At 71.1% G+C, this 57157-nt stretch carries 49 protein-coding genes (1 of these 49 only partly in view); 23 read left to right on the plus strand and 26 right to left on the minus strand.

The annotated features are described in order from the left end of the window. Positions 1-887 carry the 3' portion of a beta-N-acetylhexosaminidase gene (locus tag HHX35_RS20945; RefSeq protein ID WP_182900451.1) on the plus strand. Its footprint begins 754 nt before the window's first position, so 887 of the gene's 1641 nt are visible here — the last part of the coding sequence; its start codon lies off the left edge, out of view; its stop codon occupies positions 885-887. On the opposite strand, the gene HHX35_RS20950 is transcribed toward HHX35_RS20945, so the two are convergent. Further along, positions 884-1972: a DUF4037 domain-containing protein gene (locus tag HHX35_RS20950; protein WP_182900452.1), complete on the minus strand. Its 1089-nt coding sequence runs from the start codon at positions 1970-1972 to the stop codon at positions 884-886. The two genes, HHX35_RS20945 and HHX35_RS20950, sit on opposite strands and share 4 nt — an antisense overlap. Before the next feature lie 139 nt (positions 1973-2111). Continuing rightward, complete coding sequence (locus HHX35_RS20955) at positions 2112-2582, minus strand: hypothetical protein (RefSeq protein ID WP_139579730.1); 471 nt, start codon at positions 2580-2582, stop codon at positions 2112-2114. Positions 2583-2708: 126 nt separating this feature from the next. On the opposite strand from HHX35_RS20955, the gene HHX35_RS20960 reads away from it, so the two are divergent. Further along, the gene (locus tag HHX35_RS20960) at positions 2709-3038 is read left to right on the plus strand and encodes a hypothetical protein (RefSeq protein WP_182900453.1); all 330 of its coding nucleotides are present in this window, start codon (positions 2709-2711) and stop codon (positions 3036-3038) included. 61 nt (positions 3039-3099) lie between these two features. On the opposite strand, the gene HHX35_RS20965 is transcribed toward HHX35_RS20960, so the two are convergent. The 7 genes from HHX35_RS20965 to HHX35_RS20995 all read right to left on the minus strand — a co-directional run bounded on the left by HHX35_RS20965 (position 3100) and on the right by HHX35_RS20995 (position 7317). Beyond that, positions 3100-3336 (minus strand): hypothetical protein, encoded by a 237-nt coding sequence (locus HHX35_RS20965; protein WP_182900454.1) that lies wholly within the window; start codon positions 3334-3336, stop codon positions 3100-3102. A 65-nt stretch (positions 3337-3401) separates the two neighbouring features. Continuing rightward, on the minus strand, positions 3402-3599 hold the full coding sequence (locus tag HHX35_RS20970) for a heavy-metal-associated domain-containing protein (protein WP_142561071.1): 198 nt from the start codon (positions 3597-3599) through the stop codon (positions 3402-3404). Positions 3600-3628: 29 nt separating this feature from the next. Next, positions 3629-4681: a quinone-dependent dihydroorotate dehydrogenase gene (locus tag HHX35_RS20975; RefSeq protein ID WP_182900455.1), complete on the minus strand. Its 1053-nt coding sequence runs from the start codon at positions 4679-4681 to the stop codon at positions 3629-3631. A gap of 66 nt (positions 4682-4747) precedes the next feature. Further along, positions 4748-5113, minus strand: a complete 366-nt coding sequence (locus HHX35_RS20980; protein ID WP_139579725.1) for an STAS domain-containing protein — start codon at positions 5111-5113, stop codon at positions 4748-4750. Further along, positions 5085-5813: a GAF and ANTAR domain-containing protein gene (locus HHX35_RS20985; RefSeq protein WP_182900456.1), complete on the minus strand. Its 729-nt coding sequence runs from the start codon at positions 5811-5813 to the stop codon at positions 5085-5087. Before HHX35_RS20985 ends, HHX35_RS20980 begins: the two co-directional genes overlap by 29 nt. 66 nt (positions 5814-5879) lie before the next feature. Beyond that, positions 5880-6353 carry a GAF domain-containing protein gene (locus HHX35_RS20990; RefSeq protein WP_259405250.1) on the minus strand — a complete coding sequence of 158 codons (474 nt, stop codon included), beginning with the start codon at positions 6351-6353 and terminating at the stop codon, positions 5880-5882. Positions 6354-6744: 391 nt separating this feature from the next. Further along, a complete protein-coding gene (locus HHX35_RS20995; RefSeq protein ID WP_139579722.1) occupies positions 6745-7317 on the minus strand; it encodes a hypothetical protein in 573 nt (190 codons plus the stop codon). 382 nt (positions 7318-7699) lie between these two features. Between HHX35_RS20995 and HHX35_RS21000 the strand changes: the two genes are divergently transcribed. Together HHX35_RS21000 and HHX35_RS21005 are read left to right on the plus strand one after the other, a co-directional pair. Beyond that, positions 7700-8623 carry a TIGR03620 family F420-dependent LLM class oxidoreductase gene (locus HHX35_RS21000; RefSeq protein WP_182900458.1) on the plus strand — a complete coding sequence of 308 codons (924 nt, stop codon included), beginning with the start codon at positions 7700-7702 and terminating at the stop codon, positions 8621-8623. Positions 8624-8627: 4 nt separating this feature from the next. After that, positions 8628-8891 carry a hypothetical protein gene (locus HHX35_RS21005; protein WP_182900459.1) on the plus strand — a complete coding sequence of 88 codons (264 nt, stop codon included), beginning with the start codon at positions 8628-8630 and terminating at the stop codon, positions 8889-8891. 13 nt (positions 8892-8904) lie between these two features. Here HHX35_RS21005 and HHX35_RS21010 read toward each other — a convergent pair whose 3' ends face one another. Beyond that, on the minus strand, positions 8905-9303 hold the full coding sequence (locus tag HHX35_RS21010; RefSeq protein ID WP_030508779.1) for an SRPBCC family protein: 399 nt from the start codon (positions 9301-9303) through the stop codon (positions 8905-8907). Positions 9304-9488: 185 nt separating this feature from the next. Here HHX35_RS21010 and lpdA point away from each other — a divergent pair, with 185 nt between their 5' ends. The 3 genes from lpdA (at position 9489) to HHX35_RS21025 (ending at position 13191) form a co-directional block, all read left to right on the plus strand. Further along, positions 9489-10889, plus strand: coding sequence for a dihydrolipoyl dehydrogenase (gene lpdA / locus HHX35_RS21015; protein ID WP_182900460.1), 1401 nt, complete (start codon positions 9489-9491; stop codon positions 10887-10889). A gap of 115 nt (positions 10890-11004) precedes the next feature. Then, the gene (locus HHX35_RS21020; RefSeq protein ID WP_182900461.1) at positions 11005-12186 is read left to right on the plus strand and encodes an FAD-dependent monooxygenase; all 1182 of its coding nucleotides are present in this window, start codon (positions 11005-11007) and stop codon (positions 12184-12186) included. Positions 12187-12345: 159 nt separating this feature from the next. Beyond that, positions 12346-13191 carry an HD family hydrolase gene (locus tag HHX35_RS21025; RefSeq protein WP_182900462.1) on the plus strand — a complete coding sequence of 282 codons (846 nt, stop codon included), beginning with the start codon at positions 12346-12348 and terminating at the stop codon, positions 13189-13191. Positions 13192-14066: 875 nt separating this feature from the next. Here HHX35_RS21025 and HHX35_RS21030 read toward each other — a convergent pair. Next, positions 14067-15515: a hypothetical protein gene (locus tag HHX35_RS21030; protein WP_182900463.1), complete on the minus strand. Its 1449-nt coding sequence runs from the start codon at positions 15513-15515 to the stop codon at positions 14067-14069. A 669-nt stretch (positions 15516-16184) separates the two neighbouring features. Then, positions 16185-17150: an SDR family NAD(P)-dependent oxidoreductase gene (locus HHX35_RS21035; RefSeq protein ID WP_259405273.1), complete on the minus strand. Its 966-nt coding sequence runs from the start codon at positions 17148-17150 to the stop codon at positions 16185-16187. 69 nt (positions 17151-17219) lie between these two features. On the opposite strand from HHX35_RS21035, the gene HHX35_RS21040 reads away from it, so the two are divergent. Next, positions 17220-17792 (plus strand): TetR/AcrR family transcriptional regulator, encoded by a 573-nt coding sequence (locus HHX35_RS21040; RefSeq protein ID WP_220505700.1) that lies wholly within the window; start codon positions 17220-17222, stop codon positions 17790-17792. Between the two features lie 63 nt (positions 17793-17855). On the opposite strand, the gene HHX35_RS21045 is transcribed toward HHX35_RS21040, so the two are convergent. Beyond that, positions 17856-18845, minus strand: coding sequence for a YafY family protein (locus HHX35_RS21045; protein WP_182900465.1), 990 nt, complete (start codon positions 18843-18845; stop codon positions 17856-17858). A 70-nt stretch (positions 18846-18915) separates the two neighbouring features. On the opposite strand from HHX35_RS21045, the gene HHX35_RS21050 reads away from it, so the two are divergent. After that, positions 18916-19395, plus strand: coding sequence for a hypothetical protein (locus tag HHX35_RS21050; protein WP_182900466.1), 480 nt, complete (start codon positions 18916-18918; stop codon positions 19393-19395). 128 nt (positions 19396-19523) lie between these two features. Beyond that, complete coding sequence (locus tag HHX35_RS44700) at positions 19524-21605, plus strand: cellulose binding domain-containing protein (RefSeq protein ID WP_182900467.1); 2082 nt, start codon at positions 19524-19526, stop codon at positions 21603-21605. A gap of 213 nt (positions 21606-21818) precedes the next feature. Here the strand turns inward: HHX35_RS44700 and HHX35_RS21060 are convergent, their stop codons facing one another. Then, complete coding sequence (locus tag HHX35_RS21060) at positions 21819-25430, minus strand: hydantoinase B/oxoprolinase family protein (protein WP_182900468.1); 3612 nt, start codon at positions 25428-25430, stop codon at positions 21819-21821. A 148-nt stretch (positions 25431-25578) separates the two neighbouring features. On the opposite strand from HHX35_RS21060, the gene HHX35_RS21065 reads away from it, so the two are divergent. After that, entirely contained in the window at positions 25579-26889 is a 1311-nt protein-coding gene (locus HHX35_RS21065; protein ID WP_182900469.1) for an MFS transporter, read from the plus strand. Between the two features lie 265 nt (positions 26890-27154). Next, positions 27155-28582, plus strand: a complete 1428-nt coding sequence (locus HHX35_RS21070) for a hypothetical protein (RefSeq protein ID WP_182900470.1) — start codon at positions 27155-27157, stop codon at positions 28580-28582. A gap of 59 nt (positions 28583-28641) precedes the next feature. Here HHX35_RS21070 and HHX35_RS21075 read toward each other — a convergent pair whose 3' ends face one another. Continuing rightward, positions 28642-29307 (minus strand): hypothetical protein, encoded by a 666-nt coding sequence (locus HHX35_RS21075; RefSeq protein ID WP_182900471.1) that lies wholly within the window; start codon positions 29305-29307, stop codon positions 28642-28644. 152 nt (positions 29308-29459) lie between these two features. Here HHX35_RS21075 and HHX35_RS21080 point away from each other — a divergent pair, with 152 nt between their 5' ends. Beyond that, a complete protein-coding gene (locus HHX35_RS21080; RefSeq protein WP_182900472.1) occupies positions 29460-31448 on the plus strand; it encodes a sensor histidine kinase in 1989 nt (662 codons plus the stop codon). A 1-nt stretch (position 31449) separates the two neighbouring features. Beyond that, positions 31450-32109 carry a response regulator transcription factor gene (locus tag HHX35_RS21085; protein WP_182900473.1) on the plus strand — a complete coding sequence of 220 codons (660 nt, stop codon included), beginning with the start codon at positions 31450-31452 and terminating at the stop codon, positions 32107-32109. Positions 32110-32155: 46 nt separating this feature from the next. On the opposite strand, the gene HHX35_RS21090 is transcribed toward HHX35_RS21085, so the two are convergent. After that, positions 32156-32320 carry a hypothetical protein gene (locus HHX35_RS21090; RefSeq protein WP_169981784.1) on the minus strand — a complete coding sequence of 55 codons (165 nt, stop codon included), beginning with the start codon at positions 32318-32320 and terminating at the stop codon, positions 32156-32158. A gap of 2 nt (positions 32321-32322) precedes the next feature. Then, the gene (locus HHX35_RS21095; protein ID WP_220505701.1) at positions 32323-33417 is read right to left on the minus strand and encodes a glycosyltransferase family 2 protein; all 1095 of its coding nucleotides are present in this window, start codon (positions 33415-33417) and stop codon (positions 32323-32325) included. A gap of 277 nt (positions 33418-33694) precedes the next feature. Between HHX35_RS21095 and HHX35_RS21100 the strand changes: the two genes are divergently transcribed. Then, the gene (locus HHX35_RS21100) at positions 33695-34366 is read left to right on the plus strand and encodes a class F sortase (protein ID WP_182900474.1); all 672 of its coding nucleotides are present in this window, start codon (positions 33695-33697) and stop codon (positions 34364-34366) included. Between the two features lie 70 nt (positions 34367-34436). Then, positions 34437-34865, plus strand: coding sequence for an SRPBCC family protein (locus HHX35_RS21105; protein ID WP_182900475.1), 429 nt, complete (start codon positions 34437-34439; stop codon positions 34863-34865). A 53-nt stretch (positions 34866-34918) separates the two neighbouring features. On the opposite strand, the gene HHX35_RS21110 is transcribed toward HHX35_RS21105, so the two are convergent. The 5 genes from HHX35_RS21110 to HHX35_RS21130 all read right to left on the minus strand — a co-directional run bounded on the left by HHX35_RS21110 (position 34919) and on the right by HHX35_RS21130 (position 43713). Continuing rightward, positions 34919-36826, minus strand: a complete 1908-nt coding sequence (locus HHX35_RS21110; RefSeq protein ID WP_259405251.1) for an adenylyl cyclase — start codon at positions 36824-36826, stop codon at positions 34919-34921. A gap of 204 nt (positions 36827-37030) precedes the next feature. Continuing rightward, the gene (locus tag HHX35_RS21115; RefSeq protein ID WP_182900476.1) at positions 37031-37972 is read right to left on the minus strand and encodes a pseudouridine-5'-phosphate glycosidase; all 942 of its coding nucleotides are present in this window, start codon (positions 37970-37972) and stop codon (positions 37031-37033) included. A 9-nt stretch (positions 37973-37981) separates the two neighbouring features. Beyond that, a complete protein-coding gene (locus HHX35_RS21120; protein ID WP_182900477.1) occupies positions 37982-42079 on the minus strand; it encodes an amino acid adenylation domain-containing protein in 4098 nt (1365 codons plus the stop codon). A 261-nt stretch (positions 42080-42340) separates the two neighbouring features. Continuing rightward, positions 42341-43024, minus strand: a complete 684-nt coding sequence (gene upp, locus HHX35_RS21125) for a uracil phosphoribosyltransferase (RefSeq protein WP_139579701.1) — start codon at positions 43022-43024, stop codon at positions 42341-42343. Then, the gene (locus HHX35_RS21130) at positions 43021-43713 is read right to left on the minus strand and encodes a phosphoribosylanthranilate isomerase (protein ID WP_139579700.1); all 693 of its coding nucleotides are present in this window, start codon (positions 43711-43713) and stop codon (positions 43021-43023) included. The genes upp and HHX35_RS21130 overlap by 4 nt, the downstream gene beginning before the upstream one ends. Before the next feature lie 717 nt (positions 43714-44430). Between HHX35_RS21130 and HHX35_RS21135 the strand changes: the two genes are divergently transcribed. Then, complete coding sequence (locus tag HHX35_RS21135; protein WP_182900478.1) at positions 44431-45621, plus strand: MFS transporter; 1191 nt, start codon at positions 44431-44433, stop codon at positions 45619-45621. Here HHX35_RS21135 and HHX35_RS21140 read toward each other — a convergent pair. Continuing rightward, complete coding sequence (locus HHX35_RS21140) at positions 45618-46097, minus strand: MarR family winged helix-turn-helix transcriptional regulator (protein ID WP_182900479.1); 480 nt, start codon at positions 46095-46097, stop codon at positions 45618-45620. The two genes, HHX35_RS21135 and HHX35_RS21140, sit on opposite strands and share 4 nt — an antisense overlap. A 52-nt stretch (positions 46098-46149) precedes the next feature. Between HHX35_RS21140 and HHX35_RS21145 the strand changes: the two genes are divergently transcribed. The 3 genes from HHX35_RS21145 to HHX35_RS21155 all read left to right on the plus strand — a co-directional run bounded on the left by HHX35_RS21145 (position 46150) and on the right by HHX35_RS21155 (position 48481). Continuing rightward, positions 46150-46782: an NAD(P)-dependent oxidoreductase gene (locus HHX35_RS21145; RefSeq protein WP_182900480.1), complete on the plus strand. Its 633-nt coding sequence runs from the start codon at positions 46150-46152 to the stop codon at positions 46780-46782. 145 nt (positions 46783-46927) lie between these two features. After that, positions 46928-47788, plus strand: a complete 861-nt coding sequence (locus tag HHX35_RS21150; RefSeq protein ID WP_182900481.1) for a hypothetical protein — start codon at positions 46928-46930, stop codon at positions 47786-47788. Positions 47789-47854: 66 nt separating this feature from the next. Further along, entirely contained in the window at positions 47855-48481 is a 627-nt protein-coding gene (locus tag HHX35_RS21155; protein WP_182900482.1) for a class I SAM-dependent methyltransferase, read from the plus strand. Here HHX35_RS21155 and HHX35_RS21160 read toward each other — a convergent pair. Continuing rightward, the gene (locus HHX35_RS21160; RefSeq protein ID WP_220505703.1) at positions 48450-49961 is read right to left on the minus strand and encodes a hypothetical protein; all 1512 of its coding nucleotides are present in this window, start codon (positions 49959-49961) and stop codon (positions 48450-48452) included. The two genes, HHX35_RS21155 and HHX35_RS21160, sit on opposite strands and share 32 nt — an antisense overlap. Before the next feature lie 152 nt (positions 49962-50113). Continuing rightward, a complete protein-coding gene (locus tag HHX35_RS21165) occupies positions 50114-50785 on the minus strand; it encodes a hypothetical protein (RefSeq protein ID WP_182900483.1) in 672 nt (223 codons plus the stop codon). A 175-nt stretch (positions 50786-50960) separates the two neighbouring features. On the opposite strand from HHX35_RS21165, the gene HHX35_RS21170 reads away from it, so the two are divergent. The 3 genes from HHX35_RS21170 (at position 50961) to HHX35_RS21180 (ending at position 54950) form a co-directional block, all read left to right on the plus strand. Further along, the gene (locus tag HHX35_RS21170; RefSeq protein ID WP_182900484.1) at positions 50961-52193 is read left to right on the plus strand and encodes a HupE/UreJ family protein; all 1233 of its coding nucleotides are present in this window, start codon (positions 50961-50963) and stop codon (positions 52191-52193) included. Between the two features lie 116 nt (positions 52194-52309). Beyond that, entirely contained in the window at positions 52310-53839 is a 1530-nt protein-coding gene (locus HHX35_RS21175) for a metallophosphoesterase family protein (protein WP_182900485.1), read from the plus strand. Between the two features lie 76 nt (positions 53840-53915). Further along, a complete protein-coding gene (locus HHX35_RS21180) occupies positions 53916-54950 on the plus strand; it encodes a DUF916 domain-containing protein (RefSeq protein WP_182900486.1) in 1035 nt (344 codons plus the stop codon). Here the strand turns inward: HHX35_RS21180 and HHX35_RS21185 are convergent. Next, the gene (locus HHX35_RS21185) at positions 54937-57060 is read right to left on the minus strand and encodes a prolyl oligopeptidase family serine peptidase (RefSeq protein WP_182900487.1); all 2124 of its coding nucleotides are present in this window, start codon (positions 57058-57060) and stop codon (positions 54937-54939) included. The two genes, HHX35_RS21180 and HHX35_RS21185, sit on opposite strands and share 14 nt — an antisense overlap. Positions 57061-57157: the final 97 nt, after the last annotated feature.

The following is a 57157-nucleotide window of genomic DNA, read 5'->3' on the forward strand; positions in this document are numbered from 1 at the left end:
GGCCGGAGGAGCGCTACGAGGTGCTGGACCGGTGGGGCATCTCGCCGGCGATCCTGTCCCCGCTTCCGGCGACCGTCGACTTCCTGACCACCGTGTTCGCCGAGATCGCCGACGCTCTGGGCGACGTGCCCTACTTCCACATCGGCGGCGACGAGTGCGTCCTCGACGACTGGGCGGCATCGGCCGAGATCTCGGCCCACCAGGCCTCGCTGGGCCTGGAGAGCACCGGTGACCTGCACGCCTGGTTCCTGCGGCGGCTCGCCGACGCGCTGGCAGAACGCGGCAGCCGCACGGTGGTGTGGGACGAGGCGTTCGTCAGCGGCAGGCTGCGGCCGGACACGATCGTGATGCCCTGGCGCGGCGAGCACGTCGCCCGCCGGGCCGCGGCGGCGGGACACGACGTGGTGGCGACCCCGGTCTTTCCGATGTACTTCGACTACGCCGAGGCGGCCTCGCCCGAGGAGCCGGCCGGCCTCGGAGACGCGATCACCGTGGCCGATGTGGCGGCCTTCGCGCCCGCGCCGTCCGAGTGGCCGGAGGAGGAGCGTGCCCGGGTGATCGGCGTCCAGTTCCAGCTGTGGAGCGAGCGCATCCCGGACGGCCGGACGCTCGACTACCGCGCCTGGCCCCGGGGCTGCGCGGCGGCCGAGGTCGCGTGGACCGGCGGCCCGGCCGGGCCCGAGGACTTCTTCCGCCGCGTCGACGCCCACCTGGCACGGCTGGACGCGATCGGCGTGGAGTACCGCCCGCTGTCCGGACCCCGGCCCTGGCAGCGGGGCGGCAGCGGATGGCGTCGCCACCGCCCGGGCGCCGTCGCCGTGCACGACGTGATGCGCCACCTGCACGAGCTCAGCATGTCGGCCGACTCCACCCGGCCCAGCCTCTAACCCCGCGCCGCGTCGGCGACGCGCCGCACGCGGAGGCGGTCGCCCAGCACGTCGGTGCTGTCGACGTACTGGTCCACCGCGCCGGTCAGAGGCAACCGCCGCACCTCCGGATCGGCGATGGTCTCCAGCAGCGCATCGGTGAAGCGCTCGGCGCGCAGCACCCGGTAGGGCCGGTTGTGGTAGGGCCGGGTGCGCGGATCGACGGGCGCGGTGAGGCCGAGGGCGTTGTGCAGGGCCGCGATGGCCTCGTAGGCACCGGCGAGGTGGCGCTCGCGGTCCCGCCGCCCGGTGGCGGACACGGCCGCCCTGAGCACGGGCGCCAGAGCCGGGGCGCACGGCAGGGCGGCGAAGGCGCTGCCCAGCCACTTGCCGTACGGCGGGTAGCGGCGGTGCATGAGCAGGGCGAGCCGGATGAGGTCGCGCACCAGGCGAGCGCAGGTGACGGCCGAGCCCAGTTCGTCACCGGCCTCGGCGGCGCGGCCCACGAACGCCTCCTCCTGGCATATCCGCCGCCATTGGCAGGCCAGGATGTAGCGCCAGACGTCGCCGGGATACCAGGCGAGGCGGCGGCGCACCGGCAGGAGCAGGCCCAGGCCGTCGTGGAAGACCTCTCCCGCCGTGATCTCCGCGAGCGTCTGGGTGGGCGTCGCCAGCCAGTCGGACAGGCCGACGCCCGCGATCGGGTCGAACCCGAGGTGCCCGGTGAGCCATGCGGTCAGATCGGCCACCACGACTCCGTGCCGGAGCGGCCCGTCCGCCGTCTCCATGTGCCGGGTGCCGTCAGCCCCGGGCGGGCCGAAGTTCGTGGGATAGCCGAGGAAGTCCGGCGGCAGGCTTCCGGCGAGCGCGGCGTCCACGGCCTCGCCGTGGACGGCGGCGTCCTCGGGGCTCAGGAACAGCTGCAGCCGTGGGCCCCAGTCGTGGTCGGTGGACCGCTCGGTGTCGTACCCGAGCACCTCCGAACCCGGCCCGAGGAGGGCCGCCGTGTGTGTGAGGCCGCCGAAGCGCCGCGCCAGCAGCGGTGCCACCGCCTCCAGGTAGAACCGCCGCGACAGCTCCAGTCCGCGCACGTGCCCGTCTCCCATGGCCCACATCCTCCGCAGGCTCCGTCGCGCGGGGCAACCGGCTTTTCCCCAGCGTCACCGCGCGTCTGTGCGGGCCCGCAGGCGCCGGTGGAGATGCGGCGGGCGCCGCCACGATCAGGCGTGCCGGGTACGCGGGGTGTCACGCTCCGTCGAGGACCTCGGCGACGATGGCGGCCGCGATCTTCTCCGCGTCAAGGCCCTGGTAGGTGTCGATCACCTCGCGGATCCTCGCGGTCAGGCGCAGGTCGGCCTGTGCGGCGTCGCCGATGTGGCGCCCGGCCACCGCGACGGCGGCGGCGAGTTCGTAGGCCTCGGCCGGCCCGAGCCCCTGCGGATCGACCTCGACGAGGACGCGGGCGCCGTTCTTCGGCGAGACGCGGACCTTCCACCGTCCGGAGGGGCCGGAGACCGACAGCGTGTCCTTCCGCAGGGCCGGCGGGAACAGGACGACGGCCATCCGGCCCGCCGCGGCGAGGACCCGCTCGGCGAGCCTGCGTACGTCCTTCTTGGCGACGACGATCCTCCCGGAGCGGTTGATGATGCTCACGGAATCACCGCTGTCGGCCACGGCGATCCGCTCGCCGTCGGCCTGGTCGTAGATGGCGCTCATGGGGGGTCGCTCGCTTAGCTTTGTCGGGGCGGGCTGCGAGACTCCGCCCATGCATGATCTCGTACTTTCGGAGCGCATGATCGTCATTCGCCCTTCCGTGGGCGACGGCCCCGGCGGGCGGGCCGCGTGAGCACGTCCGAGCGGTTCGGCCTGCGGCCGAGCCCGGAAGAGTGGCGGCGAGACCGGACCGCCCGTGGCGAGCTGCGCGACCAGCGGTTCGAGCTGCCGCCCGGAGTGCCGAGCGTGTGCTTCGACCGGGCCCGGCTGGTGAACGTCGACTTCTCCGGAACGCGGTTCACCGACCGCGTGACCGCGCGGGTGCGGGCGGTGCTGCCGCTCGTGGAGACCTGGCCGGACGAGAAGCACCGGAAGGAGGCCCGCTTCAGCCTGGAGTTCCTCGCCGGAAACGCCGTGGAGCACAACGACGACCACGCGGTGGTGAGCCCGCCGGACTGAGCCCACTGGATATGGGGCCGCAGGCTGCCGCCCGCCCTCCGCGAGGGGCTGTTCGAGGCGTTCAGGGGCACATCCAGCAGTACATCCCCTGGTTGAGCCGTATGGCCGTGCGGGCCAGGTCGCGCAGGGCCGTGACCCGCTCGACCTCGAACTCGTCGAGCAGTTCCTCCTCGGCGTACTCGCGCAGCCGCGCGTCGTCCACGGCGGCGAGCGCCTCGACGGTCTCGGACGCCATGCGCTCCAGGGCCGGCCCCTCGTCGTCCCCCACGGCCGTCTCGGCGTCGCCGGGGCGGATCACCCTACCGGCGGAGCAGGCGGGCGGGAGCGGATGGCGTCGACGTGACCGATGGGCGCGGCCGAAGCTCACACGAGCGTGTAGCCGGCCTCCTCGACGGCCTTGCGCACGGCGTCGTCGGCGACGTCGCCGGAGACGTCGAGGCGGCCGCTGTCGAGATCCACCTCGACACCGGTGACGCCGGGGATCTCGCCGACCTCCTCCTTGACCGAGCTCACGCAGTGACCGCAGGTCATGCCCTGCACGGTGTAGGTCTTGACGCTCATGGGGCTCTCCATTCTCGGGAGAAGGGGATTCATGCGGTGCGGCCGACGATCTCGCGGACGGAGCCGTAGCCGTGCCGCCGCAGCCGGCGGGCGAGCTGCCGGTTGATGCGCGACGGCCACAGGGGGCCCTCGTAGATCAGGCCGGTGTATCCCTGCACGAGGGTGGCACCGGCCAGCAGCCGCTCCCAGACGTCGTCGACGTCTTCCACGCCGCCGACGGAGACGAGCGTGAGCCGGTCGCCGGCCTTCTGGCGCAGGCGGCGCAGCACCTCCAGCGAGCGGGCCTTGAGCGGCTGTCCTGACAGGCCTCCCGCCTCGGTGCTCGCGACGCCCTCGCGGCTGATCGTGGTGTTGGTCGCGATGACGCCCGCCAGCCCGAGCTCGGCGGCGAGCTCGGCCACAGCGTCCACGTCCTCGTCCGCCAGGTCCGGCGCGATCTTCACGAGCAGCGGGGTGCGCCCCGCCGCCTCCTTGACCGCCGACAGCAGCGGCCGCAGGCGGTCCACGGCCTGCAGGTCGCGCAGGCCCGGGGTGTTGGGCGAGCTCACGTTGACCACGAGGTAGTCGGCGAGCGGCGCGAGCCTGCGGGCGCTGTCCACGTAGTCGCGCACGGCACCGGACTCCGGCACGACCTTGGTCTTGCCGATGTTGACGCCGACCACGGCCGGAATGTGGCGCACCCTGCGCAGCCGCTTGGCGGCGGCCGCCGCTCCGGCGTTGTTGAAGCCCATCCGGTTGATGATCGCCCGGCTCTCGAGCAGGCGGAAAAGCCGCGGCCGGGGGTTGCCGGGCTGGGCGTGCGCGGTGATCGTACCGACCTCGACGTACCCGAATCCGAGCGCCGACAGCGGCTCGGCGCATCCGGCGTCCTTGTCGAACCCGGCGGCGAGCCCGAACGGCGAGGCGAAGTGGACGCCGAACGCCTGGACGCGCAGCGACTCCGCCCTCGGCGCGAGCAGCCGATGCAACAGCCGCACGAGGGGCGGGAACATCCCGAGCAGGCGGAGCAGCCTGATCGTGAGGTGGTGGACGGCCTCCGCGTCGAGGCGGCTCAGGACCTGCGTGAACACGAGTCGATACATCACGGCAAGACTATCGCCCGGTCACGGCCCACCTCCGTCCGCCGGCCCGATCGGCCGTACGTCCGGTCAGTTGGGCCGGGGACGGGCCTCGGCCGTGGGCTGAGGCAGCGGCACGTGCGACGCCGTACGGATGGACAGCGCGGAGTCGAAGCCCAGCAGCCGCAGCAGCCGCAGCACCGGCGGGGCGGGGCGGACGAAGGTCACGCCGCCGCCCCACTCCCGCACGCGCGCGTCGGCCCACAGGAGGCTCCGCGCGCCCGCGCAGTCGAGGAAGCCGACCCCGGCCAGGTCGACCTCGACGTGCCCGGGCCGGTAGGTCCCCAGCACCTGCCGCAGGCAGGCGTGGAACTCCGGCACCCCCGACACGTCGAGGTCGCCGTTCACGGCCATCCGGATGCCGGCCTCAGACGACGTGGTCTGGATTCGCAACATTCCTCTGGCCCTGCTCGCCCAGCAGCTCCGCCGCGAGCTCGGATACCTTCCGTCTACTGTCCCTGGCCTGCTTGCGCAGCCCGGTGAACGCCTGCGAGGCCGTCAGATCGTGCTTGCCCATGAGATAGCCGATGGCCCGCTCGATCACGACCCGGTAGTCCAGGGCGTACTGGAGCTGGTCGGCGAGCTCCGCCTTCTCGTCCGCCTCCATCGACGCCACGAGGACCTGCTCGATCACGTGGGCGTACGCGTGGAGGGCCTGGGTGTCGCTCTCCTGCCACTCGTGCGGCGCGTCCTGGTAGACGTTGAGGGTGCCCACGGGCACGCCGCCGAGCCGGATCGGCACTCCCGCCACCCCGCGCACCTCGGGGTGCAGCAGTTCACGCAGGGCCGGCCACCGCCGGTCGGCCCGCACGTCGACCGTCGTCACCGCGGTGTCGCCCACGTACGCCGCCACACACGGGCCCTGGCCCGTCACCGCCTGGGCGCGCTCGAGGCTGCGGCCACGCTCGTCGGTGGCGAAGAGATAGCGAAGTGTGCGGTCCTCCTCGGCGAACATCAGGCCGGCGCCGGAGTATCCGAAAAGCCGGTCGACCACTTGGACGATGCGCTCAAGGTGGTGCACGATCCCGGTCGCCGCCCTGTCCTTCTGCAGACGTCGCAGGCTGGCGACAAGAGCCTCAGGATCGATATGGGTCATTCCGTATCCTCTCGTGAACCTCACCTCGCACCGCCGTGGCCTGGGGGAGAGGCGCCGATTCGGCCATCACAACTGCCCGGAGGGGGCTCGATCAGTCCTGATCTCTGCCAGGACCTGAAGAACGATGACCATCAGCTCGCCGAGACGTGATCCGGCCTCCGCCTCCGTGCGGTCCCAGGCGCGCCCGTCGCGGGCGTAGAAGTCCAGGACGCCGATGAGTTCGCGATCCTCGATGAGCGGTACGGAGAGGACGGCCCGGACCGGCGGGGCGTGGACGGCCACGTTCGGGAACCCCATGGGCCTCGCGGCGTGCAGATCGGGGATCGCGACGAGGCCGCCACTGGCGGCGCTCTCGATGGCGGGACCGTCGCCCACGGACTCCTGGGCGGACTCCAGCAGTACGCCGTCGTCGTCGGTCGCCCCGATCGCGCGGAGGCGGTCCTGGCCGTCGAGCAGCATCAACGCGGCGCCGTCGACCCCGAAGAGGTCGGCCATGCCGGTGAGGATGTTCTCGAGAAGAGACGACGCGTCCGAGGCCATCGCGAGCCCACTTTCAGATGATCAAGCGGCCGCGGACACAGGGCGGAGTGCCCTAAGCCTAGTGGGCTCCGAGCAGTGGTAGCCAGGTGATCCCCAGGGTTGCCGAAAGGGTTGGCCGGCAGAACTGGAGAGGACACGAGAAATCCGCCCTCCTGCGGGGGAAGGCGGATCGGGAACGGACGGAGAAACGGGGTCATTCGCCCCAGAACGCGTCGACCTCAGGGGCGCTCCCGCTCTCCCCCGCCGCGACCACCGACTCTGCTCGATCGCAGCGTCGAGGACCACGTGCGGGGGCTGGAGTCGCTCCTGGCGCCGCTGTCGCCGGACGAGCGCGGGCAGTTGTCGGCCCTGCTCGCCCGGCTGTCGCACAGCATGGCCCCGCGCTCCGGGATTAACGCTTGGCCTTCTTGCCCTCCGGGGTGACGGCGTACCACTCGCCGCCGAAGTCCTTCAGGCCCTGGCCGAGCACGTCGCCGGCCTTCTGGTCCTTCGCGTAGTAGTAGAGCGGGTGCTTGTTGTAGGTCACCTGCGTGGTGCCGTCCTCCCGGTGGAGCGTCCCGAGCAGGTTCGCGTGCACGCCCGTACCGGCCTGGGGCGCACCGGCGGTGAGCACGGGCGGCCACGCGGCGGCGCACGCCTGGGTGCAGGCGGACGCGCCGCCCTTGTCCTTGGTGAACAGGTACACCGTGCGGCCGTCCACGCCGACCAGCACGCTGCCGAGCGAGGTGGGCGCCGCGTCGATGCGCGCGGGCCCCGTGGGGGACGCCTGGACGGGAGATGTCGGCGACGCCGAGTATCCGGTGGCGGACGGCGTCGTCCCCGAGGGGTACTCGGAGGGCTCGGGCGTCTGCGACTCGTTGAGCTGGTCGTTGGCGACGCGGCTGGCGCCCTCGTCGCCGGCACCGCCGCATCCGGCGGCCAGCAGGCTGATCGCGACCGCGCCGGCATACAGCAGTTTCCTCATGTTCGGCCTCCTGGGAAGTGAGCGAGTCGGCTCCCAGGAGACACGCGGCGACTGCGGCCCCGCCGCCCGGACGCGAAGATCCAGGACAGGCCTTTGCCGTTTCGTGGGTTCCGCCTCACGGACCTCTCGCCGCCCTCGGGGCGAATCAGCGACCAATGCGGATGAACCGCCGGATTCGGGGAAATCGGAGTAAGCCGTACGGGCGCGGCGGTGCGCCCCGACACGTGAACCGATCGCGGGGAGGTGCCGAGGTCACCGGCGCGTGCGATGCGATGCTGAGGCTGCGACGCCCGCCGGCGCGGCCGTCCGGCCCCGCGGGGGCGACGTCCCTGGCGAACCGCCCCCTTCGCCCGATCTCGCGTGACAGACAAGGAGCGTCCGGATGGCCGAGCGCACGCAACCGCCCACCGTGGAACCGTCCGAGCTGAGGCGCCGCCTCGGCCGTACGGGAGTGTGGCTGTCCTCTCTGGCGGCGACCCCGGCGGCAGGGGCGAGGAAGGCCGCGGCGGAGATCGAGGAGCTCGGATACCCGGCGCTGTGGATCGGTGAGACCCCGGCCGGACGAGAGGCGTTCACGCACGCCGCGCTGTTGCTGTCGGCCACCGGGCGGCTGCACGTGGCCACGGGCATCGCCAACGTCTACGGCCGCGACCCCGTCGCCGCCGCCAACGGCGCCGCGACCCTCGCGGAGGCGTGGGACCAGCGGTTCGTGCTCGGCCTCGGCGTCAGCCACAAGCCGCTGGTCGCCCCTCGCGGCCACGACTACTCCGCGCCGCTCGAGTACATGCGGGACTATCTCGACGGGATGGACCGGGCGTCGATCGAGCTGCCGCAGGCGGAGACGCCGCCCCGGATGCTCGCGGCGCTCCGGCGCCGGATGCTCGAACTCGCGGCGCGGCGCACCCAGGGCGCCCACACCTACTTCGTGCCACCCGAGCACACCGCCAAGGCCCGCGAGATCCTCGGACCGGACCCGGTCCTCGCCCCGGAGCAGGCCGTGGTGGTCGAGGCGGACGCGGACCGCGCACGGGAGATCGCCCGCGAGTACGCCGCGATGTACCTCTCCCTGCCCAACTACACCAACAACCTGCGCGAACTGGGCTTCTCCGACGACGACCTCGCGGGCGGGGGCAGCGACCGGCTCATCGACGCGATCGTGGTCTGGGGCGAGCCGGAGACGATCGCCGAGCGGGTACGCGCCCACCACGACGCGGGGGCCGACCACGTGTGCGTTCAACCACTGGCCGACTCCGTCGGCACGCAGATCGAGCACCTGCGGCTGCTGGCCCCCGCCCTCCTGGGGTGACGGCGTGACCGCGGCGACTCCCGGGCGGGGACGCGGAGAACATGGCGGGCAGAGCGGGCAGGGCACGCATGGCGGGCAGGACCCTCTGACCCCGCCGGACCCGACGGGCCTGGAGGCGTGGATACGCCAGGTTCTCGGCCTGGCCGGCGCCCGGGCCTCCGCGTTCGCCCCGCCCCTGCCGCTCACCCCTTCCGGCCCGGACCACCCGGGCCACCCGGGCCACCCGGGGGACGCGGACCGCCCGGACCCCGACGGGCAGGCCGAGTAGGCCGGACAGACGGTCAGGCCGCCTGACGCACCTGCTCGGCCAGCCGTTCGAGGCTGTCGTCCAGCGCCTGCTCCACCGCCTCGGCCGGGGGCGCGTGCCGCTCGTCGAAGAAGGACAGGTGGACCGTCACGTCGCTGCTGTCGTCGTCGATGCCGGCGACCTGCAGCCATCCGGCGTACCGGTCCACATCGCGCGTGCCCCACTCCATCCGCAGCTGGTCCTGCTCGGCCCGCAGCAGCGCGCGTTCGTCCTGTCCCGTCTCGTCCTCGTGGACGGTGACCGCGGGCGGCTCCTCCGCGTGGACGTGCAGCTCACGGGGCATCCAGAGATCGAGTTTGCCGACGTCGCACGCCTGGCGGAACACCTGGTCGGCCGGCGCGGGCATCCTGCGGGACCGCTCGAACTCGGTCATGGTCCGTCACTCCTCCCTCTGACGACGTAGGGAGCCCCTACCCGCCGCCGTCCGGTCCATCCTCCGTCTCACCACGCGAGGCCGTGCAGCGGCCCCGAGCCGGTCCGGAGCCGGTCCCACGACTTCAACGCCTGGCGGGCACCCCCTCCCCGGACGGATGCGCACGGCGGCGTAGGGTCCGGTTCATGACCGATCATTACGATGTCGTGGTCCTCGGCGCCGGGCCCGGCGGCTACACCGCCGCGGTCCGTTCGGCCCAGCTCGGGCTCAGCACTGCGGTCGTCGAGGAGCGCTACTGGGGCGGTGTGTGCCTCAACGTCGGCTGCATCCCCTCCAAGGCGCTGCTGCGCAACGCCGAACTCGCCCACATCCTGACGAACGAGACCAAGACGTTCGGCATCCAGGCGGACGGCCCGATCACGCTCGACTACGGTGCGGCCTTCCGCCGCAGCCGCCAGGTGGCGGACGGGCGTGTCAAGGGTGTCCACTACCTGATGAAGAAGAACGGCATCACCGAGTATGACGGCCGCGGCGCCTTCACCGGCCCGGACTCCATGGAGGTGCGCGGCGCGGACGGCTCGGTGCGCACGGTGACGTTCGACCACTGCATCATCGCGGCCGGGGCGACGACCCGCCTGCTGCCGGGGACGTCCCTGTCCGAGCGCGTGGTGACGTACGAGGAGCAGATCCTCAGCGAGGCGCTGCCGGAGAGCGTGATCATCGCGGGTGCCGGGGCGATCGGCGTCGAGTTCGCGTACGTCCTGCACAACTACGGCGTGAAGGTCACGATCGTCGAGTTCCTCGACCGGATGGTCCCGCTGGAGGACCAGGAGGTCTCGGCGGAGCTGGCGCGGCGCTACCGCCGGCTCGGCATCGAGGTGCTGACCTCCACCCGGGTCGAGTCGATCGACGACAGCGGCGACAAGGTGCGGGTCACGGTCTCCAGGAACGGCGAGACCTCCGTGCTGGAGGCCGACAAGGTGCTGCAGGCCATCGGCTTCCAGCCGCGCGTCGAGGGATACGGCCTGGAGCACACCGGCGTACGGCTGACCGAGCGGGGCGCGATCGCCGTCGACGGCCGCTGCCGCACGAACGTGCCGCACATCTTCGCCATCGGGGACGTCACCGCGAAGCTCATGCTGGCGCACGCCGCCGAGTCGATGGGCGTCATCGCCGCCGAGACCATCGCGGGCGCGGAGACGATGGAGCTCGACTACGTGATGATCCCCCGGGCGACCTACTGCCAGCCGCAGATCGCGAGCTTCGGCTACACCGAGGCCCAGGCGCGCGAGCAGGGCTTCGACGTGAAGGTGGTCAAGTTCCCGTTCACGGCCAACGGCAAGGCCCACGGCCTGGGCGACCCCAACGGGTTCGTCAAGGTGCTCAGCGACGCGAAGTACGGCGAGATCCTCGGCGCCCACCTCATCGGGCCCGAAGTGACCGAGCTGCTGCCCGAGCTGACCCTGGCCCAGCAGTGGGACCTCACCGTGCACGAGGTGGCGCGCAACGTCCACGCCCACCCGACCCTGGGCGAGGCGGTGAAGGAGGCGATCCACGGTCTGGCCGGGCACATGATCAACATGTGAGCCGGTCGGCGCCGGTGGCGGCCGGTCAGCCGCCGGTGGGCGGTCCGTCAGCGCCGGGGCCGACGCTCTTCTCGTGGCCGCGGCACCACGCGGCCTCCGATCCAGAGGAGCGCGCATGACGACCCCATCGGTTCTGATCTCCGGCGCGAGCATCGCCGGGCCCGCCGTCGCCTACTGGCTGCGCCGGCACGGCTTCGCCCCCACGGTCGTCGAGCGGGCTCCGGCCCTGCGCGAGGGCGGCCAGGCGGTCGACTTCCGGGGGGCGGTCCACATGAACGTGCTGCGGCGGATGGGCGTCCTGGACGAGATCCGCCGCCTGCGCACCGATCCCGGCCCGTGGCGGGTGGTCGACTGGCGCGGCGACCAGCTGGTCGGGCTACCCGTGGAGTTCGCCGGCGGCGAGGTGGAGATCCTGCGCGGCGACCTCGCCCGTGTGCTGTACGACCTGACCAGGGACGACGTGGAGTACGTCTTCGGCGACTCCATCGCGTCCATGACCGAGACCCCGGACGGCGTGGAGGTGACCTTCGAGCGTGGAGCGCCCCGGACCTTCGACCTCGTGGTCGGCGCGGACGGCCTGCACTCGAACGTGCGGCGGCTGGCCTTCGGCCCCGAGTCGCGGTTCGTGCGGCCGTCCGGCCACCACGTGGCGATCTTCAGCGCGCCCGACCACCTGGGGCTCGGCCGCGACACGCTGCTCTACAACGAGCCCGGCCGCGGAGTGGCGGCCTCGGGCGCCAGGGACGGGGCGACCGCCGGGGTGATGTGCGTCTTCCACGCCCCGGGGCTGGAGTTCGACCACCGCGACGTGGCGCAGCAGAAGAAGATCGTCATGGACGAGTACGCGGGCGCGGGCTGGGAGGTCCCCCGGCTGCTCGAGGCCGTCCCGGACGCGTCCGACTTCTACTTCGACTCGATCAGCCTCGTCCACATGGACCACTACACGAGCGGGCGGATCGCGCTGATCGGCGACGCCGGCTACGGCGCCACCTGCGGCGGCATGGGGGCCGGCATGGCCGTCGTGGCCGCGTACGTGCTGGCGGGCGAGCTCGCCGCCGCCCGCGGCGACCACCGCGCCGCGTTCCCGGAGTACGAGCGACTGATCAGAGGATTCGCCAAGGCGTGCCAGCGGGTCGCGGGCAACGCGGGCTCCTTCCTCGCCCCGGCGACGCGGGGCGCGATCCGGCGGCGCAATTTGGCCTACCGGGTGCTCACGACCGGGCCCCTGATGCGCGTGCTCGACAAGATGAGCACCAAGGCGGCCACCTCGATAACGCTCCGGGACTATGCGGCCTGAAATGCGGAAATGCCGATTACCGAACAGGCATTCGGCTTCCGCGGCCATTCACACAGGAAACACTTCCCACGGCGTCGATGAATGGTCGGCTACGCTGGGAATCAGGCCGTGCGCGAAACGCCGTGGCCGCGTACGGGCGAACAATGCGAGGGCGGCCCGATGGCGAGTGACGACGCGAAAAACACCGGCTCCCCGGTCGGCGCGAACACTCTGATGGCCCTCATGCGCGAACTGGTCTTCCCGCCGTGCGTGATCGAACGGTCCTCGGTGGTGCCGCAGGACGTCACCCGGCGCGAGAACGACGCGGAGCACTCCTTCGCCCTGGGCCTGGTCGCGGTCTGCCTCGCCCCGCTGATCGACCCGGCCCTGGACCCGGGCAGGATCGCCAGGTATGCGCTGGTCCACGACCTGCCGGAGGTCCACGCGGGGGACGTCTCGGTCTACGCCGACCCGGCGGAACGGGAGAAGAAGGCCGTACGCGAGGAGGAGGCACGGGAGATCATCACCCGCGACTTCGGCGGGACGTTCCCCTGGCTCGTCGAGGACCTGTACGGCTACAAGGCGCAGCGCGACCCGGAGAGCAGGTTCGTCTACGCGCTGGACAAGCTGCTCCCCCACGTCAACGTCCTGCTGGCCGACCACCACCCGCTGCGGCCGACCTGGGCGGCGTACAAGCACACCGAGATCACGGCCAGGCGGAAGATACGCATGAGCTGCCCGGCACTGCTGCCGTTGTTCGACGAGCTGTGCCGGGAGTTCGCGCGGCGCCCGCACCTGTTCTCCGATGGGGCGTCACCTGGCGTGGGAGATGACGATGTTCGCGACGGCGAGCAGGGCCGCTCCGCAGACGGCGCACAGCACCCTCACGGGCAGGCCGACGCCCGGCCCGAGCACGGCGGGCAGGGCGACGAGGACGGCCCCGGCCGCGCTGGCCGACACCCGCGTGAGGAGGCGCGACCGCGAGCGGCGCACGACCACAGGAAACCCGGCGCTCGTCGTCAGTGAGTCGCCTCCCGGCATCGGGCCCGCCCGGGTGTCGGCCGCCAGCGTGATCCCGACCCGCGCGAGCGCGTCGAAGCCCAGCATCTCGGGCCGCAGCCAGAACTCCACGGTGTCGTATCGCGACGCCACGTCGTAGGAGTCGTCGGACGCGATCTTGAGGAAGGTGCCGTCGGTCGTGCAGACGAGCCGCTTCTCGGTCGGCGTGTAGCCGTCGGAGTAGAAGCTGACCCGCATCTTCACCGAGTCGCCGTCGCTCAGGTGCAGCCGGCCCTCGGCGTCGAGCGTGCCCGTCCTGTCCCCGCCCAGCAGCGGTTCCTCGGTGCGGACGAAGTAGGAGGACCTGTAGGTGGGATGCCGGGCGAGCCGACGGGCCACCCCGAGCCACACGGCGGGGTCGTCGCCCGGCCGCTCGTGCAGGTGGAGGTCGGGGAAGCGGGTGGTGGCCGGATACCAGCGCCCGCCGTTGGCCTCCGCGAGCCTGTCCACGAACCAGCCGCCCTTGGCCCTGATGTCCGCCTCGGCCAGCGGGAACTCCTCCAGGTTCGCGTAGTCGTCCACCCTGAGCCGGAACACGGCCATGTCGGCCACGCAGGCGGTCGCCACCACCGTCGCGAAGCGCACGGGCACGACGAAGGGCTCCGTCTCGGGCGACTCCCGGTCCGCGAGGAAGGCCACGAGGCACCGCCGGCCGACCGCGGAGCCGTTCGCGATCGCCTGCTGCAGGGCGCCCGCCACGTAGTCGGTCTCGTACCGGAACTGGATGATCGCCCCTCTGGGCAGGGCCAGCGCCCTCAGGACGTCCTCCGCGTACCGCCGCCTGCTGTCGGACGACAGCAGCAGCACCGAGGGCCGGACCCCGGCCATGTTCAGGCCCGAGATCACGTCCGCCTCCGAAGCTCGTCCAGGTCGCGCAGGCGGTCGTCGAGCGCGAGGAAGCGCGGCCACACCCGGTCCTTCGGCAGCTCGTCGAGGCGCAGGCTCGCCGCGGTCTCGTACCGCAGCCCCCGGTCCGCCAGCGCCCGGTGCTCGCCCAGGATGATCGGCTCGCGTACGCCGTCCGACTGGTCGCCGGTCAGGTCGATGACGAACCGCCGCGGGTCGTGGGCCGGGCCGATCTCGACCCAGCAGTGGTGGCTCACGTCCTCGGCGTCGTCACGGCCGACCCGCAGCCTTCCGTAGCAGTAGACGGGTTCGAGCAGCAGGTCGGCGCGGAGCCTGCGGGCGAGCCAGACGGAGGTGACCCCGCACTGGCCCCGGGGGTCGCCCTCGGGGACCGGCGACTCCTGATAGCGCGGATGGACCGTCCGGTCCGACCAGCAGGACTCCAGCATCCGGCGGTAGCCGAGCAGGCGGTCCGTCCACTGCGGCGAGGTGAAGTCCGCCTTGACGGGTCTCACGTGGTCGCCGCCCGAGTGGGTCCGGCGCGACACCCTGATCAGGCTCTCGATCCCGCCGACGCTCCGCTTCGCGGCCGAGGTGGCGCCGAGGACCATGAGCACGTTGTCCGGGGTGTCCAGGAGTTGCGGCACCGACGCCCCGGATATCCGGCGTGTCTGGAAAAGGCCTTTGTCGTCGTAGCGATACGCCACGGGTGACAGGGCGATCGGCCTGAATCCCGACGCGAGGAACGAGGTGCCGTCGAAACCGAGCATGGGGTTGTATGCCGTTATGACATAATCCCCGGCGTTTTCCGCCCTGATCTCCCGGACCGCGCGGGCGATGGTCAGGCTCATGAGGTTCGCCGGAATTCCCGCCAGTCCGTGCATTCTTGTCAGGACCATTATCCGGTCGGGATTCACGTCCAGCCCGTGCCCGGTGAGCGCGTCCAGGACGTACTGGCGGTCGCATCGCGAGAAGGCGACGTACGTGATCGGCATCGTCGCGCCCGGCAGGAAGAGCCCGAACTGGAGGACGGTGTCGGCCCTCTCACTGTGCAGGTAGTGCAGTCTCGACTGGACCAGATGGCCGATGCCCGGCCTGACCTCGGCGAAGCGCAGGCGGGTGCGGTAGCCGTCGCCGAACGACAGGCTCAGGTCCCGGTGCGCCTTGTTCACGTTGAGGAGGACGGAGGCGTGGGCCTGGTACGCGGCGTCCTCCGCGGACTGGCGCACCTGGGCCGCCCGGATGACGGCCTGCAACCGTATCTCCTCGTACACCTTGTCCGGAGACCAGCCGGCGATGGCCGGCCTGCTCAACCGGGGCAGGTGCAGTCTTACCTGGATCTCCAGGGTCCGGAGGTCGACTCCGACCGTCTCGGCGTCCACGCGCATGCGCGTCCCCATCGCGCCGACGAAGGTCTCGACATCCGGATCACGAAGCCCGTCCACTCGCGCGCCCTCGCTTCGCGCTTTCTCCCTTCGCGGCGTACGCGTGGTCTTGGGCACTTCTTCTCCCGCAATCGCGAGAACTTTGTCAGTGACGCCGTCAAGGATAGAACTCGGACCGCACTCTGTCAGGGCGCTCGCCAAGTTGGTATCAGCTTTTATCGGACCCGCCGCAATTGGAGGGAATGCCACCGAAAGGCTCGGGCAATTCCCCCTGTCAGCGGAGCAGGCGAGCGGCCAGGGTGACGGCGTAGAGGGGCCACGAACGTAAGGGGCACCCACTGCTCCAGGTGGGTGAGGGGCCGGTACAGCTCGACCTTCACCCGCGTGGCGGCCTCACGATGCCGGCACCACCGGTTGACGGTCTTGTTCCTGTCGCTCGGGGTCCCGGTAGTAATGAAGAAATTTCCAACGAAGTAGCATCTGACCTGCGGCAACGGAGTGTCCGGCAGATCTTTCGGGCGGATTCGCCGCCTTCCAGGGTGCGATCGCGGATGTATTCGCGTTCCATCCCCGACAGGGCGGCCAGCACGGTGAACACCACGCCGGACGGATCATGGCTCTTGCGTTTCACCCGTCCGAGGTCTTGCACCGACCTATGAAACAGCCTGCTGACTGTGTGCTTCGAGGCCAGGCAGGCTGACTCCTGTCGCTTGCTGCGGCGTCGAGAGGTCAGCCGCGGAGCAGATCGGTCGAGACCGTCCAGAGGCGCTTGGCGGCGGTGGGGTCGAGCGCCCATTCCTTGACACCGTGCGGGTGCTGCGCGAGGTCGGCGTCGTCCGGCACGGTGTAAGCCTCTTGTGAATCGTCGAGGTAGTGGCCTCCGGAGTGAGCGAACTCCGGGGCGACGGCCGCGACGATGCTGGTGGCGGCTCCCTGCTCGACCGTTTTGTAGGTGAAGACTCCGGCGGCCTCGGCCGCGTCGAGCGACGCCTTCTGCTGCTCTGTGAAGTTGCGTTGCAGTCCCGTCGCGACGCCGCCGGGGTTCACCGTGTTGGCAACGATGCCGTCGGAGGCCCAAAGGCGGGTCGCCTCGACGGCGAACAGAGAGTTCGCCGTCTTCGATTGGGCGTAGGCGATCTGCGGGTCGTAGCCGCGACGCTCGAAGTGGAGGTCGTCGAAGTCGATGCCGGAACGCATGTGCGCGGTCGAACTGACCGAGACGATCCGTGCTCCGTCACGGTCGATCGCTCCCAGGGCCAGGGCGTCGTGAAGGCCGATGGCCAGGGCGAAGTGGCCGAGATGGTTCGTCGCGAACTGCAGCTCCCAGCCCTCACGCGTACGTTCGAGGCCGCCGGTGACCACGCCCGCGTTGTTGATCAGCAGGTGAAGCGGACCGTCCCACGCCTGGACGAATCGCGTGACGGTGGCCCTGTCGGCGAGGTCGAGCCGGACGACTCGGGGCCGGATCCCTCCGGTCGACTTCGCGATCGTCTCGGCGACGGCGTCACCCGCGGCCGTGTTCCGGACAGCGAGCGTTACTTCCGCTCCGGCAGAGGTCAGCGCACGAGCGGTCTCGGCGCCGATTCCGGAGGAGGCTCCGGTCACGATCGCGCGGACGCCGGTGAGGTCGACGCCCCGCAGCACCTCGTCCCCGGTGCTGGAGGAGGTGAAGGCCGTGGAGATGAGTTTGCGCATGGTCACGGCAGTGACTATACGCACTAGACTGTATTTGTATAGTACGCCGCTCGCTCGTATGCTCACCTCATGAGCAGTCCCGAGGTCGGCAACCCGCCGTCGACAGTCGCCGACACCGACCGTCGGACCGTGGTTCTGGACTCCGCGATGGCCACGTTCGCGCGATTCGGTTACCGGAAGACCTCGATGGAGGAGGTGGCGCGGGCGGCGCGCATCTCCCGGCCCGGGCTCTATTTCCTCTTCTCCTCGAAGGAGACTCTGTTCCGTGCGGCGGTTACCCAGGCCTTGAACCGCGACATCACAGCGGTCGAACACGTCCTGGCCGACACCGGCCGACCCCTTTCGGAGCGTCTCGTCGAAGCGTTCGATCAGTGGGCGGGCCGCTACATCGGCCCGCTGACGAGCGATGTCACGATGGTCATCGAGGACAATCCCGACCTCCTCGGAGAGATCGCCGAGACCCCGCGGCGACGTTTCGAGGAACTGATCACAGACGCGATCGCCATCAAGTCGGGACGAGAGGCGGCTCCCTCCGTTGCGCAGACGATGATCAGCGCATCGATCGGCCTCAAGCATCAGGTCGCATCACGGGAGGTCTACCTCGAACGACTGGAGGTAGCCATCGATCTCCTGCTGCGCTGAAGACCACGAAGGCGGTGCGCCGTTCCACCTGGAACGGCAGGCGGAGTGGTTGCCGGAGGTCCTCTACTCCGGGGACGCGGGCGGCGGATAGAGGGCCGCGAGAGCGTGCGCGGCCGCCGCCATCTCGCGCCGCAACTCGGCCGGCTCCAGGACCTCCACCTCGGCCCCGAGCTTGAGGAACTCCGTGCGCGCGTGTGTGACCGACTCGATGGGCACCGTGGCGGTCACCCAGCCCCGCTCGTCCGGCGGGCCCGCCGACTCGTCCACGGCCCCGGCGACGGCCGAGCTCATGACCTCCGCGAGCCGCTCCCGGCCCCGCGGCGACAGCCGGATCACCGCGTGCCCCCGCAGCAGCCGTGAGCGGAAGCCGGCCAGATGCTCGCGCCAGTGTCCCTCCAGGTCGAAGCCTTCCGGGCGCGCGAACGTCTCACCGGTCACCGTGAGCGCGAGGATCTGGCCGACCCGGTAGGTGCGCAACGCGCCGTCGCACCGCGCCACGAGATACCACTTCCCCCCCTTCAGGACCAGCCCGTACGGCTCCAGCCTCCGCTCGACCTCACAGGGCTCCGCCCAGCGGCGGTAGTGGACGTGGACGACCCGGGCGTTCCAGACGGCCTCGGCGATCTCCGGCAGGTAGGGCGAACGGTCGCCGTCGTAGTACCAGCCGGGCGCGTCGAGATGGAAGTGCTCCCGCACCCGCCGCGCCTCCTCCCGCAGCCCGGCGGGGAGCGCGGCCTCGACCTTCAGCTCCGCCGCGGCCAGCAGAGCGCCGAGGCCGAGGTCGGCGGCCGGTCCCGGCAGCCCGGCCAGGAACAGCGCCCCGGCCTCCCGCTCGGTCAGGCCGGTGAGCCGGGTGCGGAAGCCGTCCAACAGCCGGTAGCCGCCCTCGTGCCCGGCCTCGCCGTACAACGGGATGCCGGCGGCGTGCAGCGACTCGACGTCCCGGTAGATCGTGCGAACACTCACCTCCAGCTCTTCGGCGAGCTGCCGGGCCGTCACCCGGCCGCGCGACTGCAGCAACAGGAGGATCGACAGCAGCCGGGACGCGCGCACAGCGTCAGGATTCCACGGTCACGATTCCACTGCCAGAAGGTGTCAGCGAACCGGTCCTACCGTGCCCGTCATGGCTTTCGCGGAGAAACTGCTTTTCGTGCCGCCCCCGATCGAGGTGAGCGGCTACCACGTCAAGCGCTACCACGTCACCGCCGACCCGGCCGGCATCGACCCCGAGGTCGAGAAGGCGGCGTACGCCGTCCTGCCCGAGCTGCTGCCGGAACCGGACGGCACGCCCCCGGCCGCCTTCGTCGTCCTCCACCGGGGCGGGGACGACGGGGCCTACATCAACGCCTACACCTGGGCGTGGGACAACGCCCTGCACTACGGCAACGCGGTGGCCGGTCAGCCCGTGCTGGGCTGCCCCGACCGGGATCCCACCCATTTCATCCGGCTGGAACGCCCGCTCATCGGCTGCGTCTGGGAGCTGCCGCCGATCCTGCACGAACGCGACGCGTGGGTGCGGCACATGCTCGCTCCCGACGACCCCGACCTCGGCGCCTACCTCTCCGACACGCTCCCCGAGGGCACGACGGGAGGCCGTCGATGAAAGAACCACGATCGAGACGAGCGCGGTGATCAGGGGTGACGCCCCGGGCACTTGACCGGGAGATCACCGCGGATGATCGTCGGGGCCTGGCTCCACGAACCGGTCCCCCTTCGACACCGGAGTGATCGATGCACCGCGCCCTGGCCGTTCCGCTCGCTGCGTTCCTCGCCGCCTCCCTGCTCGCGGCGGCGGACCCCGCCCAGAGTCCGCCGCCCGCCCCACCGGGACAGGCCGGAGCCGTCGAGATCACGGTGAACGCGAACGCGGGGCTCGGCACCCTCCACGAGGCGGCGTACGGCGCCAACGCCGCCATCTGGGACCCGCACATGAACGACCCGGAGGTGGCGCGGCTGTACAAGCGGGCGCACATCGCCGCGGTGCGTTATCCCGGCGGGTCGTACGGCGACCTCTACCACTGGGAGACCCACACGGCGCCGGGCGGGACCGTGGCCCCGGGCACGGGGTTCGACCAGTTCATGGGCACGGTCAGGGCGGCCGGCGCGCAGGCCGTGGTGATCGCGAACTACGGCACCGGCACCCCGGAGGAGGCCGCCGGGTGGGTCCGCTACGCCAACAAGACCAAGAAGTACGGCGTGAAGTACTGGGAGGTCGGCAACGAGCTCTACGGCAACGGCCACTACGGCGCCACCTGGGAGACCGACGACCACCCGGACAAGAGCCCCGCGGCGTACGCCCGCACCACGCTCGAGTTCGTCCGGGCGATGAAGGCCGTCGATCCCACGATCAAGGTCGGGGCGGTGCTCACCATCCCCGGGAGCTGGCCGGACGGCGTGGTCGCCGCCGGCGACTCGGCCGGCTGGAATCACACGGTCATCCCGGCTCTGGCTTCCGAGGTCGACTTCTTCACCGTGCACTGGTATCCGGGCACGAGCATCCCGGACACGACCGGCGACGTCGCCAAGCTGCTGGCGTCCCCGCCGGGGCTCGCCGAGATGCTGGCCCAGGTGCGGGCCGACGTGGCCGCCCTGGGCGGCCGCGACGTGCCGCTCGCGCTGACCGAGGTCGCCTCCAACATCGGGCGCAACGTGCACGCGGCCGGGCTGTTCGCCGCCGACGCCTACCTGACCGCGCTGGAGAACGGCGTCTTCACGGTGGACTGGTTCGACACCCACAACGCGGTCGAGAGGATCAGCACGATCGACGGCGAGACCGACTTCCAGGACATCGGCTTCCTGTCGCTCGGCCAGTGCGCCGACGGCGTCTGCGAGCCCCCGCTCAACACGCCGTTCCCCTCCTATCACGGCATCGAGATCCTCGGCACCGCCGCCCGCCCCGGCGACGACCTGGTCAGGGCGGCCTCCGACCAGCCGAAGGTGGCCGTGCACGCCGTACGGCAGGCCGGCGGCGGCCTGGCCGTCGTGATGATCAACAAGGATCCGGCCACCGCCTACCCCGTGCGGCTCCGCTACACCGGGTTCGCCCCCTCCGGCCGGGCCCCGGTGACGTACACCTTCACGAGGGGGGCCACCGCGCTCGTCCGGGCCGAGCAGGGCGACGCGTACACGCGGACGCTCCCGCCGTACTCGATCACGACCATGACCGTGCGGGCGGCGAAGGGCCCGAGGCCCGCACCGGCCCCGGGCACGCCGACGGCGGACGGCGTCCCAGGCGGTGTCACCGTGAGCTGGCCGCCGGCCGGTCGCACCGTCGACAGGTACGCGGACAGGTATGAGGTGTACCGGCAGACGGGCACGGACGCCGTCCTGCTGGGCACGACCCGGGGCACCTCGCTGACGCTGCGCGACCTGGAGCCCGGCGCCTCCTACACGGTCAACGTGCTGGCCAGGGACCGGGCCGGGCGGCTGTCGCGGCCGTCCGCGCCGGTGACCTTCACCGCCCCCACGCCGCCGGACAGCACCTGCGCGGTCCGCTACCGGGTGACGCAGGGCTGGGGGCGGGGCTTCATCGCCGAGGTGACGGTCACCAACCGCGGCGCGGCCGATCTCACGGACTGGGCGCTGACGTTCCGGTTCCCGGTGGCCGGGGAGCGGGTCTCCAGCGGGTCGGGCGGCACGTGGACGTCCGAAGGACAGGACGTGCGGGTCGTCCCCGGTGAGCAAGCAGGAGAAACGACCAGGACGATCCCGGCGGGCGGCTCTGTCACCGTCGGGTTCGTCGGCGCCAACGAGGGGGCCTACCCTTCTCCCACCGTGTTCCGCCTGAACGGCACGGTCTGCTCGACGCTGTGACCGGCGATTTCTTGGAGTGATCATGGAGCCGTCTTGCACCCGGCCGTGAGGGCCGGATGAGAGACTCCTGAGCAAGCGCCTGCCATGTCAGGCGCGAACCCCGCGGCCCATCGCCAGAAAAAAGCCGCCCGGTGTGGTAACGGCGAAACCGCTGGAAGCCCGCCCTCCTCGCCGCGAAGGCCGAGGAGGGCGGAGCCCATTGAGGGAGCGCGTTCAGGAGGGGCCGCCGTCAGGGGGCCCGTATCCCCCGCCGCCGGGTGTCTCGATCTCCAGCACGTCGCCCGGCTCCACCCCGGCCGAGTCGCAGCCCGCCAGGTGGACGACGCTCCCGTCCGCGCGCCGCACCCTGTTGACGCCCAGCGCGCCCGGGGCGCCGCCGGCCATGCCGTACGGCGGCACCCGGCGGTGGCCGGACAGCACGCTGACCGTCATCGGCGCACGGAACCGGATGCGGCGCACGGCCCCGTCCCCGCCGCGCCACCGTCCGGCGCCTCCGCTGCCGCGCCGGACGGCGAACTCCTCCAGCAGCACGGGGAACCGCCATTCGAGCACCTCGGGGTCGGTCAGCCGGGAGTTCGTCATGTGGGTCTGCACCGCCGCCGCCCCGTCGAATCCGTCTCCCGCCCCGGACCCCGAGGCGACGGTCTCGTAGTACTGGCGCCGTTCGTCGCCGAAGCTGACGTTGTTCATCGTCCCCGACCCCTCGGCCTGGACGCCGAGCGCGGCGTAGATCGCGCCGGTGATCGCCTGCGAGGTCTCGACGTTGCCGGCGACCACGGCCGCGGGGTACGCTGGGGCCAGCATCGACCCCTCGGGCACGACGATGCGCAGGGGCCGCAGGCAGCCGTCGTTGAGCGGGATCTCGTCGGCCACCAGGGTGCGGAAGACGTACAGCACGGCGGCGGCGACCACGGCCGACGGCGCGTTGAGGTTGGTGCCGAGCTGGGGCGAGGTGCCGGTGAAGTCGATCGTCGCGGTGCGGCGGGCGCGGTCCACCGAGACGCCCACCGAGATCACGGCGCCGGAGTCCATCTCATAGCGGTAGCGGCCCTCGCTGAGGGCGTCGATCACCGCGCGGACCGCGCTCTCGGCGTTGTCCTGCACGTGCCGCATGTAGGCCCGCACGACGTCGAGGCCGAAGTGGCCGATCATCGCGCCGACCTCCTCGACGCCCTTGGCGTTCGCGGCGATCTGCGCGCGCAGGTCGGCCAGGTTGGTCGCGGGGTCCCTGGACGGGTACGGCCCCTCGGTGAGCAGCCGCCACGTCTCCTTCTCGCGCAGGCCGTCACGGTCCGCCAGCAGCCGGCAGTCGAACAGCACGCCCTCCTCCCGCACGCTCCTGCTGCTCGCGGGCATGGAGCCGGGCGTCAGCCCGCCGATCTCCGCGTGGTGTCCGCGGGAGGCCACGAAGAACAGGATCTCCCGGCCCGCGTCGTCGAAGACGGGGGTGACGACCGTGATGTCCGGCAGGTGGGTGCCGCCGTGGTAGGGGTCGTTGATCGCGTACACGTCTCCGGGCCGCATCCCGCCGCCGCGGCGGCGCACCACCTCCTTGACGCTCGCGCCCATCGACCCGAGGTGCACCGGGATGTGCGGCGCGTTGGCGATGAGGTCGCCGCCGGAGTCGAACAACGCGCAGGAGAAGTCGAGCCGCTCCCGGATGTTCACCGACTGCGCGGTGGCCCCCAGCCGGGCGCCCATCTGCTCGGCGACGGACATGAAGAGGTTGTTGAAGACCTCAAGCATCACGGGGTCGGCTTCGGTGCCCACGCCGGCGGCCCGGGGGCGCGCCCGCTCCCGCTCGAGGAGGAGGTGCCCGTACGGCGTCACCCCGGCCCGCCAGCCGTCGTCGACGACGGTGGTCGCGTCGGCCTCGGCCACGATCGCCGGGCCGCCGAGCGTGTCTCCGGGGTGCAGCCGTTCCCGCCGGTAGAGCGGCACCTCGCGCCACACGCCGCCGGTGTACATCCGCACGGTGATCGCCGTCCGCGCCCCGGCGGCGGCTGCGGAGGCGAGGTCCGAGAGGTCGGGCTGCTCGGTCAGGCCCACCGCCTCCACGGAGACCGCCTCCGCGACCAGCGGCCGGTCCATGAGGAAGGAGTACGTCCGCAGGTGGGCGGCCTCGAACTCGGTCACCATCGCGTCCGTCCCGGCCAGGTCCACCTGCAGCGACGTGTCGGTGCCGTCGTAGCGCAGCCGCACCCGCCGGGTCACCCGGATCCGCCCGTCCGGCACCCCCTCGTCGGACAGTTCGCGGCGGGCCGCCGCCTCAAGGGTGTCGGCGAGGCCGGTCAGGCGCCGGATCGTGGCGGGCTCCAGCCGGGCCTCGACCGACTGCTCCCGCATCACGGTCGTGTCGGCCAGCCCGATGCCCAGGGCGGACAGCACACCCGCCATCGGCGGCACCAGCACGGTGCGGATGCCGAGCGCGTCGGCCACCGCGCAGGCGTGCTGCCCTCCGGCCCCGCCGAACGTGGTGAGGGCGTACTCGGTGACGTCACGGCCCTTCCGCACGGAGATCTGCTTGATCGCGTTGGCGATGTTCTCGACCGCGACCCGCACGTAGCCCTCGGCGACCTGCTCGGGGTCGCGTTCGTCGCCGGTGCGCCCGCGGATGTCCGCGGCCGTCTCGGCGAACCGCCGCCGCACCTCGTCCGCGTCCAGCGGCAGGTCGCCGTCCGGGCCGAAGACCTCGGGGAAGTGGCCGGGCTGGATGCGGCCGAGCATCACGTTGGCGTCGGTGAGGCACAGCGGGCCGCCGTTGCGGTAGCAGGCCGGGCCGGGGTCGGCCCCCGCGGAGTCCGGGCCGACCCGGTATCGCCCGCCGTCGAAACGCAGGACGGACCCGCCACCCGCCGCCACCGTGTGGATCGCGATCATCGGCGCGGACAGCCGCACGCCGGCCACCTGGGTCTGGACCACCCGCTCGTACGCGCCCGCGTAGTGGGACACGTCGGTCGAGGTGCCGCCCATGTCGAAGCCGATCACCTTGTCGAGACCGGCCAGCCGGGACATGCGCGCCATGCCGACGATGCCGCCGGCCGGGCCGGACAGGATCGCGTCCTTGCCGCGGAAGTGCCCGGCCTCCGCCAGCCCGCCGTTCGACTGCATGAACATCAGCCGTACGCCGGGCAGTTGCCGGGCCACCGCCTCGACGTACCGGCGCAGGACGGGAGAAAGGTAGGCGTCGACCACGGTGGTGTCCCCGCGCGGCACCAGCTTCATCAGCGGGCTGACCTCACTGGAGCAGGACACCTGCGCGAAGCCCGAGCGCCTGGCCAGGCTCCCGATCGCCCGTTCGTGCGCCGGGTGCAGGTGGCTGTGCAGGCAGACCACCGCGACCGCCCGGACGCCCTCCTCGCGCAGCCGCCGCAGCCGCGGCGCGAGCCCTTCGAGGTCGGGCGGCCGGAGCACCGTGCCGTCGGCGGTGATCCGCTCGTCCACCTCGGCCACGTGCTCGTACAGCATCTCCGGCAGCACGATCCGCCGGTCGAAGATGCGCGGGCGGTTCTGGTAGCCGATGCGCAGCGCGTCGCCGAACCCCTTGGTGATCACCAGCGCCGTACGCTCGCCCCGGCGTTCCAGCAGTGCGTTGGTGGCGACCGTGGTGCCCATCCGCACCGACTCGATCCGCTCGACCGGGATCGGTTCGCCCGCGGGAACCTCCAGCAGGGCGCGGATGCCCGCCACCGCCGCGTCGGGATAGCGGGCGGGGTTCTCCGACAGGAGCTTGCGCGTCACCAGCCGCCCGTCCGGGCGCCGGGCGACGACGTCGGTGAACGTCCCGCCGCGGTCCACCCAGAACTGCCACCGGTCTCCAGGCATCGGACCCCCTCCGCACGCCCGTACATCCCTTGTATCAGGGCCGCGCTTCGGCTCTCGAGGGAGAGTCATCGACTCACGTCGGACATATCATCAGGTGTCGTTTTCCGGATCACACCGGACCGGACGTGACGGAAAGGTGGTTCCGGCAGTGCTGTCCGAGCGGAGCGTGAAGCGCAGCGGGGTCATCGGTGCCCTCGTCACCAGCAACCTGCTCGGCGGCGTCGCGGTCGCCTCCGGCATCGCGGTCGGCGGGCTGCTCCTGGAGCGGCTCGGCGGCACGTCCCTCGCGGGGCTCGGACAGGCCGCGAGCGTGCTCGGCGCGGCGGTCGCCGCGGTGCCGCTCGCCGGCGTCGCGGCCAGGCACGGCCGGCGCCGTTCGCTCGCCCTCGGGTACGCGATCGCCGTGCTCGGCGGCGCGTTGATCGTCACGGCCGCCGTCGTCGCACAGCTCGTCGTGCTGCTGACCGGGCTGGCCTTGTTCGGCGTCGGGCAGGCGGTGAACCTGCAGTCCCGGTACGCCGCCGCGGACGGCGCGGCTCCCGGCGCCCGGGCCAGGGCGATGTCGATCGTCATCTGGGCGACCACGATCGGGTCCGTGGCCGGCCCCAACCTCAGCGAGGTGGCCGACCGGTTCGGCCGGTGGCTCGGGCTGCCCGGCCTCACCGGCCCCTACGTGTTCTCGGTCGTGTCCTTCGCCCTGGCGGGCGCGGTGGTGGCGGTGTTCCTCCGGCCCGCCGCACGGTCGTCCGCGCCGGCCGCCGGCGAGGCGGACAAGAGCACCCGGGCAGTGGGAGCGGTGGCGGCGCTGCGCTGGGCGGCGGCCGACCCGGCGGCGCGCTTCGCGGTCGTGCTCATCGCGGTGGCGCACGCGATGATGGTCATGGTCATGGTGATGACGCCCCTGCACATGCAGCACCACGGCATGTCACTGCAGCTGGTGGGCGTGGTGATCAGCCTGCACGTGCTCGGCATGTACGCCCTCAGCCCGGTCTTCGGCTGGCTGGCCGACCGGCTCGGCGCGGTCCGCATGGCGTGCGCCGGGATGCTGATGCTCGCGACGGCCGTCGTGCTCGGTTTCGTGGCCGCCTCCGCCGCGGAGGGCAGCGCCCTCACCGCGCTCGCGCTGACCGTCCTCGGCGTGGGCTGGTCGGCGTCGGTGATCTCCGCGTCCGCGCTGCTCACCGGCACCGCCGCCGACCACGTCCGGGTGCCGCTGCAGGGCGCCACCGACGCCGGCATGAACTACGCGGGCGCCGCTGCGGCCGCGCTGGCCGGGCCGATCCTCGCCGCCGGCGGCTTCCGTGCGGTCAACATCGCGGCCGCGGTCATCCTGGTCCCCGCCGTCGCGACGGCGACCGCCGCCCTGCGCGGGGGCCGGGCGGTCGCGCAGGAGGCCGACGTACGGCACGAGCAGACCGTGCGGCACGGCGCCCACCCCGCAGAAACCGGCTCCGACTGAAAAGACAAGTCCGGCCACATCACGACGAACGAGCGGCACCAAACACCTTCGCCTCGTTTGTTTGCAGTTTCATTAAGGCGAGCGCACTTCATCCGGCACGCATGCCCTGACCTGCCATTGCTATGTTTCGACGCATGGCCGCCAGGGCAATCGGCGCGGCCGGACGCGCATGAAAGACGATTCGCCGTCGCGCGCATTCCAACTGCATCAGCACCGTCCTGCGGACAAGCGCGCCCGAAATCATCCGGGCCAGTCAGGAGAACACGTGAGATCCCGTCCCTTTCGCGCGCTGATGGCGGCGTCGGTCGCCGCCGTGCTCACGGCGGCGTTGGCGACGAGCCAGGGCGCGGCGGCCGGTGTGCCGCAGGCCCACGATCCGTCGAACCATCCGACGCCGATGACGAAGCTCGGCACGAACACCAACACGCTCTACTCGATGCGCTGGGATGAGATCGGCCCCGACAAGAGGTCGTACCGGCAGCTCATCACCCAGTTGCGCGGTGCCCTCGCCCTGCCGAAGGCGTACCGGTACACGAACATTTCCCAGTTGCTGGGCCAGCCCGGCCACACCGCCTTGAGCGGTCCCGTCGGCTGTCCGGAGGCGAGGCGTTCCCACGGCGCGCTGGGCGGCCCGTATCCGGTCCGCAGCGATTACTGGATCTGCCTCAACACCGTCGATTCCACGACGAACAGGTGGTATCCCCAGGGAGTCAGCGGCACCTGGGACGCGAACGCGAACGGGGTCGTCGACGGGGAGCGGGCCTTCGCGTTCGGCTGGTATCGCCGGGCGAGCGCGACCAACAGGACGCCCATCGCCTCCAGGGTGACGTTCCTGGACGAGCAGGCGCCGATGGGGTCCTTCGCGCACCGCTATCAGCATGTGCTGCTGGCGCTGCCGCGATACGGGAAGAACGGGGTCACGTTCGACTCGGTGCCGACCCATGCGGGCGGTCTGATCTGGTATCACCAGTACCTTCTGGTCGCGGACGACGGCCCGAGGCATGAGTTCAACGGGATACTCGTCTTCGACCTGCACAACCTGATCGACCTGGCGCTCAGCCCGCGGGCCGATCTGACGTCGCCGCAGGCCGCCACCCGCCCCTACGGCCTGTACAAGGGCCGGTTCTATTCCAAGGGTTACCGCTTCATCCTGCCGCTGCGCGGCATCTGGCGGCCGTCGGTCGGCCCTCTGACCACGCCGCAGAAGTGCCGGGCGGGTGACCTCCACTACCCACCCTGCTACACGTACGCGGGTCTCGACAGGAGCACCTCGCCGCCGAGTTTTCTCACGGGTGAGTGGTGCACGAGCTCGGCCTGCGGCAAGGGACGGGTGGCGCGCTTCCCGCTGATGCCGGACAACATCCCCTGCACCAGGGGCTGTCTGCGGACCTCCGGCGGCACGGCGAGGCCGACCGAGGTGTTCAGCCAGCCGGTCCGCTTCGCGCAGGGCGGCGTGTCCTGGAAGGGGAGGTACCAGTTCACCACGAGTCACGGAGTCATCACCGCCGCGGGTCCTCACGAAGACCGCGCCGGGCGCTTCGTGACCCGGCCGGGCGCGACGGTATTCCGTCATTACGCCGGTGCGGGCGTCCAGGACCTCTACTGGCACCGGGCCACGAGCACGCCGATGCTCTGGTCCGTCACCGAGTTCCCGGGAGTGGGCAGGCGTCTTTTGTACGGCGTCCGTCCCTGATCAGCAGACGGAAGGCCCCTCTCGTCACACGACGGGAGGGGCCTTCCGCCGTCTCGGCCTCAGGCGAGGACCGCCGGCGCGGGCTCGGCCTCGCTCGCGGCCTCGGGGCCCGCGAGGAGCCTGGCGGCCAGCGGCACGGTGCCCGCGAGCTGGACCAGCGCGCCCACCACCGTGACGGCGAGGGAGAACTCTCCGCTGGACAGGACGAAACCCGCCACCAGGAGCGGAGCCGTCCAGCGCGGCAGCGCGCCGGTGCGCAGGATCGCGGCGACCTGCGTGACCAGCCCGACCACGGCCGAGGCCAGCATGGGCAGCATGATCCCGCCGAACCACGCCGAGCCCTGGTATCTCCCGTACGCCGCGACGGCCTCGGCGGCCACGCCGCCCTCGGGCGCCAGGCCCAGCACCACCGGCCGCATGCCGGAAACGATCAGGCCGAGCACCCCGGCCAGGGCGAGCAGCAGCCCGGAGATCGTCCCGGCCAGTGGCGCCCGGTCGCGCAGCACCCGCGCGACCGCCACGCCGCCGGGGATGGAACACCCGACGAAGATCATGTAGAGCAGGGTGCCGAGGGCGTAGCCGTCCCGGCCGGCGGCGACCTGGGCGAGGTAGTCCGCCGCGTCGGTGCGGGGCAGACCGACCGTGTCGACCAGATGCCAGACCACTCCGGCGATCGGGCCGGCGAGGACCGCCGCGGCGAGCAGGTAGGGCTTGTTGGTTCTCATGACGTGTTTCCTTCGTGCGTGGCGGCCCGTCCGCCGCATGCCGAAACACTGACGCGGCCCTGTCCCGGGCCGCCTGAGCCCGCCGCCCCCTTCTGGGATAAGGACGATTTGTCCCATGCGGACGGGACATCAAATAACGGACAATTCACCTCATGCATGCGCGTACGGTGCTGATCGGGGAGTCGGTCGCGGGAGCCGCCGCGGCGGCGACCCTGGCCGCGTTCGGACTGCGGCTGCGGTCGCCGGCGGGGTTCGCCGACGACTACTGGCTGTGGATCTCGGTGACGGCTCTCGTGTACGGCCCGCCCGGCGCGTTCCTCATCCGGCGCGGTCGGGCCGTCCTGGGCCGGCTCTTCCTCGCGGTGAGCGTGAGCGCCGCGACCGGCGCTCTCACCGCGGAGTACGCCGCCACCGCGGCCGTGCTGCACTGGCCCGGCCACCTGGCCGTGCTGTGGCTGTCGGCCTGGAGCTGGCTGCCCGCCTATGTGATCGTGGCGGCCGTCGTCCCCTACTGGCTGCCGTCCGGGGAACGGCCGTCGCGGGTGTTCCGCCCCCTGATGTACGCCGGTTGCGCGGCCGCGGCGACGGGGTCGGCTGCCTGGGCGCTGCTGCCCTGGGAGCACGGCGACGACCCGGCGCTGGCCGAAAGCGGCCTGGCCAACCCTCTGGGAGTCGCGGGTGCCGAGGCGCTGCTGCCGGTCAGCCTGGCACTGATCGCCGTGGCGTCCCTCGGTGGGCTCGCCTCCCTGGGCGTACGCCTGCGCCGGGCCGAGGGCGACGAGCGCGGCCGGCTGGCCTGGGTCCTCGCGGGAATGGCCGGCACGCTGCTCCTGCTGGCCGCCGCCCAGGCGGTGCCGGCGCGCGGCTCGGGGGTGCTGCTGGCGGCGTCCGCCGTGCCGTTGCCGGTCTCCGTGGTGGCGGCGATCCAGCGATACCGGCTGTGGGACATGGAGACCGTGCTGCGCCGCGGCCTGGTCTGGGCGCTCATGTCGGCCGAGATCGCCCTCTGCTACACGGTGGTCGTCGCGTTGCTCGGGGACCTGCTGGGCCGTAGCCTCGGCGCTCCCCTCGTCGCCGCGGCCGTGGTGGCCATCAGCGTGGCTCCCGTCCACCGCTTGCTGCAGCGGGGCGTCCGGCGGCTGCTGTACGGCGACGCGGCCGACCCGTACGACGCGCTGGGGCGGCTGGGGGCGACGCTGGAGACGGCGGCGGCCCCCGCCGAGGCACTGGAACGGCTGGCCGGGGACGTCGCCAGGATCCTGCGGGTGCCGGTCGTGTGGGTGCTGGTGCTCGACGGGCCGGAGTCCCGCCACGGGGACGACGTCGGCGCCGACCCGGTGCGGGTGCCGCTGGTGCACGCCGGGGAGGCCGTGGGAGAGCTCGTGCTGACCCGGCCGCGCGCCGGTGAGTTCCGCCCCGCCGAGGCCCGGCTGCTGAACGTGCTGGCCCGGCAGGCGGGCGCGGCGGCGCACGCCGCCCGGCTCGCCGCGGATCTGGACCGGTCACGCCGGGCGTTGGTGGCCGCGCGCGCCGAGGAACGCCGCCGGCTGCGCCGCGACCTCCACGACCATCTCGGGCCGAGCCTGTCGGCCGTACAGCTGCAGCTGGAGACCATCCGCGACCTGGTGGCCGACGACCCGGACGGTGCGGGTGAGCTGGCCGACCGCTGCGCCGTGTGGCTGGCCGGCGCCGTGAGCGACGTCCGCAGGATCGTGGACGGCCTCGGCCCGTCCGCCCTCGACGATCTCGGCCTGGCCGAGGCGCTCCGCGCACAGGCGGCGGCCTTCGACCGCCCCGGCCTCGCGGTCCGGCTGAACCTGCCCGCGCAGGGCCTGCCCCCGCTTCCCGCCGCCACCGAGGCGGCGGCTCTGCGCATCGTGGGCGAGGCGCTGGCCAACACCGCCCGGCACTCGCGCGCCGGCCGCTGCGACATCGATGTGGCGCTGTCTCCCGGCGCGCTGCACTTCACCGTACGAGACGACGGCGTCGGCATGACCGGCTCCGCCCCGGGCTGGCGCGCAGGGGTCGGCCTGGAGTCGATGACCGAGGCCGCCGCCCAGCTTGACGGGAAATGCGAGATCCTGGCCCCGGCTGGAGGCGGCACCGAGATCCGCGTGCGGCTGCCGAGAGTCGAGGTGTGAGATGCGCGTGCTGATCGTGGACGACCACCCCATGTACCGCGAGGGGCTGATCGCGGCGCTGTCCGGCCGTCCCGACGTGACGGTCGTGGGCGAGGCGGGTGACGGCGCGGCCGCCGTCGAACTGGCGGTCCGGCTCGCGCCCGACGTCGTCCTGATGGACCTTCACATGCCGGTCATGAACGGCGTGGAGGCCACGGGGCGGTTGCGCGCAGAGCTTCCGGACGTGGCCGTCGTGGTGCTGACGATGCTGGAGTCCGACGAGTCGCTGGCGGCGGCCGTACGCGCGGGCGCGCGCGGTTACCTGCTCAAGGGGGCGGGCCGGGCCGAGATCCTGCGGGCGCTCGATGCGTGCCGGGACGGCGGCGCCTACTTCGGCCGGAACGCCGCCCGGGCGCTCGCCGGGCTCGTCGGCGCCGAGTCCCGACGGCCGGTCGCCAACCCCGTCCTGCCCGAGCTCACCGAGCGCGAGGTCGAGATCCTCGACCTGATGGCGCGCGGGCTGTCGAACGCCGCGATCGCCTCCCGGCTCTACGTCTCGGACAAGACAGTCCGCAACTACGTCAGCTCGGTGTACGGCAAGCTCGGCGTCGGCGACCGGGCCGCCGCGGTGGCCCGGGCCAGGGACGCCGGGCTCGGCGCCGGCCTGCCCGGCGGGCGCTGAGCCGGCGTTCGGCCGGCCCAGCGCTCTACGGAGGGAGCGGGGTGGGTCAGGCCCCGCGCTTCGGGATGATCCGCTTGACCGCCACCGCCGCCGAGACCAGCGTGAACAGGCCAAGGGCGATCCAGAGCGCGTTCCAGCCCATGAACGGGGCGGTCAGCGCCGCACCGCCGAAGCCCGCCGCGACGCCCCCGATGGGTGGGTTGTTGTACATGTTCACCATTTCCTTTCCCGACGCCATGCGGCGTCCCAGAATGCTTTCGCCTGCGTGATCTGCAGGAAGACATCGAAGATCATTTCGACGATCAGCAGGGCGGCGACGGCCATCTGCACGCCGCCCCTGCTCCGTACGGTCACGATCCGCTCGATCATGAAGACGCCCGTGACCGCCACCCAGAGCGGATGGAACTCGAGCGTGCCGGTGACCGCGATCGACCAGGCCGTGGCGCCCAGGTACGCGAAGATCACAATGATCCCGACCAGCGACAGGAGCTGACGGCCCCAGTAGGGGAACGTGACCCGCGTCCAGCCGTAGTCGGTGAGGTTCTCCAGCGCCCCCCGCTTCCACCGCAGCCGCTGCTTGAACAGGTCCTTCCAGGTCTCCATGACCTCGGTGGTGAGCGTGCACTCCGCAGGACACAGGATGCGGAACCTCAGATGTAGCAGCGCCAGGGTGAGCTCGTTGTCCTCGGTCAGGACGCGCACGTCGTACACCTGGTCGCGGCCGGGGAGACGACCACCGCGGCGGGCCCTGACGACCTCCTTGAGCGCGAGCGCGCGAAACAGCGTCGCCGTCCCGGTGAGCACCAGCGCCTTTCCGCGCAGTCGCCGCACGTCCCGGGCGTAGCGCGCGTACTCGTTGCGCTGGAACATGCCCACCAGCCCGCCGCCCGGCTTGCCGGTGAAGGTGCCTCCCACCGCGGCCAGTTCGCCGGTGGCCAGCCGGAGGACGGCGTGGTGGATGAAACCGGGATCCAGCGCCGAGTCCGCGTCCATGACCAGCACGGCATGCCGGGACCCCAGCTGGGGCAGCAGAACTTCGAGCACCTGGTTGAGCGCGCCCGCCTTCTTGTGGCGGTTGCCGACCGTCCTGATCACCTCGGCGCCGTGCGCGCGTGCGATGTCCGCGGTCCTGTCGGTGCAGTTGTCCGCGATCACGATGACGCGGTTGGGCCTGCGCCGCTGGCCGTGCAGCGACGTGATCGTCTCGGCGATCTGGTCCTCTTCGTCGTGTGCCGGGACCAGCACGGTGACGTACATGCGCGAGGGGTCGACCTCCGGAAGATCCCGCTTGCCGTCGGCGCCCTTCACGGCCCGGTGCCGGCCCGTGCGGACCTCCGCGAGGTTTCCCGGGCGGACCGGTCTGGCGGCGTGTCCGCGGTGTCCGGCATCGGGCCCGTGACCGCGCCCGCTCTCCGGCGGGCTGGTCAGAATTTCCGACTGAACCACTTAAAACCGTCCAGATCCCAGCAAACCGCCGCATTGTGGTGACTACTACCAGAAGGTTACACGCGTGACGGGGGTGACTGGTTGACATCAAAGCGACATAAGATGTGCCGGGAGATTTCAGCGCGGGAACGGTGATGAAATGGGCAGGGCCGCTGTCGCCGTCCTTCTGGGCCTGTCCGCGGCCGCCGTCGCCGTCACGGTCGCCTTCACTGTCGCCGCCGGGCGCTCCGGCGACCGTCAGGCGGCGCCGCCCGCGCCTCCCGTCAGCGCCTCCGCCCCCCGGGCGCATCCGAAGGCCACCGCGCGCGCCCTGTCGTCGTCACCACCGGTCATGCTGGAGATTCCGAGGATCGGGGTGCGGACCACGCTGATGACGCTGGGCAAGAATCCGGACGGGACGCTGGAGGTCCCGCCTCTCGACAGGGTCGACGAGGCCGGGTGGTACCGCCTCGGCCCGTCACCCGGGTCGCCCGGCCCCGCGGTCATCGCCGGTCACGTCGACTCGAAGAAGGGGCCCGGCGTCTTCTTCCGGCTCGGGGACCTGCGGCCGGGCGACACGGTGAGGATCTCCAGGAAGGACCGCACCCAGGCGATCTTCGAGGTGGATTCCCTGGAGAGCGTGCCGAAGGACCGCTTCCCCACCCGCAAGGTCTACGGAATGGTGAAGTTCCCCGGTCTGCGCCTCATCACCTGTGGCGGAGCCTTCGACACCGGCAGTGGCCACTACCGCGACAATGTCATCGTCTACGCCCACCTCGTCGCCGGCCCTCGCCCCGTTGATCGACCGCGGGGGACGGCTGCATCATCGTGAGGGTGTCCGCGGCTCTCGCACGAGCCGCCGGGCCGATCGGGTCGGAGACGAAGAGGGAGTGACGGCGGGCATGCGGTTCGAGACCAGCGTCGACATCGACGCCGCCGCGGAGCGGGTCTGGCGGGTCATGACGGACGTCGCCGGCTGGCCCGAGTTCACCCCCACCATGACCACGGTCGAGCCCCTCGGCGACGGCCCGCTGAGCCTCGGCAGCCGGGTCCGGATCAAGCAGCCGGGGCTTCCCCCGATGGTCTGGCAGGTGACCGAGTTCACCGACGGCGCTTCCTTCGCCTGGCAGGCGACCGGCGGGGGCGTCACCACGGTCGGGACGCACGTGCTCACGCCCCGGGAAAGGGGGGTGTCGGTCCTGCTCGGGATCGACCAGTCCGGACCGCTGGCGCCGCTGATGGGCCTGCTGGTCGGCGGCCGCACCCGCAGGTACGTACGCACGGAGGCGGAGAGCCTCAGACGGCGTTGCGAGTCCGGCGACGCCGCGTGAGCGGTTCTGCCGGCGGTGGGCCGGAGTCCGGGGACCCCGGCCCACGCGGGTGACTACTGGGCCGGGTAGTCCGCGACGTACTGCGGCGCGCCGACCTTGGTCGTGTCGGCCGCGTCGCCGACGCCGTTGACGACGTGGTCGATCGTCCCGGCGCTGAGGTTGACCGTCATGATGTGGTGCAGCCGCACGCCCGGGGTCTGCGGCGCCTCGAAGCCGTTCTCGGTGTGGATCTGCGGGTTGTTCTGGTTGAAGACGTAGACGCCCGCGCCGTGGAGGTTATGCCTCTTCACGTGGTCGCCGACCTTGTAGCCGGCGTAGCCCTCCACGGATCCGTTCATCCAGTCGGCCTGCGTCGGCGGGTCGTACGGCAGCTCGTTCTGGTAGAGGATCGTCGTGCCGTCCTCGCCGTTCCAGACCGTGTTGTAGCGCTGGAAGTGCTCGACGAACAGGCCGGTCGCCGTCACGTGGTCGCCGTTGACGACGACGCCGTAGCGGCCGATGTTGGTGTTCCAGCGCTGCGTGTCGGTGAAGCCCTCGACACCGTGGTCGGCGCGCCACACCCAGGTGTGGTCGATGAGCACGCTGTCGCTGTCGACTTCGAGAGCGGTCTCGGTCTTGCCGACGTGCGGCCCGCCGACCCGGAAGTACACGTCGGACAGGGTCGTCGGGTTGTCCGCCGAGGTGCGGTGGCCGCCGTGTTCCCTGCCCACCCGCAGCAGGACGGGGGACTTCTGGAGACCCGCGTCGACGGTGACGCCGGCGACGACCACGCCGGGGACGTCGGCGACGTCGATCGGGATCGCGCCGCGTACGGCGGTGAGGGTGGCGTGCCCGAGACCGAGGACCACCGTGTCGGGGCGCTTGACCTCGATGCTCCGCGCGATGTCGTACACGCCGGGCGTGAGCAGCAGGTTCTTGCCGCGCGCGAGCTGGCTGTTGATGACCTGCACCGAGTCGGACGGCTTGGCGACGTAGAAGTCCGACAGCGGCACCGTACGGCCCGGCGTCATGCCGTCCGCCCATGAGACGCCGCGCGTGTTCTTCCTCGCGGCGGGCACGCGGACGTTGAGCCTGCCCTGCGCGTCGGCGTACAGGTAGGGCTTCTCCCGGCTGACGGGGGTGTTCTCCACCGTGGTGTAGGGCGGGTTCGGAAATTCGGACTCGTCCGGCGCGCCGACGACGCCCGAGAAGACCTGGTTCCACACGCCGTTGGACCACCCGGCGAGCTCGGTGTTGCGGGTCAGCCACTGCTGCTGGGAACCGTTGGTGACGGACGGCAGCCGGGAGTCGGCGATGAAGCCGCCGCTGGCGTACTGCGGGCCGGCGGTGCAGTAGTCCATCAGCGACAGGGTGCCGCCGCTGACGTTGAGGCGGCGCATGGAGACCGCCTGGGAGACGGCCCAGAAGTTCGCCGTCTGGCGGCAGCCGTCCTGGCCCGCCGCGTTGATGGCGATCGACAGGTTCGACAGCGTGCGCCAGAAGTTGACGAGCGCGAGGCAGTTGCCGGTGCCGTTGTTCTCCAGGCAGCGGTTGTAGACCTCGACCTTGCCGTTGATGACGACGTCGGTGGGCGAGGCACCGAGACCGGCGATCTCGGTGTAGTAGCCGACCTTGATCTGGAGCGGATGCTCGGCGGTGCCGTACGTGCCGGGCTTGAAGAGGTAGGCGTGGCGCTCGGTGCCCATCTCGTTGTCGACCTGCGCCGAGTGCGCCGCGTCCAGGGTCGCCTGGATCTGGTCGACCGGCATGCCGGGGTCGAAGACGATGACGTTGGGCCCGAGGTCGAGGGCTCCACCGTGGTCGCCGTGGTTCCCGTTGGCCGGTGCGGCGGTGGCGGCCGTCGTTCCCGCCGTCACGACGGCGGTCGTCAGCACGAGACCGAACGTGAACGCCCGGCCGATCAACCGGCGGCCGGAGCGCCGCCTCCTGGGACTCCCAATGTCAGGAGTCTGGGTCGTCATACGGTTCGTCCTTTCCGCTGCGTACGCAGCCGAGAGAGCGCTCTCTCGCGGGCCCGCCTTGTATCAAGCCCTGAAAAAATGTGTGGGATGTTTGTACCGCGCGGACCGGCCCCGGCGCTATCCCTTGATTTTTCGGATACGGCTCCCCCAGGACGCCGAACCGCCCCGGAGCTGGGCAGGCTCCGGGGCGGTCCAGGGCTCGGATCAGGCGGTCTCTTCGAGATACCGCGCGTGGGCGGCGGCCAGGCGCCCGCCGACCTCCGCCGTGCTGACGAGCACGGACATGTTCGCCTTGGACGACCGGCCCTCGGTGGCCGCGTCCACGGCGCGCATCAGATACTTGGTGATCGCGTTGCCGCGCACGCCGTCCCGCTCGGCGGCGGCCATCGCACCGGCGATGGCCGCGTCCACCTCGGACGCGTCGATCGCGTCCTCCTCCCGCACCGGCGTGGTGATCAGGAACGAACTGTTGTTGCCGAGCGCCCAGTGGTTCTCCACGGCCCGCGCGATCACCCGCTCGTCGTCCAGCCGCTGCGGGCTGCGGATGCCGCTGGAGATGCAGTAGAACGCGGGGAAGTCGTCCGACCGGTACGACACCACCGGCACGCAGTGGGTCTCCAGATACTCCATCGTCAGGTTCAGGTCGAGGATGCTCTTGGCCCCGGCGCAGACGACGGCCACCTTCGACCGGGTGAACTGGATCAGGTCGGAGGAGACGTCCATGGTCTTCTCCGCGCCCCGGTGCACGCCGCCGATGCCGGCCGACGAGAAGAACGGGATGCCGGCCAGTTCGGCCGCCACCACCGAGCTGGCCACCGTCAGCGCGCCGAGCCCGCCCTGGGCCAGGATCACCGGCAGGTCCCGGCTGCTGACCTTGGGGATGCCGGGCGTCGAGGCGAACCGCTCGACGTCCTCGTCCGTCATCCCGACCTTGATCCGGCCGCCCTCGACGCAGATCGTGGCCGGGATCGCGCCGCCCGCCCGGACCGCGTCCTCGACCTTCCGCGCGGTCGCGGCGTTGTCCGGATAGGGCAGGCCGTGGGTGATGACGTTCGACTCCAGCGCCACCACCGGCCGCCTCTCGGCGAGTGCGTCCGCGACCTCCTCGCTGTAAACCAGCGGGACGCGCCCATGCTCCCGGGTCATCGTCGCCTCTCAGTTCGCGGCCGGGCCGTAGTTCGGCAGCTTGTTCAGCTTGTGCTTCTGGTTGAGGATCTCCGGGATGTAGACCTTCTCGTCCCACTGCTCCTTCGCGACCGGCTCCAGGATGATCGACACTGAGCCCTCCTCACAGCCGAAGGCGCTCGTCATCGCCTTGGTCACCGCGGCGACCAGGTCGGAGTGCTGCTGCTCGGTGAGGGGGACCGGGAAGTGCTTGATGCTGACGTGCGGCATGATGATCTCCTTACGGTGCGTCCCGAGACGATCCCTGATGGCTGCGACCAGCTCGTCGATCTCCGGTTCCTTGAGCAGGCCGTAGTGATCGGCTTCCAGGTCGACGACGACCGGGGCCGTCGCCGAATAGCCGCTGCTGTTCTCCAGGAACGAGTAGTCGTCGCCCCTGGCCTTGAAGATGGTGATCGGTGCGTCGATCCTTCGCTGGGCCAGCTCGCGGAAGGTGTAGCTGAACTCGAAGGTCTCGCCCACCACCCGCATGATCCGGCGTACGAGGTCGATGTCCAGGTCGGGGAAGGTGCGGTGGATGAAGGCGGCGAAGCTCTCCTCGTCCACGGCCTCGGCCAGGCACCGTTCCAGCAGCGGCCCGGTGATCGTGCCGGCGAAGACCGAGAAGAGGATCGTCACGTACGCCTTGTTGCCGAAACCCGCCTCGCGCTCGTGCTCGGACGTGCCCGCCAGATGGACCTTCGGCGAGCCCGGCGCGATCAGGAAGAGGTGCTCCACCCGCTCACCGGCCTGCTCCAGCTGGTAGGCCGCCTCGAACGCGACGCGCGCGCCGAACGAGTATCCCCACAGCGTGTAGGGACCGGACGGCTGCAGCCGCCGGATCGCCTTGACGTCCTCGGCCGCCATCTCGCCGATGGTCGCGTACGGCACCTCCTCGGGGTTGATCCCGTACGCCTGGATTCCGTAGAAGGGCTGGGTGGCGCCCATCCTGGCGGCCAGCGTGCGCAGGTTCATCGTGTAGCCGCCGAGGCCCGGCCAGCAGTAGATGGGCTGGTCGGAGCCCTCCCGCTGCAACGGCACGAGCCGGGAGCACGCCTCGGACTCGGTTCCGTCGAGCCGCCGGGCGAGCTTCTCGATGGTGGGGCACTCGAACAGCACCTGGAGGGGCAGCGAGCCGCAGAACTCCCGGTTGATCTTGTTGATCAGCCCGACGGCGATGAGCGAGTTGCCACCGGAGGCGAAGAAGTCGTCCTCCACCGAGACGGTCTCCCGCTTCATCGCCTTCTTCCACAGCTCGGCGATCCTGCGCTCGGTCATCGTCCGCGGCGCGACGTACGGCCGGTCGGCGTTGTCCACGTTCGTCGCGTCGGACTCGGCCAGCCCCCTGACGTCGATCTTCCCGTTCGCCGTGAACGGGAGCCGGTCCAGCACGACGACCTTGTTCGGGATCATGTAGTCCGGCAGGAAGTTGATCAGGTCGTCCCTGATCATCTCCGCCGGTCCCTTCATGTGGACCGAGTCCTCCTTCATCCCCTCGCTCAGCCGCTGCTCGTCGCTCACGCGGCCGCCGATGAAGAAGTAGGACGGGCCGGTGGGCCGGCCGTTGGAGCGGAGGATGCCGTCGATCCGGCGCGCCGAGGGCAGGTCGTCGCCGGACTTGGAGCTGTATCCGGACGACATGAACCCGATGTTGACGTCGTTCATCGACAGGTGCTGCAGCGTACGTCCCAGGTCGATGTAGTGCAGCCAGTCCTCGGCGTTCCTGCTGATCACCGAGATCCCGAGGCTCGACCGGTCGTAGACCTGCTGGTTGATCGCGATGACGTGCTTCTTGAGGATGAGCTCGTCGGAGATCAGCCGCAGCCGCCCGTTCTCGTAGGCGTACTGGCCCGCCCGCAGGTCGGCGATCTTCCCGGGATGCGCCTGGACGTAGAGGTCGACCTCGTCCTGGCGCGGCCCCGCGTAGGGGACCAGCTCGAACGTGCCGAGGTAGTAGTCCTCGGCGGCGCAGTCCAGGTGGTCCTTCGTGGCCGGCGCGTACTCCAGGGGCCTGATGTCCAGGCCGTAGTCGGGCAGCACCTCCTCGAACAGGCCGACCATGTGGCCGGTCTCGATCTCCAGGACCTCGCGGATGTTGTTCTTGTAGACCGGTTCTATCGCCCGCTTCTTGCCGACGAAGTGCAGCCTCACCTGAGGCTCCGCTCCCCCGGTGGCCGGCCCGATCAGCACGAGCCGGTGCTCCACCGGGTGGTGGTAGTAGAAGCCCGGCCGGAGGTCGCCGATTCCGTTGATCTCCAGGTAGAGCTGCGTCGCGTACAACGCCCCTGGCGAGGCGTACGCGTACTTCGGCAGCAGGCGTTCCTCGCTGAGGTGCTGGCCGAGGTAGCGCAGGATCTCGCCGAGATCCTCCAGGCCGACGGTGTCGAGGCCGCGGGAGCGCGCGCCCTCGGTCTTCCTGTCCAGCAGCTTCAGGATGTCGCCCCGGCCGACCTCCCCGCCCTCGTAGAACCGGTAGGTCTTGCGGGCGAACGCCAGTCCGCGTTGCCGCGCGGTCGCCTGCTTGCCGGGCAGGTCGATCACCGGCCTGCCGTCGAGCTCCGCGGCGTCCCTGACCCCGGCGTTGGACAGCTGCGCCTTGACCTGGAGCCGGCTCGCCTTGGACTGGTGGTGGGCGCCGTGGTTGCCCTGGTCCATCAGCGCCGCTTCCTTGGGATTCAGCTCCACGCAGGCGATCAGGTTCTGGAACCCGGTGCGCGGGTCGTCCTTGACGATGACCGCGGCGTGCTTGACCCACTCGTGGGTCTCGATGGCCAGCTTGATCTCGTCCAGCTCGACCCGGAACCCCCGCAGCTTGACCTGGTTGTCCGCGCGGCCGACGAACTGGACGGTGCCGTCGGCGTTCCAGTACGCGAGGTCGCCGGTCTTGAACAGCCTGCCCTCGCCGAGCGGGTTGTCCACGAACCGCTCGGCGGTCAGCTCGGGCTTGTGCAGGTAGCCGCGGGCCACCTGGATGCCTCCGATGAACAGCTCGCCGATCTCGCCGACGGCCACAGGCGCCCCGGCCAGGTCGAGGATGTGGTAGTCGGTGTGGTCGACCGGCGCCCCGATCGAGATCGCGTTCGGGCCCTCGTCGACGGTCGCCGGGTCCACGGTGTACGCCGACGAGTTGATCGTGCACTCGGTGGGGCCGTACAGGTTGACCAGCGCGCACCCGGGCATGGCGTCGAAGAAGCTCGTCGCCAGCACCTTGGACAGGACCTCGCCGCCGGTGAAGACCTGCGTGAGCGAGGTGCAGCTCTGCAGTTCCTCGGTGTCCAGCAGCGCCGTCAGCAGCGTCGGAACGCACTGCAGCGTGGTGACGTCGTGCGTCCTGATGACGTCGATCAGCCGCTCGGCGTCCCGGTAGACCCCGGGCGGGCCCACGACGACCACGGAGCCGCAGACCGGCGCGAGGATCTCCCACTGCGCCGCGTCGAAGCTCATCGGCGTCTTCTGCACGATGATCTTGTCCTGGTCGATCCCGTAGCCGGCGTGCAGCCACCGCATCTGGCTGACGATGCTGCGGTGCTCGATCATCACGCCCTTCGGCTTGCCGGTGCTGCCGGAGGTGTAGATGACGTACGCGAGGTTGCCGGGACGCAGGCCCGGGTGGCGGTCGGAGTGCCGGTCGCCTCCGGGCGAACCCGCGACCCCTTCCGCGTCCTTCAGGGTGACGATCCGCGTCCCCGCGGGCGCCAGCTCGGTCAGCCTGTCCACGAGCTCGTCCTGGGTGACGACGACCCGCACGCCCGCGTCCTCGATCATGTAGCGGAGGCGCTCTTCCGGGTATTCGGGGGACAGCGGCAGGTAGGCGCCGCCGGCCCGCAGGATCCCCCATACGCCGACCATCAGGTCGATCGACGGCTCTACGAAGAGCCCCACACATTCGTCGAGGTCCACGCCGAGCTCCCGCAGGTGCCCGCCGAGGGCCGCGCCGCCCTCCGCGAGCTCGCGGAAGGTCAGCCGCCGCTCTCCGCAGACGACCGCCGTGGCGTCGGGGCGCAACCGGGCCTGAGCGTCGAGCAGATCGGGAAGACAGGTGTCCTCGGGTGATTCCCGCCTCGCTTCAGCGACTGGAGTGGTGATCATTTCCTCCCCCTGCGATGGACGGACAAGGGTTACTGGGAAGCCGTGGCCCTCGGACGCCGTCACCCGTTTCCGCGCTCACCCGCGGGGGTGACCGGCCTGCGCCGCAGGCCGGTCGGGCCTACCGCCGGGCCGACGGGACGTGAAGCCTGTGGAGGCCACGTGAAACCCTGGGGTGGGTTCGTCCCGGGGCTGTCGCCGGTGGAGCAGGAAGAATCTGGCCGGCGACGGTTGGAATCCCCTCCCCTCAGGGGAGGGGAGGCGTCAACGTGGGACGTCCGTACCGAAGTAGCGGTCGCCGAAGTCGCCGATGCCGGGGATCATGTAGGCGTTCTCGTTCAGCCGTTCCTCGATGGCCGAGGTCACGATCCGCAGGTTCGGGTGACGCGCGTGGACCGCGTCGATGCCCTCCGGCGCCGACAGCAGGGTGACGAAGACGATGTCGTCCTCCGCGACCCCGTGGGCGAGCAGCACCTCGATGGCGGCAAGCGCGGTCCCGCCGGTGGCCAGCATCGGGTCCAGCAGCAGCACGCTGTGCCGGTCGATGTCCGCGGGCAGCGCGGAGTAGTACAGCCGCGGCAGCTTCGTGACCTTGTCCCGCTGGATGAGGATCTTGCCGATCCGCACTCCCGGCGACATCACACGCAGCTCGTGCTCCATGCTCTCCCCGGCGCGCAGGACGGACACCCCGCAGATCGGCCTGGCCGGCCGCAGGCCGTGGTAGGTGCGCCCCACCGGGGTCTGCACGTCGAGCGGCTCGAACGGCAGGAGATCCATGGCCGTCTCGATGAGCTGGCGGATGATCCGGCCCGACGTGGTGACGAAGCGCTCCAGGTCGGCGTTCCGGTCGCGGATGATCGTGTGCAGCGCCCGCAACTGCCTGGTCTGCGGCAGCAGATGCACGGTGTCGTTCGTGGTGCCGGCCGCCTGCGTCGCCGTGATGGTCATGCCTTCTCACCCGCCTCCAGCTGGGCGAAGGCCCTGCGGGCCTCCTGGACGAACTTGCGCACCTTCAGCCGGTCCTTGCGGCGCGTCACCGGGTCCTCCAGGCCGGTGTGCGCGTCGACCGCGGCCGGGCGAACCTCGGCGATGGCGGCGGCGACGTTGTCCGGGTTCAGCCCGCCGGCGAGCATCAGCGGCTTGGGTGAGATCCGGACCAGTTCCGCGCTGATCGACCAGTCGTGCAGCAGTCCGGTGGCGCCCTTGGCACCGGTGGCCGGGTTGAAGGTGTCGGTGATGAACATGTCGACCCACTCGGCCGCCTCGTCCACGATCTTGGCCAGCTCGTCGAGGTTGTCCTGCTTGACCACGAGGCTCTTGAGCACGTACAGGTCGGGGGCGATGCGCCGCAGCTTCCGCAGTTCCTCGCCCGTCACGTCGCCGTGCAGCTGGATCGCGGTGACGCCCAGCTCCTCGCAGAAGGTCTTGATCTCTTCGGCGTCGGTCAGGTAGGTGATCACGACGCCCCTGTGCTCCGGCTGGATCTCCTTGACGATCGCCGCGGCCTCCTCCTCGGACAGGTCCTCGTTCTTCGCCGGCAGCCGCAAGGCGAAGCCGAGCCAGTCCGCGCCTTCCTCGCGGATCAGGTCCGCCTCGGCCTGGTCGATGACACCGGCTACCTGAATCAGTCCCTGCATGTTGACCCGCCTTTCGAACCGGCCTGAGCGGCCTCGGTCGGAAACGAATTGCAATCGGCCACGAACGATGGCATTGAGCAGCCCGCGAAAGTTCGGCCTTTCGGGATGGAATTCGCAACGGCGCGAATACTCCGGCCTGCGGGGCCTATTCAGAATTCGCGGCGGCGGGCTTTTCCCACAACCCCTAGCAGCCCCACAGCATGTCAGGACGATCCGTGACACCTTTGGACTTTTCGGGTGCCCCGGGTCCGAACGCGGAAGAGACGGCCCGCAACCCCTTACAACCCCTATCGTTCGACGGCCCGCCCCGAGTCGCGTGCGAGTCTCGTTGACCCGGCGGGAAACGCGGAACTAGCCTCCGTTTCGGAGTGCCCCGACGAGCACGCGCGAGAAACGGTGGTGAGAATGCACCACAAGCAAGCGCTTTCCCCGGATCGTTCGCCGGCGCGGTTCCCGGGCACCGGGCGCCGCGATCACCGGATCTCGCGCCCGTCCACGCTGCCCGGGTGCCGCCACCGGCCCGCGCACCTCGAACCCGGACGGCCTCCCGTCTGGCCAATCGCTTAGCACTAAGGTAATGTCTCTTAGTGCTAAGCGAACTTGCCTGCCACTGATCCACGGCCGCCGGGGCCGATCGGCACGACAGCTCGACCCAACCGACGCACGACGTTCGTTCACGCCTGCCCGGACCGGGCCCACGCGCACAGGAGGAACCAGATGACAGTCATCGAGTCCGTCTCCGCCGGGACCGACAGGCCAGATCGCGTCCCCCTCAAGAACTGGATCGCGGTGATCGCCGTCGCGCTGGGGACCTTCCTGGTGGTGACCGTCGAGAACCTGCCCATGGGCCTGCTCACGGCCATCGGCGACGGCCTGCACGTCACCGACGGCGAGGTCGGCCTGATGGTGACCGTGTCCGGCCTGGTCGCCGCCGTCACCGCGCCGCTGCTCCCCGTGGCGATCCGCGGGCTGGACCGGCGGGTGGTCCTGCTCGGCCTGATCCTGCTGGCGCTGGTGGCCAACGTCGTGTCCGCGGTGACCCCCACGTACGCCGTGCTGATGGTGGCCCGGCTGTTCGTGGGCGTCAGCATCGGCGGCTTCTGGTCGCTCGCCGCGGGCCTCGGTGTCCGGCTGGTGCCCGAGTCGCACGTCGCCAAGGCCACCTCGTTGATCTTCTTCGGCGCCATGGCCGCCAACGTCCTCGGTGTCCCCGCCGGCACGCTCGTCGGCGAGCTCACCGGCTGGCGCATCGCGTTCGGCGCGGTCGCCGCGGTCGCGCTCCTGCTGGTGATCGCGCTGTCCGTGCTGCTGCCGAAGATGCCGGCGACCGAGCCCGTCCGGCTGCGCACGCTGGGCGAGCAGCTGCGCACGCCCGCCGTCCGGATCGGTGTCGTCGCCACCTTCCTGCTGGTGTCCGGGCACTACGGCGCCTTCACGTTCGTCAGCCCGATCCTGCAGGACATCTCCGGGGTCGGCGCGGCGTTCGTCGGCCCGCTGCTGCTCGCGTACGGCGTGGCCGGGATGGTCGGCAACCTCATCGCCGGCTCGTGGGCGGGCCGCAACGTCCGCGGCACGATCGTCGTGGTCAGCGTCGCGCTCGCGGTCATCCTGGCGGCGTTCCCGTTCCTCGGCGGCAACGCGGTCACCGGGTCGATCCTGCTGATCGCGTGGGGTTTCGCGTTCGGCGGCCTGCCGGTGAGCGTGCAGACCTGGATCATCAAGGCGGCGCCGCAGGGCATCGAGGCCGCCACCGGGCTGAACACCTGCATGTTCAACCTGGCGATCGCGCTGGGAGCGCTGTTCGCCAGCCTCATCGTCGGGGCGGTCGCGGTGACCGGTGTGCTGTGGGTCGCGGCGGGGCTCGTGATCCTGACGTCGCTGGTGGTGTCCGCCGCCAAGCGGGTCTAGTCGCCCAGCGACATCAGCAGTTGCCTGAGGGTCTCGGCCAGGTTCTCCCGCTGGGCGGGGGTGAGCCCGGCGAGCAGGCGCCGTTCGGTGTCCACGTGGTCGGGCAGCGCCCGGTCGATGAGCTCGCGACCGGCGTCGGTCAGATCGACGTGGACACCACGGCCGTCGACGTCGCTGGGCGTCCGCGTCACCAGGCCCCGCGCCTCCAGCCGGTCGAGGCGCTGGGTGACCGCCCCTGAGGTGATCATGGCGGAGCGCATCAGCTCGGCCGGGGCCTGCCGGCCGCCGCGGCGGAGGGTGGCCAGGACGTCGAACGACGAGGGGTCCAGGTCGTGAGCGGCGAAGGTGCGGCGCAGCTCGTTGTTGACGAGCTGCGTCAGCCTCGACAGCCGGCCGAAGACCGCCATCGGGGACACGTCCAGGTCAGGGCGGGCATCGGCCCACTGCTGCAGGACGTTGTCCACATGATCCGGCACACGGCAAGGGTACCGCCCGCGGCACCCCCCCAAATCGAGAGGAAGTAGCGGCATGCGCATCACAGTGTTCGGGGCGACCGGGAACGTGGGCAGGCGCGTCGTCGCCGAGGCCGTGTCCCGCGGACACGAGGTGACCGGCGTGGCCCGCAATCCGGTACGGCTCGCCGGACTGCCCGGCGAGGCACGGGCCCGGGTCGGCGACGCGACCGACGTGAACGACGTCGTCGCGCTGACCGCCGGGCAGGACCTGGTGATCACCGCGACCTGCCCGGCGCCCGGCGACGAGGGCCAACTGGTCACGGTCGCCACCACGCTGCTCGCGGCGTGTGCCAAGACCGGCGTACGCCTGCTGCTCGTCGGCGGCGCGGGCAGCCTGACCGTCGAGGGCGGCGGCCGCCTGATGGACCGGGCGGGCTATCCGTCCTTCCTGCTGCCGATCGCGGCGGCGTGCGTCGAGCAACTGGCGGCCTGCCGGGCCAACACCATCGTGGACTGGGCCTACCTGAGCCCGGCCGACCTGCTCGTCCCCGGCGAGCGGACCGGCGTGTACCGGGTGGGTGGCGACAAGCTGGTGGTCGACGCCGACGGCGAGTCCCGGATCTCTATGGAGGACCTCGCGGTGGCGTTGCTTGACGAAGCCGAACGGCCGCGCCACCACCGGACCCGTTTCACCGTCGCGTACTGACTTCTGGCAGACCACGGCTCAGCCGGGCGTACGGAAATCGATGAAGAGTGAAAAAACGCCCGCCTTCGAGATCACTTCGTGATTCGCGGGCGGCAGGATTTCCATCCCGTGCCGCGAATCAGGGAGCGATATGAGGCGCTTGAATGTGCTTGCCGTTCTGTTCGGTGTGCTCGCCGCGCTGTTCACCGGCGCCGGTGCCGCTCATGCCGCTTCATCCGCCGACCCGGTCCACGCTCTCCGGCAGCAGTTCGCGGCGGGGCGAGGGGTTCTGGTTTCCGAGACCGCCCGGACGAGCATTTTCGAAGACAAGCAGACCTACATCCGCCGGACCACCGGCAGGATCGGGTTCGGAAAGTCCGGAGTAGTCGGCTACGACCTCACCTCCCTGGGGGTGATCACCCCCCGTCTCCAGGCCGCCCTGCCCCCTGAAGAGCTGGAAGCCATGCGCGCTCCCCTGCGCGCGGTCAACGTCGGCCGCTATACCTACGTCCAGGGTTTCCACTGGGGTTCGATGCCGGAAGGCAAGACCTGGGTCACGTTCGGCAAGGACAATCCGTCCTGGCAGGACTACGGCCAGCGCGGCGACCAGCTCGTCGACGTCCTCAGCCCGGCGAGGCTCAAGTTCGTGATCTCGAAGGCCTCTTCCCTCCGCTCCGGCGAGTATCGCGGCACCCTCAAGACGCAGAACCTGTACAGCGAGCAGGGTGCTTTCAACCCGGACAACTACACGGTTTCGTTCAGGTTGTCCGTCGACAAGGCCGGGTTGCCCGTCCGCCTGGTCACGCGGTACTCCTCGAAGGAATATGACTACACCCGCGACGGTGAATGGGTCCGGAAGATTCACCGGAACGTGGTGGACACCCGATACCGATGGCACGCGAACGTGAAGATCACGGCACCGCCGGCATCCGCCATCGTCGACTTCAACGACCTGCCGGCGAACCGGCAGCCGAACTTCGGAATCCCACTGGTTATTCACCCGGATGACAGGGTCGCCGCCGGATAGGCCCTCCCGGAGGGGGCCCATGCCGTGGAACGATTCGCGGAGACCCCCATCGTGAAAGGTCGTGGGATGCGGGCTACCACGGACGCGGACGTACGCCGGGTGTTCGACCGGCTGGCGGACCGGTACGACAGCCAGATGCTGGCCTGGGAGCGCCGCCTGTTTCCGGGCAGCCGGGAGTGGGCCGTCGGGCAGGCGCGCGGTCACGTGGTGGAGTTGGCGGTCGGCACGGGGCTCAACCTCCCGCTGTACGGCGCCGGCACCACGGTCGTCGGGATCGAGCTGTCCGAGCGCATGCTGGAACTGGCACGGCGGCGGGTGGCGGAGGCCGGCCTCGGCGAGCGGGTCGAGCTGCGGCAGGGCGACGTGCAGCGCCTGGACCTGCCCGACGGCGTCGCCGACACGGTGCTGTCCACGTTCACGATGTGCACCATCCCGGATCCGCTGGCCGCGGCGCGCGAGGCCTATCGCGTGCTCAGGCCGGGCGGGCGGTTCGTGCTCGCCGAGCACGGACCGTCGAGCAACCCGGTCATCCGGGCCGGGATGCGGCTGCTGGAACCGCTGTCGGTGCGGTTCGAAGCCGACTACCTCACCCGCGATCCCCGACCCTACGTGGAGCAGGCCGGTTTCGCGATCGAGTCGGTGACGCGGACGGCCCGCGGGATCAGCTTCCGGGTGCTGGCCGTCCGGCCCTGACCCGATCGAGACCGTCGTGGCCGCCGTCAGCGCCACGGTCCCCCGTGTCGTCCTTCCGCACGGGCCGGTGGACGGTGAGATCGCCGTACGGGCGCAGGAGCGTGGCCAGGTCGCCGGGTTTGTCACGCAGGGTGGCGTCGAGGAAGGCCACGGTGGCCGCCGTGGTGACGGACAGGCCCCCGGTGCGGCCCAGGGAGCCGACAACGGACGGCACCGGCGGCATGTAGAGCGGCGCGTCGGCGAAGGTGAGGTGCGCCGCGCCGGGGACCGTGATCCGGTAGCTCTCCGACGTGCTCAGCGAGAGGATCCGGGTGAGACGAGGGATGTACGACGGGTTGTCGGCCGGGTCGACGGGATGGGTGAGCGCGAGCACCGGCTGATGGTAGGGCCGGGGCGCGGGGTCGTACGGGTAGCCGTCCAGGTCGATCACCGCCGCGAACCGGGAGTCCTGGCGGGCGGCCCGCAGGGAGGCGCCTCCGCCCATGGAGTGCCCGGTCGCCGCCGCCCGCGCGGTGTCGAGCCGTCCCGTCAGCGGGCCGCGGATCTCGCCCCTGTCGAGGCGGCCGAGCTGGGTGAGGACGAAGCTGAGATCGGCGGCCCTGACCGCCGTCCAGCCGGTCGCGAGCCGTCTGTCCTCCTCGTCGTCGCCGGTGGCCACGACGCGCGTGCGGATCGTCCGTCCATCGTCGAGCACGACGGCAGCGGAGTCGTACGGGTGGTCGAGGGCCGCGACGACGTAGCCGCGGCCGGCCAGTTCCTCCGCCCACGCGGTGTTCTGGGTGCGCACGCCTCCCAGTCCGGGAGAGAACAGCACGATCGGGAACCGCCCGGCCGCCGCGGGCGCGTCGTACACGGCGCCGGTGCGGGCACGGACCGCGTCGTCGAGCAGGAAGGCGGGCACGCCGATGTAGCCGGTCAGGCCGTCGGCGACCGTACGCGCCTCCCGCTCTGTGCGGCCGAGATACCGGGCACGGGGACCGGCCGTGCCCTTGGGTGCGGGATACCACAACTGGACCACGACCGTCCGGTGGTCGCCGGGCTCATCGGTGGCGGGCTCCGGGCGAGAGACGTCGGTCCACTGCATCACGGCGGTGCCCACCGCGTACGGACCGGACGGCCCGGGGAACACGGGCACGGGCACCGCCCAGGCGGCGGCCGCGCTCGCACAGACCAGGCCGAGGCAGGCCACGACTCCCGGCAGGGCGAGCCACCGTCTCATCCGCCGCGCCGGGCGTCCGGCCAGCACTGGCGCGGCGAACGCGAGCGCGACCAGGACGCCGGCGAGCGCGGGCGCCATCTGCCAGCGCAACCCGCGCACGGTCAGCGCGATCCCGGACAGGGCGACGACCGCCGCCGCGGCGAGCGCGACCGGCCGCCGGGCTCGGGGCGGGCACCACCGCGACGACAGCAGGCCGACGACGCCCAGCAGGAGCAGGATCTCCAGGGGCGACATGCCGATCCCCCCGATGGTCTCGATCACGCGACCAATCGTTGATCACGTAGGCCGCTCGCGCGTCCTCCTTGAGTCCCCGCTTTCATGCGACCGCAGTCGCATCATCATGCCGACGGTGATCCCGGAGTCTGATCATCAAAGGCCCGGAAGCGGCCCGGCGAACCCCAGTGGACACCCCACTAATCGAGCCAGAGCACGATGCCGGTCATGCCGTTGAGCACGGCCGCCGCACCCGCCCTGATCGCACGCCCGGCGCGCTCGGGGGTGAAGCTGGCGGGATCGTACGCCGAGGACATGCCGAGCCCCTCGCCGCGGAACGACGCACCGGTCCAGTCGGCGGCGGTGACGTTCTCCGTGGGCTCGGCCAGCTCCGCGCCGACCACGAGGAACTGCTGATCGAGGTGGTTGGGGGTGACCAGGGCCAGGGGGTCGACGAGGGCGTCGCCGGCGGTGACGACGAGGTCGGGCCTCATGTCGATCGCCCTGCTGATGGTCGGCACGAACTGGTCCGGCCGCGTGGCCGTGAGGGTCCTGAGGCTGACGCGCTCCTCCTCGGCCCACGCCGTCACCGCGCTCACCAGCGTCGTGGTCTGGCGGTCCTCCCCCGCGGTGAGCAGCACCACGCGGTAGCCCTCCGGCGGACGGACCCCGTTCCATGAGCCGGGCCGGGGCGTGATCGTCGCCTCCGGGGCGGGCGACGCGGCCGGGAAGAAGCCCGGGCCGGGAGTGCCGACGGCGGTGGGCTTCGCGTGCGGCCGGGACCAGTCGTCGCCAGAGCCGCATCCGCCGGCCAGCAGGGCGGTCGCGACTGCCGCGGCCAGGGTGCAGGCAGGCAGAAGCCGAGAGCGCATGGGGATCGTCCTTCGGGGGCGGTGGGAAGTGCGCCTATTTCCTACCGCATGATTTGCGGCCTTCGACGCCGAGGCCGTCTCCGCCGGGCGTGCTTCCTCGACGGTTCTCGTCCGAGATACCGCTCGTTCATCTCAATCGAGCAGATTTCGTACGCCAAAGCCGAAAAGGAGTCATATGTCCCCCGCCGCTCGGCGTCGTGTCTGTGCTGTCATCGCCGCCGCAGCCGTGGCCGTCCTGTTCAGTGCCCTCTCCGCTCCGCTCGGTGCCCTGCCCGCCCTCGCCCACGGGTTCACCTCGACGGTTTACGTCAACCTCGACTCGCCCCAGGCCGGGCACGTCCGCACCGAGCTCCAGCTGGAGTACGACCTGCTCGTCGTCTCCGCCGCCGACTACGAGAAGGACGACCCGCTCTTCAGAGCGGGCACCGCGGCGTTCGAGGCCGGTGACGCGGGTCGGCAGGCCGCCGCTCTCGACGCCCACGCCGGCTCGGTCGTCGCGTACGTCAGCGAACGCTTCGGCGTCACCGCCGGGGGCGAGGCGTGCGCCCCGGTCAGGGACGGCGGCTTCACGATCGGGCGACGCGAGGGCGTCCCGTACGCGCGGCTGACCCTCGACTACCGGTGCCCGAGGTCCGCCGAAGCGCACGAGGTGCGCAGCGCGCTGTTCGCCGGCTCCAAGGGGTACGTGCGCGACAGCAAGACGATCGTCACCTACGACCTCGACCTGAAGTCCGGAAGCACCGCACTCGACGCTCAGCATCGGTCGTTCTCCACGCACCAGTCCTGGTTCGAGCGGTTCTGGGAGTTCTTCCGGCTGGGAGCCGAGCACCTGCTCGGCGGGCTCGACCACATCCTGTTCCTGCTGGCTCTCATCGCGGGGTCACGCCGCCTGCGCGAGATCGTGCTGGCGGCGACGACCTTCACGCTGGCCCACTCGGTGACCTTCGTCCTCGCCGCCCTCGGCCTCGTGGAGGCGCCCGCGTCGTTCGTCGAGCCCGTCATCGCCCTCTCGATCGCGGTCGTCGCGGGCTGGCATCTGTGGCGCATCTGGCGACGCCGGTCGCACGCCACAGACCTGGAGACGGCCGGTCACGGCCGCCTCGGCCTGGACCGCGCGGGCTGGACGCGGCTCGCGGTGGTCTTCTGCTTCGGCCTCGTGCACGGTCTCGGCTTCGCCGCGGCACTGGGCATCGATCAGGCCTGGTCGTGGACGCTCTTGTGGTCGCTGCTCGTCTTCAACGTGGGCATCGAGGTCGTCCAGCTGACGGTCATCGTCGCCGTCTTCCCGCTGCTCGCCCTGCTGCGTCACCGGCGGCCTATCGCGGGGCTGTGGACGACCGGGGCGATCGCGGCGGGTGTGTCCGCGATGGGCCTGGTGTGGTTCGTGCAACGCGTTCTCGGAATCTGAGATCACGCCACAACTTCCGGCAAGCGCAACGGCCCGCCTGGCCCTTGTTCATCTCCGCGACACCGAGCCCCGAAATCGTGCAAACCGCTCCAATACCCCCAAATGGATGGAAAGCAATGAAGCTCGACAAGGGGACTCAGGGCCCCGGGCTCGTCCTGCGCCGGGTGGCCATGAGCGCCACCGCGGCGGCCCTCAGCGCCGGCGCCGTGTTCGGCGGCGGCCTGGCGACCGCGGCCCATGCCGACAGCGCGACGCTCACCGGCGTCGTCCTCGGCGTGGGCGCCGACGAGACGCAGCGCGTCCTGTCCTGGTACTCCTCGGCCGGCACCGCGCAGGTGGTCCAGGTCGCGCCGGCGTCCAAGGTCGTCGACGGCCGGTTCCCTGCGAACGCCGTCACCTTCCCCGCCACGGTCACCGCGAACGTCGTCAACGGCGGCTACAACGCGCACGCCACGATCGACAGCCTGAAGCAGAACACCGCCTACTCCTACCGGGTCGGAGCCGAGGGCGACTGGTCCCCGACGTACTCCTTCACGACCCAGGACTTCAACGGCAACAACCTCGACTTCCTCTTCTTCGGCGACCCGCAGATCGGCTCGTCCGGCAACGTGGCGAAGGACGGCGCGGGGTGGGAGGACACCCTGAACGTCGCCCTCGCCGCCAACCCGAAGGCCGAGCTGCTGGTCTCCGGCGGCGACCAGGTCGAGTCCGCCAACACCGAGACGCAGTGGAACGCGTTCCTCGCGTCCGACAAGCTGCGCCAGTACCCCTGGGCCGCCACCATCGGCAACCACGACGTCGGCGGCAAGGCGTACGAGCAGCACTTCTGGACGCCGAACACCGACCGCTCCGCGCCGTACTACAACGGCAGCGCGACGACCAGGTCCGGCGGCGACTACTGGTTCACGTACAAGAACATCCTGTTCATCGACATCAACAGCAACGCGTACGCCAGCGGCTCCGACGCCGCGCACATCGCCTACATCACCGATGTCGTCAACAAGCACGGCGCCGGCGCCAAGCACACGGTGCTCATCTACCACCACGCGATCTACTCGCCGGCCAGCCACGCGAACGACGCCGACAACAAGGTGCGCCGCCAGGACTTCCCGACGGCCTTCTCGAAGCTCGGCGTCGACCTGGTCCTGCAGGGTCACGACCACAGCTACTCCCGCAGCTACGTGATCAAGAACGGGCAGAAGGCGGACAAGGACGAGCAGCCCGGCGCCACCGAGGTGTCCAAGGGCCCGGGCGGCGTCATCTACGTGACGGCGAACTCGGCGTCGGGTTCGAAGTACTACAACCTCACCGCTCCGGACACGACCAAGGACCCGAACTACGGTCCCGACCCGCTGAACCCCAAGAGCCACTGGGCCAACTCGGTCGAGAACCAGGAGCACGTCCGTACGTACGTGCGGGTCCAGGTGCGCGGGAACAAGCTCGTCGTCGAGAACATCCGCAGCGGCACCTGCGCCGCCCCCAACGCCGCGGTGGAGCTGGGCCAGGAGTCCTGGTGCGGCCCGGACAGCGGCGCGAGCGCCGCTCAGCCGGTCGGCTCCACCGTCGACAAGGTCGTGATCCACACGAACGAAGGGAAGGCCGGCGAGGACAAGCAGGCCGCGGCCGAGTCCGACTGGCTCCAGTAGACGACCGAGGGCGAGTGGGGCCCTCACGATCAGCCGATCCGGCCCCACTCCCCGAGACCACCCGAGGATCATGCAGATGCACCCGCCGAGATCGCGTACGACAACCGCAGCAGGCTCCCTCGCCCGGGCCGTCGTCGCGGCGCTGCTCGCCGCGTTCGGCCTGTTCGGAGCGGGGACGGGCCCCGCCGCGGCGGACGGCGAGGTCTCCTGGACGGTCGCGACGGCCTCCGGCGACTTCGGGTCCGACCGGCGGAACTACAGCTACACACTGGACCCGGGCGGGCGGATCGAGGACGGTCTCGTGGTCGCCAACCACGGCACGACGCCGCTCCACCTCGGCGTGTACGCCGCGGACGCGTTCACCACCGGGCAGGGCCGGCTCGACCTGCTCGGCCGGGACGCGACGTCGACCGGGGTGGGTGCGTGGGTCCACCCGGACCGGCCCGACGTGACCGTCCGGCCCGGAGAGTCGGCCGAGGTGCCGTTCACGGTCGCGCTTCCGGACGACGCCGCGCCCGGCGAGTACATGGGCGGCATCGTCACCGCGCCGGCCCCGACCGGCGCGGCGGACGGGCGGCGTCTCGGCATCCGGATCCGCCTGCGCGTGGGCGGAGAACTGAAGCCGAGCCTGTCGGTGGAGGACCTGCGGGTGCGCTATTCCGGCACGCCCAATCCGCTCGGGACGGGCGACGCCACCGTCACCTACACGATCCGCAACGACGGCAACAGCGTTCTCACCGCCCGTCAGGCGGTGTCCCTGTCCGGACCCTTCGGGCACTGGGACGCCCGCGCGGGGCACATCGACGACTCGCCCCGGCTGCTCCCCGGCGACACCTGGAAGGTCTCCGTACCGGTGCGCGGAGTGACTCCCGCGCTGAGACTGACGGGCACGGTCACGCTCGTCCCGCTGCTCACCGACGCGGCGGGCTCGGTCGCCCCGCTCGCCGTCGTCGAGAGCACCGCGCACGCGTGGACCCTCCCCTGGGCGCTGTTGCTCGTCCTCGTCGTCCTCTGCGGGCTCCTCGTCGCGGCTCTCGCCGCACGGCGCCGCCGGAAGGCCACACTCCGCGAAGGGCCGGCGCGCTCCGGCACACCCCTCACGCAGGAGTGACCCGGCGAGGTGCGCCGCCTCTCCTTGTGGAACGCGTGAGGCCGGTGTGTTCGGCGGCGAAGGCCAGGATGTCCGCGGTCAGGGCACGTTCCTTGCTCGCGGGCGAGGCGGCGTGGGCGGTGTCGGGTTCCCTGCGCATGAGGATCGGCCGGTCGCCGGCGGTGGCGTGCTGGAGGGCCGCGCACATTTTGGTGACATGGGCCTCTCCGGTCTGCAGATCGGTCACCGCGCCGGTGAAGAGGAAGGCGGGATAGAGGGTTCCGGGCGTGACGTTGTGGTAGGGGGAGCACGTCAGGAGCCATTGGAGTTGTTCGGGCTGGGAGGCGCTGCCGAATTCGTCGGTCCAGGTGCATCCCAGGCCGAATCGTTCGTAGCGCACCATGTCACACAGCGGGCCTTCGGCGACGACCGCGGCGTACAGATCCGGTCGCCGTACGGCGGCGGCCGTGACCAGCAGACCGCCGGCTGATTGGCCGTATATCGCCAGTTGGTCGCGGGTGGTCGCGCCGGTCTCGATGAGCCACGCCGCGGCGTCGTTGAAGTCGCTGATCGCGCGGTGTTTGTGTGGTCCCCGGCCGGCGTCGTGCCAGCGTTGGCCCTCTTCGCCGCCTCCTCGTACGCACGCGACCGCGTAGGTGCCGCCGGCGCCGACCCATGCGGCCGCCAGGGGGAAGAACCAGGGGCGCATCGGCATGCCGAAGCTGCCGTAGCCGTACAGGAGGGTGGGGCGCGGCCCCCGGTGGTCCTCGTCCGGAGTGAACAGGAACAGCGTGATCTCCGTGCCGTCACCGGCGCGACAGCGGACGGCGCGGCTGCGGATCTCCGGAGTGTGGCCCGCCGTCGCGGCGCCGGCTTCCTGCTCCGTCGTGCCGAGCACCGCGTCGTAGCGGTAGATGGTGGGAGGTGTGGTCGCGTCGCAGTAGCTGAACCACGCCTGGTGCCCGCGCGGGACGCTCGTGCGCAGGGAGGACACGACGCCCGCGCCCGGAAGGGGCAGCGCGGTGAGCGGCCGGCCGTCGGCCAGGTCGTGCAGTGTCAGGGCGGAGGTGCCATGGCGGGCGCGTGCCACCAGCAGGACAGGCCGCACAAGCGCCGGACCGTCGAGGACCAGGCACTCGTCCAGGGGAGCGGCAGGATCTTCGGCTATCAGTGTGCGCCAGGCGGCCGGGCCGGCGTCGTACCGGTCCGCCACGCAGACGCGGCCGCACGGAGCCTGGTGGTCGGTGACGAGCAGCAGGGTGCCGTCCGCGAGGAAGCGGGGGAGGACGCGGGCGCCGACGGCCGCCCCGTCCACGACCTTGACGAAGCGCGGAGCTTCCGGATCGACGAGTTCGGCCACGTACACGTCGTTCTGCGCGGCGGGCCCGACCATGGCGGTGACGGCGAGATGACGGCCGTCCGCGCCGACGGTGAGCCCGTAATAGTGGTCCGGGGCGTCCTCGCCGCCGAACACCACCGTGTCGGCCTGCCAGGGCGCGCCGATCCGGTGCAACCGCACCCGCCGGTGCAGCCGCATGTCGCCCGGGGCCAGTTCCTCGTCGGCGACCCGGCTGACGTAGTAGAACGCGTCTCCTCCCGGCAGCCAGGCGAGCGAGGTGTTGCGGGCGCGCGGCAACGGTCCGTCCACCACCTCGCCGGTGCGCACGTCGAGCACCGTGATGTCGCTGCCGGGCTGCTCGGCGACCTCCATCTGGACGGCCACACGATCGCCCTCGCGCGACGGCCACCAGGCATACAGCCCGGTGTGACCGGACGGATCGATCTCCACCGGATCGACCAGCACCCGCCTGTCGCCTTCGGCGTCGACGACGAGCAGGCGCCGCTGCTCGTCCCCGCGCAGTTGCTCGGCGAGGAACATGAACGAGCCCCGCACCGTCGGAGGCTCCGACACGCCGAAGGAGGACACCTGGTCCACCGAAGACGCCCAGAAATCCTTCTCACGCCATTGCTCGCGGTGGGCCAGGAAGAGACGATCCTGGGCCGTGGCCCAGTCCCGTACGCGTACGTCATCGCCGTCTTCCAGCCACCGATAAGGATCGGAAATCCGGAATCCGAACAGATCCTCCACCACATCGCTGCGCCAAGCGGCAGGGTAGAACAATCGCGCCATTGAATTCCCCCCGCCTCTAATAGGTCCCGTAACAGGTCGAGGCACTGCGGCCCGCATGCGCCGCAGTACCTCGATTCACTCGGCTACGACTCGCCGC

Origin of the sequence: Microbispora sp. H10830, from assembly GCF_014161375.1 — a bacterium.
Taxonomy (GTDB): Bacteria; Actinomycetota; Actinomycetes; order Streptosporangiales; family Streptosporangiaceae; genus Microbispora; species Microbispora catharanthi.

Coding starts and splice junctions, on each gene's coding strand:
- HHX35_RS20950 (WP_182900452.1), bottom strand. CDS start 1,972: ATGGGAGACGGGCACGTGCGCGGACTGGAGCTGTCGCGGCGGTTCTAC.
- HHX35_RS20955 (WP_139579730.1), bottom strand. CDS start 2,582: ATGAGCGCCATCTACGACCAGGCCGACGGCGAGCGGATCGCCGTGGCC.
- HHX35_RS20970 (WP_142561071.1), bottom strand. CDS start 3,599: ATGAGCGTCAAGACCTACACCGTGCAGGGCATGACCTGCGGTCACTGC.
- HHX35_RS20975 (WP_182900455.1), bottom strand. CDS start 4,681: ATGTATCGACTCGTGTTCACGCAGGTCCTGAGCCGCCTCGACGCGGAG.
- HHX35_RS20980 (WP_139579725.1), bottom strand. CDS start 5,113: ATGTTGCGAATCCAGACCACGTCGTCTGAGGCCGGCATCCGGATGGCC.
- HHX35_RS20985 (WP_182900456.1), bottom strand. CDS start 5,813: ATGACCCATATCGATCCTGAGGCTCTTGTCGCCAGCCTGCGACGTCTG.
- HHX35_RS20990 (WP_259405250.1), bottom strand. CDS start 6,353: ATGGCCTCGGACGCGTCGTCTCTTCTCGAGAACATCCTCACCGGCATG.
- HHX35_RS20995 (WP_139579722.1), bottom strand. CDS start 7,317: ATGAGGAAACTGCTGTATGCCGGCGCGGTCGCGATCAGCCTGCTGGCC.
- HHX35_RS21000 (WP_182900458.1), top strand. CDS start 7,700: ATGGCCGAGCGCACGCAACCGCCCACCGTGGAACCGTCCGAGCTGAGG.
- HHX35_RS21010 (WP_030508779.1), bottom strand. CDS start 9,303: ATGACCGAGTTCGAGCGGTCCCGCAGGATGCCCGCGCCGGCCGACCAG.
- lpdA (WP_182900460.1), top strand. CDS start 9,489: ATGACCGATCATTACGATGTCGTGGTCCTCGGCGCCGGGCCCGGCGGC.
- HHX35_RS21020 (WP_182900461.1), top strand. CDS start 11,005: ATGACGACCCCATCGGTTCTGATCTCCGGCGCGAGCATCGCCGGGCCC.
- HHX35_RS21025 (WP_182900462.1), top strand. CDS start 12,346: ATGGCGAGTGACGACGCGAAAAACACCGGCTCCCCGGTCGGCGCGAAC.
- HHX35_RS21035 (WP_259405273.1), bottom strand. CDS start 17,150: ATGCGCAAACTCATCTCCACGGCCTTCACCTCCTCCAGCACCGGGGAC.
- HHX35_RS21040 (WP_220505700.1), top strand. CDS start 17,220: ATGAGCAGTCCCGAGGTCGGCAACCCGCCGTCGACAGTCGCCGACACC.
- HHX35_RS21050 (WP_182900466.1), top strand. CDS start 18,916: ATGGCTTTCGCGGAGAAACTGCTTTTCGTGCCGCCCCCGATCGAGGTG.
- HHX35_RS44700 (WP_182900467.1), top strand. CDS start 19,524: ATGCACCGCGCCCTGGCCGTTCCGCTCGCTGCGTTCCTCGCCGCCTCC.
- HHX35_RS21060 (WP_182900468.1), bottom strand. CDS start 25,430: ATGCCTGGAGACCGGTGGCAGTTCTGGGTGGACCGCGGCGGGACGTTC.
- HHX35_RS21075 (WP_182900471.1), bottom strand. CDS start 29,307: ATGAGAACCAACAAGCCCTACCTGCTCGCCGCGGCGGTCCTCGCCGGC.
- HHX35_RS21080 (WP_182900472.1), top strand. CDS start 29,460: ATGCATGCGCGTACGGTGCTGATCGGGGAGTCGGTCGCGGGAGCCGCC.
- HHX35_RS21085 (WP_182900473.1), top strand. CDS start 31,450: ATGCGCGTGCTGATCGTGGACGACCACCCCATGTACCGCGAGGGGCTG.
- HHX35_RS21090 (WP_169981784.1), bottom strand. CDS start 32,320: ATGTACAACAACCCACCCATCGGGGGCGTCGCGGCGGGCTTCGGCGGT.
- HHX35_RS21100 (WP_182900474.1), top strand. CDS start 33,695: ATGGGCAGGGCCGCTGTCGCCGTCCTTCTGGGCCTGTCCGCGGCCGCC.
- HHX35_RS21105 (WP_182900475.1), top strand. CDS start 34,437: ATGCGGTTCGAGACCAGCGTCGACATCGACGCCGCCGCGGAGCGGGTC.
- HHX35_RS21110 (WP_259405251.1), bottom strand. CDS start 36,826: ATGACGACCCAGACTCCTGACATTGGGAGTCCCAGGAGGCGGCGCTCC.
- HHX35_RS21115 (WP_182900476.1), bottom strand. CDS start 37,972: ATGACCCGGGAGCATGGGCGCGTCCCGCTGGTTTACAGCGAGGAGGTC.
- HHX35_RS21120 (WP_182900477.1), bottom strand. CDS start 42,079: ATGATCACCACTCCAGTCGCTGAAGCGAGGCGGGAATCACCCGAGGAC.
- upp (WP_139579701.1), bottom strand. CDS start 43,024: ATGACCATCACGGCGACGCAGGCGGCCGGCACCACGAACGACACCGTG.
- HHX35_RS21130 (WP_139579700.1), bottom strand. CDS start 43,713: ATGCAGGGACTGATTCAGGTAGCCGGTGTCATCGACCAGGCCGAGGCG.
- HHX35_RS21135 (WP_182900478.1), top strand. CDS start 44,431: ATGACAGTCATCGAGTCCGTCTCCGCCGGGACCGACAGGCCAGATCGC.
- HHX35_RS21145 (WP_182900480.1), top strand. CDS start 46,150: ATGCGCATCACAGTGTTCGGGGCGACCGGGAACGTGGGCAGGCGCGTC.
- HHX35_RS21155 (WP_182900482.1), top strand. CDS start 47,855: ATGCGGGCTACCACGGACGCGGACGTACGCCGGGTGTTCGACCGGCTG.
- HHX35_RS21165 (WP_182900483.1), bottom strand. CDS start 50,785: ATGCGCTCTCGGCTTCTGCCTGCCTGCACCCTGGCCGCGGCAGTCGCG.
- HHX35_RS21170 (WP_182900484.1), top strand. CDS start 50,961: ATGTCCCCCGCCGCTCGGCGTCGTGTCTGTGCTGTCATCGCCGCCGCA.
- HHX35_RS21175 (WP_182900485.1), top strand. CDS start 52,310: ATGAAGCTCGACAAGGGGACTCAGGGCCCCGGGCTCGTCCTGCGCCGG.
- HHX35_RS21180 (WP_182900486.1), top strand. CDS start 53,916: ATGCACCCGCCGAGATCGCGTACGACAACCGCAGCAGGCTCCCTCGCC.
- HHX35_RS21185 (WP_182900487.1), bottom strand. CDS start 57,060: ATGGCGCGATTGTTCTACCCTGCCGCTTGGCGCAGCGATGTGGTGGAG.